43 protein-coding genes (2 of these 43 cut by a window edge) are annotated in these 57671 nt (G+C 74.2%); 25 read left to right on the forward strand and 18 right to left on the reverse strand.

Annotated features, from left to right (window positions below):
* The 3 genes in view from QP089_RS22430 to QP089_RS22440 are tightly spaced (each overlapping or abutting the next) and all read left to right on the forward strand, a layout consistent with a single transcriptional unit that may run on beyond the window.
* Window positions 1–150, forward strand: the end of a protein-coding gene (locus QP089_RS22430) for an extracellular solute-binding protein (RefSeq protein ID WP_285913712.1). 1152 nt of this gene lie to the left of the window's left edge; the window shows 150 of its 1302 coding nt (coding positions 1153–1302); its start codon lies off the left edge, out of view; it ends in the stop codon at window positions 148–150.
* Window positions 147–1154: a carbohydrate ABC transporter permease gene (locus tag QP089_RS22435; RefSeq protein ID WP_285913713.1), complete on the forward strand. Its 1008-nt coding sequence runs from the start codon at window positions 147–149 to the stop codon at window positions 1152–1154. The genes QP089_RS22430 and QP089_RS22435 overlap by 4 nt, the downstream gene beginning before the upstream one ends.
* A complete protein-coding gene (locus QP089_RS22440; RefSeq protein WP_285913714.1) occupies window positions 1151–1978 on the forward strand; it encodes a carbohydrate ABC transporter permease in 828 nt (275 codons plus the stop codon). Before QP089_RS22435 ends, QP089_RS22440 begins: the two co-directional genes overlap by 4 nt.
* 4 nt (window positions 1979–1982) lie before the next feature.
* Here the strand turns inward: QP089_RS22440 and QP089_RS22445 are convergent, their stop codons facing one another.
* The gene (locus tag QP089_RS22445) at window positions 1983–2777 is read right to left on the reverse strand and encodes an alpha/beta fold hydrolase (RefSeq protein WP_285913715.1); all 795 of its coding nucleotides are present in this window, start codon (window positions 2775–2777) and stop codon (window positions 1983–1985) included.
* A gap of 50 nt (window positions 2778–2827) precedes the next feature.
* On the opposite strand from QP089_RS22445, the gene dinB reads away from it, so the two are divergent.
* Window positions 2828–4024, forward strand: a complete 1197-nt coding sequence (gene dinB / locus QP089_RS22450; protein ID WP_285913716.1) for a DNA polymerase IV — start codon at window positions 2828–2830, stop codon at window positions 4022–4024.
* 35 nt (window positions 4025–4059) lie between these two features.
* Here dinB and QP089_RS22455 read toward each other — a convergent pair whose 3' ends face one another.
* Window positions 4060–4863, reverse strand: coding sequence for an SDR family NAD(P)-dependent oxidoreductase (locus QP089_RS22455; RefSeq protein ID WP_285913717.1), 804 nt, complete (start codon window positions 4861–4863; stop codon window positions 4060–4062).
* 83 nt (window positions 4864–4946) lie between these two features.
* On the opposite strand from QP089_RS22455, the gene QP089_RS22460 reads away from it, so the two are divergent.
* The 5 genes from QP089_RS22460 (at window position 4947) to QP089_RS22480 (ending at window position 8176) form a co-directional block, all read left to right on the forward strand.
* Window positions 4947–5564: a TetR/AcrR family transcriptional regulator gene (locus QP089_RS22460; protein ID WP_285913718.1), complete on the forward strand. Its 618-nt coding sequence runs from the start codon at window positions 4947–4949 to the stop codon at window positions 5562–5564.
* A 65-nt stretch (window positions 5565–5629) separates the two neighbouring features.
* On the forward strand, window positions 5630–6061 hold the full coding sequence (locus QP089_RS22465; protein ID WP_285913719.1) for an SRPBCC domain-containing protein: 432 nt from the start codon (window positions 5630–5632) through the stop codon (window positions 6059–6061).
* Window positions 6051–6380, forward strand: coding sequence for an ArsR/SmtB family transcription factor (locus QP089_RS22470; RefSeq protein WP_285913720.1), 330 nt, complete (start codon window positions 6051–6053; stop codon window positions 6378–6380). The genes QP089_RS22465 and QP089_RS22470 overlap by 11 nt, the downstream gene beginning before the upstream one ends.
* 46 nt (window positions 6381–6426) lie before the next feature.
* A complete protein-coding gene (locus QP089_RS22475; protein ID WP_285913721.1) occupies window positions 6427–7179 on the forward strand; it encodes a DUF899 family protein in 753 nt (250 codons plus the stop codon).
* Window positions 7180–7375: 196 nt separating this feature from the next.
* Window positions 7376–8176, forward strand: coding sequence for an SAM-dependent methyltransferase (locus QP089_RS22480; RefSeq protein ID WP_285913722.1), 801 nt, complete (start codon window positions 7376–7378; stop codon window positions 8174–8176).
* Between the two features lie 7 nt (window positions 8177–8183).
* Here the strand turns inward: QP089_RS22480 and QP089_RS22485 are convergent, their stop codons facing one another.
* The 9 genes from QP089_RS22485 to QP089_RS22525 form a co-directional block, all read right to left on the reverse strand.
* Window positions 8184–9026, reverse strand: a complete 843-nt coding sequence (locus tag QP089_RS22485; protein ID WP_285913723.1) for an SMP-30/gluconolactonase/LRE family protein — start codon at window positions 9024–9026, stop codon at window positions 8184–8186.
* A gap of 74 nt (window positions 9027–9100) precedes the next feature.
* Entirely contained in the window at window positions 9101–10264 is a 1164-nt protein-coding gene (locus QP089_RS22490; RefSeq protein ID WP_285913724.1) for an aldose epimerase family protein, read from the reverse strand.
* A 103-nt stretch (window positions 10265–10367) separates the two neighbouring features.
* Window positions 10368–11636: a multiple monosaccharide ABC transporter permease gene (gene mmsB / locus QP089_RS22495; RefSeq protein ID WP_285913725.1), complete on the reverse strand. Its 1269-nt coding sequence runs from the start codon at window positions 11634–11636 to the stop codon at window positions 10368–10370.
* Window positions 11633–13237, reverse strand: a complete 1605-nt coding sequence (gene mmsA / locus QP089_RS22500) for a multiple monosaccharide ABC transporter ATP-binding protein (protein WP_446474076.1) — start codon at window positions 13235–13237, stop codon at window positions 11633–11635. Before mmsA ends, mmsB begins: the two co-directional genes overlap by 4 nt.
* 4 nt (window positions 13238–13241) lie before the next feature.
* Window positions 13242–14369 carry a multiple monosaccharide ABC transporter substrate-binding protein gene (gene chvE, locus QP089_RS22505; RefSeq protein WP_285913726.1) on the reverse strand — a complete coding sequence of 376 codons (1128 nt, stop codon included), beginning with the start codon at window positions 14367–14369 and terminating at the stop codon, window positions 13242–13244.
* A 40-nt stretch (window positions 14370–14409) separates the two neighbouring features.
* Window positions 14410–15411 (reverse strand): hypothetical protein, encoded by a 1002-nt coding sequence (locus QP089_RS22510; RefSeq protein WP_285913727.1) that lies wholly within the window; start codon window positions 15409–15411, stop codon window positions 14410–14412.
* On the reverse strand, window positions 15395–16441 hold the full coding sequence (locus QP089_RS22515) for a zinc-dependent alcohol dehydrogenase (RefSeq protein ID WP_285913728.1): 1047 nt from the start codon (window positions 16439–16441) through the stop codon (window positions 15395–15397). The genes QP089_RS22510 and QP089_RS22515 overlap by 17 nt, the downstream gene beginning before the upstream one ends.
* On the reverse strand, window positions 16438–17589 hold the full coding sequence (locus tag QP089_RS22520; RefSeq protein WP_285913729.1) for a mandelate racemase/muconate lactonizing enzyme family protein: 1152 nt from the start codon (window positions 17587–17589) through the stop codon (window positions 16438–16440). Before QP089_RS22520 ends, QP089_RS22515 begins: the two co-directional genes overlap by 4 nt.
* 90 nt (window positions 17590–17679) lie before the next feature.
* A complete protein-coding gene (locus QP089_RS22525) occupies window positions 17680–18783 on the reverse strand; it encodes a LacI family DNA-binding transcriptional regulator (protein ID WP_285913730.1) in 1104 nt (367 codons plus the stop codon).
* Window positions 18784–19130: 347 nt separating this feature from the next.
* On the opposite strand from QP089_RS22525, the gene QP089_RS22530 reads away from it, so the two are divergent.
* The 7 genes from QP089_RS22530 to QP089_RS22560 all read left to right on the forward strand — a co-directional run bounded on the left by QP089_RS22530 (window position 19131) and on the right by QP089_RS22560 (window position 26873).
* A complete protein-coding gene (locus QP089_RS22530) occupies window positions 19131–20954 on the forward strand; it encodes a sensor histidine kinase (RefSeq protein WP_285913731.1) in 1824 nt (607 codons plus the stop codon).
* Complete coding sequence (locus QP089_RS22535; RefSeq protein WP_285913732.1) at window positions 20945–21619, forward strand: response regulator transcription factor; 675 nt, start codon at window positions 20945–20947, stop codon at window positions 21617–21619. Before QP089_RS22530 ends, QP089_RS22535 begins: the two co-directional genes overlap by 10 nt.
* A 331-nt stretch (window positions 21620–21950) precedes the next feature.
* Window positions 21951–23750: an ATP-binding protein gene (locus QP089_RS22540; RefSeq protein WP_285913733.1), complete on the forward strand. Its 1800-nt coding sequence runs from the start codon at window positions 21951–21953 to the stop codon at window positions 23748–23750.
* 155 nt (window positions 23751–23905) lie between these two features.
* Window positions 23906–24526 carry a TetR/AcrR family transcriptional regulator gene (locus QP089_RS22545; RefSeq protein ID WP_285913734.1) on the forward strand — a complete coding sequence of 207 codons (621 nt, stop codon included), beginning with the start codon at window positions 23906–23908 and terminating at the stop codon, window positions 24524–24526.
* A gap of 184 nt (window positions 24527–24710) precedes the next feature.
* Complete coding sequence (locus QP089_RS22550; protein WP_285913735.1) at window positions 24711–25544, forward strand: IclR family transcriptional regulator; 834 nt, start codon at window positions 24711–24713, stop codon at window positions 25542–25544.
* Between the two features lie 133 nt (window positions 25545–25677).
* Window positions 25678–26700 carry an aromatic ring-hydroxylating dioxygenase subunit alpha gene (locus tag QP089_RS22555; RefSeq protein ID WP_285913736.1) on the forward strand — a complete coding sequence of 341 codons (1023 nt, stop codon included), beginning with the start codon at window positions 25678–25680 and terminating at the stop codon, window positions 26698–26700.
* Window positions 26697–26873: a hypothetical protein gene (locus QP089_RS22560; RefSeq protein WP_285913737.1), complete on the forward strand. Its 177-nt coding sequence runs from the start codon at window positions 26697–26699 to the stop codon at window positions 26871–26873. Before QP089_RS22555 ends, QP089_RS22560 begins: the two co-directional genes overlap by 4 nt.
* Window positions 26874–26933: 60 nt before the next feature.
* Here QP089_RS22560 and QP089_RS22565 read toward each other — a convergent pair whose 3' ends face one another.
* From QP089_RS22565 to QP089_RS22575, 3 genes are read right to left on the reverse strand one after another with little or no spacing between them, the layout of a single operon-like run.
* Window positions 26934–28571 carry an ABC transporter permease gene (locus QP089_RS22565; RefSeq protein WP_285913738.1) on the reverse strand — a complete coding sequence of 546 codons (1638 nt, stop codon included), beginning with the start codon at window positions 28569–28571 and terminating at the stop codon, window positions 26934–26936.
* Window positions 28568–29485 (reverse strand): ABC transporter ATP-binding protein, encoded by a 918-nt coding sequence (locus tag QP089_RS22570; protein ID WP_285913739.1) that lies wholly within the window; start codon window positions 29483–29485, stop codon window positions 28568–28570. Before QP089_RS22570 ends, QP089_RS22565 begins: the two co-directional genes overlap by 4 nt.
* Window positions 29482–30183 (reverse strand): TetR/AcrR family transcriptional regulator, encoded by a 702-nt coding sequence (locus QP089_RS22575; RefSeq protein WP_285913740.1) that lies wholly within the window; start codon window positions 30181–30183, stop codon window positions 29482–29484. The genes QP089_RS22570 and QP089_RS22575 overlap by 4 nt, the downstream gene beginning before the upstream one ends.
* A gap of 144 nt (window positions 30184–30327) precedes the next feature.
* Here QP089_RS22575 and QP089_RS22580 point away from each other — a divergent pair, with 144 nt between their 5' ends.
* The 3 genes from QP089_RS22580 (at window position 30328) to QP089_RS22590 (ending at window position 35842) form a co-directional block, all read left to right on the forward strand.
* Window positions 30328–31389 (forward strand): FecCD family ABC transporter permease, encoded by a 1062-nt coding sequence (locus QP089_RS22580; RefSeq protein WP_285913741.1) that lies wholly within the window; start codon window positions 30328–30330, stop codon window positions 31387–31389.
* Window positions 31386–32414 (forward strand): FecCD family ABC transporter permease, encoded by a 1029-nt coding sequence (locus QP089_RS22585; RefSeq protein WP_285913742.1) that lies wholly within the window; start codon window positions 31386–31388, stop codon window positions 32412–32414. The genes QP089_RS22580 and QP089_RS22585 overlap by 4 nt, the downstream gene beginning before the upstream one ends.
* Window positions 32415–32482: 68 nt before the next feature.
* The gene (locus QP089_RS22590; RefSeq protein WP_285913743.1) at window positions 32483–35842 is read left to right on the forward strand and encodes a non-ribosomal peptide synthetase; all 3360 of its coding nucleotides are present in this window, start codon (window positions 32483–32485) and stop codon (window positions 35840–35842) included.
* A gap of 66 nt (window positions 35843–35908) precedes the next feature.
* Here the strand turns inward: QP089_RS22590 and entS are convergent, their stop codons facing one another.
* A complete protein-coding gene (gene entS, locus QP089_RS22595; protein WP_285913744.1) occupies window positions 35909–37165 on the reverse strand; it encodes an enterobactin transporter EntS in 1257 nt (418 codons plus the stop codon).
* A 79-nt stretch (window positions 37166–37244) separates the two neighbouring features.
* Here entS and panD point away from each other — a divergent pair, with 79 nt between their 5' ends.
* Window positions 37245–37652: an aspartate 1-decarboxylase gene (gene panD / locus QP089_RS22600; RefSeq protein ID WP_285914048.1), complete on the forward strand. Its 408-nt coding sequence runs from the start codon at window positions 37245–37247 to the stop codon at window positions 37650–37652.
* A 5-nt stretch (window positions 37653–37657) separates the two neighbouring features.
* Complete coding sequence (locus QP089_RS22605; RefSeq protein ID WP_285913745.1) at window positions 37658–39232, forward strand: (2,3-dihydroxybenzoyl)adenylate synthase; 1575 nt, start codon at window positions 37658–37660, stop codon at window positions 39230–39232.
* Window positions 39233–39457: 225 nt separating this feature from the next.
* Here QP089_RS22605 and QP089_RS22610 read toward each other — a convergent pair whose 3' ends face one another.
* Entirely contained in the window at window positions 39458–40780 is a 1323-nt protein-coding gene (locus QP089_RS22610) for a salicylate synthase (RefSeq protein WP_285913746.1), read from the reverse strand.
* 142 nt (window positions 40781–40922) lie between these two features.
* Between QP089_RS22610 and QP089_RS22615 the strand changes: the two genes are divergently transcribed.
* The 4 genes from QP089_RS22615 (at window position 40923) to QP089_RS22630 (ending at window position 55586) form a co-directional block, all read left to right on the forward strand.
* Window positions 40923–52988: a non-ribosomal peptide synthetase gene (locus QP089_RS22615; RefSeq protein WP_285913747.1), complete on the forward strand. Its 12066-nt coding sequence runs from the start codon at window positions 40923–40925 to the stop codon at window positions 52986–52988.
* A 98-nt stretch (window positions 52989–53086) separates the two neighbouring features.
* Window positions 53087–54103, forward strand: a complete 1017-nt coding sequence (locus QP089_RS22620) for an iron-siderophore ABC transporter substrate-binding protein (RefSeq protein ID WP_285913748.1) — start codon at window positions 53087–53089, stop codon at window positions 54101–54103.
* Window positions 54103–55389 carry a lysine N(6)-hydroxylase/L-ornithine N(5)-oxygenase family protein gene (locus QP089_RS22625; protein WP_285913749.1) on the forward strand — a complete coding sequence of 429 codons (1287 nt, stop codon included), beginning with the start codon at window positions 54103–54105 and terminating at the stop codon, window positions 55387–55389. Before QP089_RS22620 ends, QP089_RS22625 begins: the two co-directional genes overlap by 1 nt.
* Complete coding sequence (locus tag QP089_RS22630; RefSeq protein ID WP_285913750.1) at window positions 55389–55586, forward strand: MbtH family protein; 198 nt, start codon at window positions 55389–55391, stop codon at window positions 55584–55586. The genes QP089_RS22625 and QP089_RS22630 overlap by 1 nt, the downstream gene beginning before the upstream one ends.
* A gap of 64 nt (window positions 55587–55650) precedes the next feature.
* Here the strand turns inward: QP089_RS22630 and QP089_RS22635 are convergent, their stop codons facing one another.
* Together QP089_RS22635 and QP089_RS22640 are read right to left on the reverse strand one after the other, a co-directional pair.
* Window positions 55651–56523 (reverse strand): CE1 family esterase, encoded by an 873-nt coding sequence (locus tag QP089_RS22635; protein ID WP_285913751.1) that lies wholly within the window; start codon window positions 56521–56523, stop codon window positions 55651–55653.
* Window positions 56524–56702: 179 nt separating this feature from the next.
* A protein-coding gene (locus QP089_RS22640; protein ID WP_285913752.1) for an MFS transporter crosses the window boundary here: on the reverse strand, window positions 56703–57671 show its 3' portion. Its footprint extends 714 nt past the window's final position; the window shows 969 of its 1683 coding nt (coding positions 715–1683); its start codon lies off the right edge, out of view — the gene reads right to left on this strand; its stop codon occupies window positions 56703–56705.

The following is a 57671-nucleotide window of genomic DNA, read 5'->3' on the forward strand; positions in this document are numbered from 1 at the left end:
AACTCCACCGGCTTCCAGCTCTACCTCGACCAGGCGTTCCCGCCCGCCGTCGGCCAGCAGGTCAACGACAGCGTCGCCGCGCTCATCGGCGGCAAGCAGACGCCCGAGCAGGTCGCGCAGCAGGTGACCAAGGCGGCCAAGAGCCAATGACGGGACCCGGCACACTGTCCGTCACCACCGGCGACCGGCCGCGCCGCGCCGCGCGGGACCCGCGTTCCGAGCGGCGCCCGAAGGCGCCGCTCGGCCGGCGGCTGCGCGGCTGGACGGCCAGCACCTGGTTCCTGCTGCCGGCCCTGCTGCTGTTCTTCCTGTTCGTCCTGATCCCGATCGCGGTCGCGCTCTACACGAGCTTCTTCAAGTGGGGCGGCTTCGGCCGTCCCGAGGACTTCGTCGGCCTCGACAACTACCGCAAGCTGTCCGGCGACCCGATCTTCCGCGGCGACCTGTTGCGCGGCCTGGTCATCGTCGTGCTGTCGCTCGCCGTCCAGCTGCCGATCGCGCTCGGCACCGCCGTCCTGCTGAACCAGCGGATCCGGGGCCGCGCGGTGTACCGGGCGGTGTTCTTCGCGCCCTACATCCTGTCCGAGGTGATCGCCGGCGTGCTGTTCGGCATCATCTTCCTGCCCGGCAGCGGGCTCGCCGACGAGGTCGTCGGGGGCCTCCCGCTGCTCGGCGGGCTCGCCGGCAAGTGGTTCTCCGATCCCGGCACCGCGCTGCCCACCCTGTTCGCGGTCATGACATGGAAGTACTTCGGCTTCCACATGATGATCTACCTCGCCGGGCTGCAGGGCGTCCCGACGGAGGTCCTGGAGGCCGCCTCCATCGACGGGGCCGGGCCGTGGCGCCGGTTCCGCGCCGTCACGCTGCCGCTGCTCGCCCCGACCCTGCGGATCAGCGTGTTCCTGTCCGTCATCGGCTCGATCCAGCTGTTCGACCTGGTGTGGGTCACCACGACCGGCGGGCCGACCAATTCCACGGAGACGATGGCCGTCACCATGTTCCAGTTCGGCTTCAAGCGCTACCAGATGGGGTACGCGAGCGCGATCAGCGTGGCCATGTTCCTCATCAGCATGGTCTTCTCCCTGCTGTACCAGCGCTACGCGCTGCGCCGCGACCTGCAGGGCGCGGTCACCTCCGCGGGCGGCCGGCGATGAGGGCGGCCGTCGCGCGCGGCGTGTCCAAGCACGTGCTGGTGTGGGTGCTCGGCTCCTTCATCGTCGTCCCGCTGCTGTACGCGGTCGTCTCCGGGTTCAAGACCACCGGCGACCTCACCACGGACCCGATCGGCCTTCCCCACCCGTGGAAGGTGTCGAACTACACCGGCATCCTGGGCTCCGGCACGTTCTGGCGGCAGATCGGCAACAGCGTGCTGATCGCGGTCGCCACGACGCTGATCACCGTGGCGGCCGCCGCGCTCGCCGCGTTCGCGTTCGCCCGCTACGCCTTCCGCGGCCGGGAGTTCTTCTTCACCCTCTTCGCGATGGGGCTGATGTTCCCGCCCGCGGTGGCGGTGCTGCCGCTGTTCGTCCTGCTGCGCTCGTTCGGGCTGCTCGACGACCCGTTCGGCGTGATCCTGCCGCAGGCCGCGTTCGCGCTGCCGATGACGCTGATCATCCTGCGGTCCTTCTTCCGGACGATCCCCGCCGAGCTGGAGGAGGCCGCCATCATGGACGGCTGCAGCCGGTTCGGGTTCTTCTGGCGCATCCTGCTGCCGATGGCGCGGCCCGCCCTCGGCACCGTCTCGGTCCTCGCCATCGTGACGAGCTGGAACAACTTCTTCCTCCCGCTGCTGGTGCTCGGCGACCCGAAATGGCAGACGATCCCCGTCGGCATCCAGCAGTTCCAGGGGCAGTACTCGACGAACTACGCGCTCGTCATCGCCTACATCGTGCTGGCGATGGTCCCCGCCATCGCGTTCTACTCCGTGGCCGAACGGCAGCTGATCGGCGGGCTGACCGCCGGCGCGACGAAGGGGTGACCGCTCACTCGGCGAACGTCGTCAGCGCCTTGGCGAACAGGTCCGGATCGTCCGCCATCGCCATGTGCCCCTGACCCGGCAGCTCCACGACCTCGGCGCCGGGCAGGACGCGGGCCAGCGCGTCCGCCGTCGGCCGCTGGTACGGCGGGCTCGCCTCCCCGACCAGCAGCCGTACCGGCACCCGGATCGTCGCGAACCGCGCGCAGTCCTCGATCCGCGGCACGCTCTCGCTCTCCCGGACGAGCGGCGGCGCGTTGCCCAGGCACGCCGCCCAGAACCGGCGGGCCCCGCGCAGCGCGTCCACCTGCCGCGGCGACAGGCGGATCACGTCGCGGAACACCGTCTCGAGGAGCCGGTCGTAGTCCTCCTCGCGGGCGAGCCCGCGGAGTTTCTCCAGCAGTTCGGGGGAGGCGGCCTCGCGCCAGGGCGTCGTGATCGGGGGCTCGTAGAGCACGAGCCGTCCGATCGCGTCCGTCGCCATGGCCGCGTGGAGTGAGCACACCGCACCGTAGGAGTGGCCGACGAGGAAGACGTCCCGTCCCGCCGCCTCGACGACCGCGGCGATGTCCTCGCCCTCGCGCTCGACGGCGTACGGGCCGCCCTCCCTCGCGCTGTGGCCGCGTCCTCGCCGGTCCATCACGTGCACGGTGAAGCGCTCGGCGAGCACCGGCACCACCGGCGCCCAGCAGCGGCGGTCGACGGCCGCGCCGTGCACGAGCACCATCGGCGGTCCCGCGCCGATCGTCTCGTAGCCGACGACCGTCCCGTCCCTGGACTCGGCGTACCCGACCTCGGTCACGCGGGGAGCGTACCTGCCCAGGTCCGGGACGGGTATGCGAACATATGTTCGTGTCCGGCGCCGCCACGATCCTGCACGCCGACCTGGACGCCTTCTACGCGTCGGTCGAGCAGCGCGACGACCCCGCGCTGCGCGGCCGGCCGGTCATCGTCGGCGGCGGTGTGGTGCTGGCGGCCAGCTACGAGGCCAAGGCGCACGGCGTCCGCACCGCGATGAGCGGCGGCCAGGCGCGGCGGCTGTGCCCGCGCGCCGTGGTCGTCCCGCCCCGGATGGACGCCTACGCCGAGGCCAGCAAGGCGGTGTTCGCGCTGTTCCGCGCCACGACGCCGCTCGTCGAGGGCCTGTCGATCGACGAGGCGTTCCTCGACGTCGACGGCCTGCGCCGCATCTCCGGGACGCCCGCCGACATCGCGGCGCGGCTGCGGCGCCGGGTGGCCGAGGAGGTCGGGCTGCCGATCACCATCGGCGTGGCCCGCACGAAGTTCCTGGCGAAGGTGGCCAGCGGCGTCGCCAAGCCCGACGGGCTCCTCGTCGTCCCGCCGGACGGCGAACTGGAGTTCCTGCGCCCGCTGCCGGTGCGGCGGCTGTGGGGCGTCGGGCCCGCGACCGCCGCCAAGCTCGCCGGGTACGGGGTGACCACGGTCGGCCAGGTCGCCGACATGCCGGAGGAGGCGCTGGTGTCGCTGCTCGGCCCCGGCGCCGGACGCCACCTGCACGCGCTGGCCCGCAACCGGGACCCGCGTCTCGTCCGCACCGGCGTCCGTCGCCGCTCGATGGGCGCCCAGCGCGCCCTCGGCCGCCGGCAGCGGACGCCCGAGGAACTCGACGCGATGCTGGTCGGCCTGCTGGACCGGCTCGCGGGACGGCTGCGCGGCGCGCACCGGGTGTGCCGGACGGTCACGCTGCGGCTCCGGTTCGGCGACTACGCCCGCGCGACCCGCTCGCACACGCTGCCGCAGGCCACGGCCGACACGGCGGTGCTGCTGAACGCGGCCCGCCGCCTGCTCGGCGCCGCCGCCCCGCTGATCGCCGAGCGCGGGCTGACGCTGATCGGGGTGTCGCTCGGCTCCCTGCACGACGACCGGGCCGTCCAGCTCGCGCTCCCGTTCGACGCCGGCGAGGCCGCGGACGCCGCCGTCGACGGCGTCCGCGGCCGGTTCGGCTCGTCCGCGATCATGCCCGCGGTGCTCCTGGGCCGCGACCCCGGCCTCGCCGTCCCGACCCTCCCCGACGACCCACCCCACTGACCGAAGTCGCGGTGCGGCGCGTCGGCGCGGGGGCTTCAGAAGCTTCGGGGGATCTGAATCCGGCGCGCCGCGGCGCGGGCCGCCAGGCGGCCGAGCGCCGGGATCTCCAGCGGCAGCAGCGAGGGGAGGGGGTGGACGCGGCGGCGCTCGCCGCGCTCGATCGCCCGCACGACCGCCCGCGCGGCGGACTCGGGGGAGACCGGCGGGAGCGTGCGCACCGGCTTGCCGCGCCAGGGCAGCAGGCCGACGTCGCGGGCATCGGTGTCGGTTGCGCCCGGGACGTACTCCAGGACGGTGACGCCGGTGCCGCGCAGCTCGTTGCGCATCGTGCGGGTGGCGTGCGCGAGCGCGACCTTCGCCGAGCCGTAGTGCCCGAGCATCGGGACCGGCAGCGCCTGCAGGGTGGACGTGACGTTGACGATCACACCGCCGTCGCGCATCCCCGGCAGCAGCGCGCGGGCCAGCGCGAGCGGAGACCAGAAGTTCGTCTCGAACAGCGCCCGCGCGTCGGCGCCGTCACCCAATTCGCCCTGGGCCGCGACCAGTCCCGCGCCCGCGTTGCTGACCAACACGCGCACCCCGCCCAGAGCCTGCACCGCCGTGGTGGCGAGCGCGGCGGCGGCGCCCGGACGCGACAGGTCGGCCTCGATCACGTGCGGACGCGTCCCGCCGCGGGCGGCGATCCGGTCCGCCACCTCCTCCAGCGCGTCCCGGCGGCGGGCCGCGATCGCCAGCCGTGCGCCGCGTCCGGCGAGCGCGAACGCCAGGGCGCGCCCGATCCCGCTGGACGCGCCGGTGAGCAGGACCGGCGCGTCCGCCAGCTCGATCCGGGCCATCATCGCCTCCCGATATTGACTGATTATCAATCAGTTCGAGAGGCTAGACTCGCCCGCGACCGCACGTCAATCCGAGGGAGCCGCCGATGGCCCGGCCCGACCGCCGGCAGATGCTGATCGACGCCGCCGCCGAGTTGTTCACCGGCCGCGCCTACGACGAGGTGACCACCACCGAGATCGCCAGGCGGGCGGGCGTCGCCTACGGACTGATCGCGCACCACTTCGGCAACAAGCGCGGGCTCTACCTCGCGACGATCCGCGCCGCCGCCGACCGGCTGCGGGTCGTCCACGAGGCGGAGCCGCAGGGTGCGACGCCGGGGGAGCAGTTGCGCGACGCCCTCGACCGGCACATCGCCTACATGGAGGCCAACGCCGCCGGGTTCCTGGCGGTGATGCGCGGCGGCAACGGCTCCGACCCGGAGGTCCGCGCGATCGTGGAAGACCTGCGCTGGCAGGGCGCGCAACGGCTGCTGGACGCACTCGGCGTCCCCGACCCGGCCCGCCCCGTGCTGCGCACCACGATGCGCGGCTGGGTCGGTTACCTGGACGAGGTCGTCATCGACCACCTGCGGCATCGCGACGTCCCGCGCGACCGGCTGGCGGCCCTCGCGGCGGCGACCCTGGCCGCCGCCCTGCGCGCCGCGCGCGCGGCCGACCCGGACATCGGCCTGGACGCCGAGGTGCTCGACCTGCTCGACGCCTGACCCGTTGACGCAACCAGATGGTTGCCATAGTATGGCAACCGTTGAGTTGCTATACGGAGGTCGCCATGGGGTTTCCCGATCGGATCGAACGGACCGTGGAGCTCGCCGCCCCGCCGGGGAAGGTGTGGGCGGCGCTCACCACGGCCGAGGGGCTGGCCGCCTGGTTCGGCGAGGAGGCCGCCATCGACCTGCGGCCGGGCGGGCGGGCCTGGATGGGCTGGAGCGACGGATCCGCCGTCGCCATGCGCGTCGAACGGATCGAGGAGCCGCGGGTGTTCGGCTTCACCTGGCAGCTCAAGGGGCTGCCCGAGGGCGATCCGCGCCGCACCTACGTCGAGTTCACCCTCGAACCGTCCGGTGCGGGCACGCGGCTGCACGTGGTGGAGACCGGTTTCGCCCAGCTCCCCGAGGACGTCTACCAGGAGGAGTACGACGCGCACGTCGGCGGATGGGCGGCGGAACTGGACGAACTCACCGGACACCTCGATGCGGCCTGACCTCGAGGCGACCGCCGAGCGGGTCTTCGCCGCGCTGGCCGACCCGTCCCGGCGCTCCGTCCTGGCGACGCTGGCCGCGGACGGGCCGGCCACCGCCACCGATCTGGCCGCCCGGCTGCCGATCACGCGGCAGGCGATCGCCAAGCACCTCGCCCTGCTCACCGGGGCGGGCCTGGTGACGGCCGAACCGGGGGAGCGGCGCCGGGTGCGCTACCGGGTGCGCACCGCGCCGATGCGGGTGGCGCAGCAGTTCCTGAACGTGCTGGCCGGTGACTGGGACGACCGGCTCGACGCGCTCAAGGGCCACCTCGAGCCATGACCCGGACACCACGTACGGCCGGCGACGCCGGCCACAGGGAGGGACCATGAACGACCGGACGAACACGACGGCGGGCGCCGAGGCGCTGCCCAGGATCGTCGACCGGGCCACCTGGCAGGCCGAGCGGGACGCGCTCCTGGTGCGGGAGAAGGCGCACACCCACGAGGGCGACGCGATCGCGGCGGCGCGCCGGCGGCTGCCGATGGTGGAGGTGGACGCCGCCACGCCGCTGACCGGCCCGGACGGGCCCGTCACGCTGCTGGAGACGTTCGAGGGGCGGCGGCAGCTGATCGCCTACCACCACATGTGGCACGACGGCCACCCCGCCGCCGAGCAGTGCGAGGGATGCACGTTCTTCAACTCGCAGGTGCGGGAGCTGTCCTACCTGCACGCCCGCGACGTCACCTACGCCACCTTCTGCAAGGGCCCGTACAAGGACAGCGTCCGCTACCGCGACTTCATGGGCTGGGACGTCCCCTGGTACTCGGCACGGGACTCCATCGACGCCCTGCACGCGGACCGGAGCAGCTTCGGATTGGCGTGCTACCTGCGTGACGGCGACCGGGTGTTCGAGACGTACTGGACCACCGGCCGCGGCGTCGAGCCGATGGCCCCGACCTGCGGGCTGCTCGACATGACCGTGTACGGAAGGCAGGAGGGCTGGGAGGACTCGCCCGCCGGATGGCCCCGGCCGTGGGAGAGCGACGGCGACAACTGGCGGACCGGCGGGCGTCCGACCGCGCAGCTGTCCCGGCTCGAAGCCGGGCGCTCCGACGATCTCGGCGGCACCCGGCCCTGAGCGAGGTCCGGCCCGTCGTCCCGTCCACCATGCCGAGGCCGGGCCGGTCACCGTCCGGCTCCCGACCGGGGGCGCGGGCCGAGGATCCCGCCCGTGACCGGTGGCCGGGGCCGAGCCCGGACGCGGTGCGTCCCGGCGTGAGCACGCCGCGTTTCGTGAGACGATCGTCTTCCCCCGGGACGAAGCGGAGATTGCGATGGCCGAGGAGAGGTGGTCCCCCGCCGACGTCGACCTGACGACGCCCAACACGGCGCGGATCTACGACTACCTGCTCGGCGGCAAGGACAACTACGCCGCCGACCGCGAGGTCGCCGAGCAGCTGCTGGGCGTCATCCCGGAGGCGGGGAGGGCGGCCAGGGAGAACCACGCGTTCGTCGGCCGCGCCGTCCGGTACCTCGCGGAGCGCGGCGTGCGGCAGTTCATCGACGTCGGCAGCAAGCTGCCTGCGGCCGGGAACGTGCACGAGGTCGCGGCCGAGGTCGCCCCGGACGCGACCGTCGTGTTCGCCGACGGCGACCCCGTCGTCCTGGTGCACGCGCGGGCGCTGCTGGCCGGCACGAAGCGGACGACGGTCGTGCAGTGCGACCTCCGGCGTCCCGAGACGCTCACCGGCGACCCGGTCGTGCGCGAGCACATCGACTTCTCCGAACCGGTCGCGGTCGTGCTCGACCGGGTCCTGCACTTCATCCGCGACACCGCCGATGCGACGCGGACCGTCCGGCGGCTGCACGAGGCGCTGCCGCCCGGCGGACACCTGGTGTTCACCCACATCACCCACGAGCCCCAGCCGCAGTCCAGCAAGGACGTCACCGAGGTGTTCAAGCCGACCTGGCACTTCTGGGGCCGGACCCGGGCCGAGGTGGAGGCGCTCGTCGCGCCGTTCGAGCTGCTCGAACCCGGCCTCACCTACACCCCGCTGTGGCGCCCCGAGCCCGGTGCGGCGATCGAGGACCCCGAGCGGACGTTCACGCTCGCGGGCGTCGGCCGCCGCGTCTGACCGCCCGTCAGCCGGCGAACGCGGGGGAGGGCAGCCCCTGGCCCGCGCCGGGGACGACGAACAGCGATCCGCCGTGGGGATCGTCCTTCGGCGCGCCCACGGTCGCCGTCGTGATGTAGAGGTCGCGGAGGTCCGGGCCGCCGAACGCGCAGGCGGTGGTCTGCGCGGCGGGCACCTCGATGGTGCGGTCGAGGTCGCCGTCGGGGGTGTAGCAGAGGACGCGGCCGGAGCCCCACAGGGCGACCCAGAGCCGTCCGTCGGCGTCGGTGGTGAGCCCGTCGGGCAGGCCCGGGACGGAGACGAGCGCGCGCCGGCCGGTGGCGCCCTGCTCGGGGCGGAAGTCGAAGACGTCGATGCGGCGCGTGGGCGTGTCGACGTAGTACATCAGGCGCCCGTCGGGGCTCCAGGCGATCCCGTTGCTGATCGTCACGTCGTCCAGCACCGTGGTCGTCTCGCCGTCCGGGCGAACGCGGCGCAGCCGGCCGCCTCCCGGCGCCTCGTCGTAGCGCATGGTCCCGGCCCACAGTGCCCCGTCCGGGCCGACGGCCGCGTCGTTGCCGCGGCATCCGGGGACGGGGTGCTCTGCGAGCCAGTGGAAGGCGCCGTCGGGGTCGTAGAGCCCGACGCCGTCGCGGAGGTTGACGACCAGGCCGCCGCCCGTCCGGGGCCTGGCCGCGCCCACGTGCTGGGCCGTGTGGCGGACGGTGTCGGCGCCGGTGGCCGGGTCGTAGGCGTGCACCTCGTTGCCGAGGATGTCGACCCAGAGCAGCACGCCGGCGGCGGCGTGCCAGTTGGGTCCCTCGCCGAGCCGGACGCGGGAGGGCAGGGCGATCTCGATGCGGTGTTCCATGGGGATCCTCGGGCGGCCCGGACGGCCGGGAGCGGGCGCCGGCGGGTCGCCGGCCGCCCGCTCCCGGCCGGGGGTCAGGACGCGGAGAAGGAGTAGACGCTGGTGGAGTCGTAAGTCTGGCCGGGCCGCAGCGTGGTGCTCGGGAACTGCGGCTTGTTGGGCGAGTCGGGGAAGTGCTGGGTCTCCATGGCGAACCCGTCGCCCTGCCGGTACATCTTCCCGCCGGTGCCGACGAGCCGGCCGTCGAGGAAGTTGCCGGAGTAGAACTGCAGGCCGGGTTGGTCGGTGCGGATCTCCATCACCCGGCCGGTGGTCGGCTCGGTGACGCGGGCGGCGAGCTTCATGCCGGAGCCGTCGAGCACGAAGTTGTGGTCGTAGCCGCGCCCGTACACCATCTGCTGGTGGCCGTCGCGGATGCGTTCGCCGATGGTGTGCGGCCGGGTGAAGTCCAGCGGCGTGCCGTGCACCGTGGCCAGCTGCCCCGTCGGGATGAGGGTCGAGTCGACCGGGGTGTAGCGGGACGCGTTGATCTGCACCTTGTGGTCGTAGACCTCGCCGGATCCCTCACCGGCCAGGTTGAAGTAGGTGTGGTTGGTCAGGTTCACCACGGTCGGTTTGTCGGTGGTGGCCTGGTAGCGGATGCGCAGGTCGTTCTTGCGGGTCACGGTGTAGGTGACGGTGGTGCGCAGGGTGCCGGGGTAGCCCTCCTCGCCGTCGGGGCTGACGTACGTCAGGCGCAGCGACACCCCGTCCCCGCCCTTGACCGGTTCGGCCTTCCACACCCGCTTGTCGAAGCCGGTCGTGCCGCCGTGCAGGCTGTTGTTCCCGTCGTTGGCGGGGACCTTGTAGGTCTTGCCGTCCAGCGTGAACTGCGCGCCGCCGATCCGGTTGCCGTAGCGCCCGATCAGCGCCCCGAAGTAGGGGTTCTCGTCCTTGTAGGTGTCGCTGAGGTAGCCGTCCAGCTTCCCGAACCCGAGCGCGACGTTGCCGGACCGGCCGTGGTGGTCGGGGACGTCGAGGGACTGGACGATGCCGCCGTAGGTGAGGATGCGGACCTTCATCCCGTGGCCGCTGCCGAGCGTGTACCGGTCGATCTTCGTGCCGTCCGGCAGCGCGCCGAACGGCTCCTTGGCGATGGTGGGCCCGGACGACGCGGCGGTCGCCGGGACGGCGAGGAGGCCGCCCGCGAGCAGGGCGGCGGTGGCCAGCGGGACGGTGAGGGGTGGGACGCGCTTCATCGGTGTTCCTCTCGCGTGGGGGGGAGGGAGGAGACGGACTTGCGTGTTCTCTGGGTGACGGGGACCGGCGGACGGCCGCCGGCCCCCTTCGGGGTGCGCCGGGTCAGCGCAGCAGCGGCGAGCCGGCCCGCCGCTTGGTCCAGACGTCGAACGCGACGGCGGCGAGCAGCACCAGGCCCTTGACCAGCATCACCCGCTCGCTCGGCGCGCCCATCAGCGACATGCCGTTGTTGATCACGCCCATGATCAGGCCGCCGGTGAGGGCGCCGACCACCTTGCCGACGCCGCCCTGCACCGCCGCGCCGCCGATGAAGGCCGCCGCGATCGCGTCCAGCTCGAAGGTGTTGCCCGCGGTGGGCCCCGCCTGGTTGAGCCGGCCGGCGAAGATGATGCCGGCCAGCGCCGACAGCACGCCCATGTTGACGAACAGCCAGAACACCACCGACTTGGCCCGCACGCCCGACAGCACGGCCGCCTGCAGGTTGCCGCCGACGGCGTACACGTGCCGGCCGAACACCGAGCGGGCCGTCAGCAGCGAGTACGCCAGCACCAGCGCCGCCAGCAGCACCAGCACCCACGGCAGGTTGTGGAACCGGGCCAGCTGCACGGTCACCGCCATGATCAGCGCACCGGCGGCGGCGATCTTCAGCAGGAACACCGGCACCGGGTCGACGGTCTGCCCGTAGCCGATCCGCGTCGCGCGGGTGCGCCACCGCGAGACCGCAAGGCCCGCGACGGTCACGATCCCGACGAGCAGGCTGAAAAGGTCGGCGCCGCCCAGCGGCCCGAGCCCGACGTTGCCGAAGTAGCCGGAGGTGAATCCGTTCGACAGCGTGCGGACCTGGTCGGGGAACGGCCCGAGGCCCTGGTTGCCGAGCACCGTCATGGTCAGCGCGCGGAACAGCAGCATCCCCGCCAGGGTGACGATGAACGACGGGATGCCGAAGAAGGCGGTCCAGTAGCCCTGCCACGCGCCGATCGCGGCGCCCGCGACCAGCGTCAGCAGCAGGGCCAGCGGCCAGGCGACATGGTGGTTGACCATCAGCCAGGCGGCGATGGCGCCCGTGACGCCGACCAGCGAGCCCACCGACAGGTCGATGTGCCCGGAGATGATGATGAGGATCATCCCGATCGCCAGGATCAGGATGTAGGAGTTCTGCACGATGATGTTGGAGATGTTCTGCGGCTGCAGCAGATCGCCCCCGGTCAGCACCGCGAACAGCACGACGATCAGTGCGAACGCGATGTAGATGCCGCTCTGCCGCACGTTGACGGTCAGCCGCGGCCGGGCGGCGGGCGCCGCCGCCCCGGGCGCCGCGGCGGGGCCCGCGGCGTCGGCGGCGTCGGTCTTCGCGGGCGCGGTACGGCTCATCCGGCCTGCTCCCTTCCCATGGTCATGTAGGACATGAGGCGCTCCTGCGTGGCCTGCGCGCGCGGCACCTCGCCGGTGATCCGGCCGGCCGCCATCGTGTAGATCCGGTCGCACATGCCGAGCAGCTCGGGCAGCTCCGAGGAGATCAGCAGGATCGCCCGGCCCTCCGCGGCGAGCCGGTTGATGATCGTGTAGATCTCGTACTTGGCGCCGACGTCGATGCCGCGGGTCGGCTCGTCCAGGATCAGCACGTCCGGATCAGTGAAGATCCACTTGGACAGCACGACCTTCTGCTGGTTGCCGCCGCTCAGCTGCCCGGTCGCGGCCAGCACGCTGGGCGCCTTGATGTTCAGCCCGCCGCGGAACTCCTCGGCGACCTTGTACTCCTCGAACTCGTTCACCCATCCGGCCCGGGCCAGCTTCCCGACCCGGGCGGCCGACACGTTCTTCTTGATGTCCTGGATGAGGTTGAGGCCGTAGCGCTTGCGGTCCTCGGTGGCGTAGGCGATGCGGTGCCGGATCGCGTCCCGGACGGTGCGCAGCTGGACGGGTTCGCCGTCCTTGTACACCCGGCCGGAGATGTCCACGCCGTAGGACCGCCCGAACACGCTCATCGCCAGCTCGGTGCGGCCCGCGCCCATCAGCCCGGCCAGCCCCACGACCTCGCCGCGCCGCAGGGACAGCGCGGCCCCCGACACCACCGCCCGGTCGCGCTGCGCCGGGCTGTGCACGGTCCAGTCCTCGATCCGCAGCACCTCCTCGCCGACCCGCGGCTCGCGCGGCGGGTAGCGGTGCTCCAGGTCGCGGCCGACCATGCCGGCGATGATCCGGTCCTCGGTGACCCCGCCGGCGGACGGGTCGAGCGTCTCGATCATCCGGCCGTCGCGCAGCACGCTGATGGTGTCGGCGATGGCCAGCACCTCGTTCAGCTTGTGCGAGATGATCACGCAGGTGATGCCGTCGTCGCGCAGCTCCCGCATCAGGTTCAGCAGGTGCGCGGAGTCCTCGTCGTTGAGGGCGGCGGTCGGCTCGTCCAGGATCAGCAGCCGCACCCGCTTGGACAGCGCCTTGGCGATCTCGACCAGCTGCTGCTTGCCGACGCCGAGGTCGGCGATCGGGGTCACCGGGTTCTCCGGCAGCCCGACCCGCTCCAGCAGCCGGCCCGCCTCGTGGTTGGTGCGGTTCCAGTCGACCAGGCCGCGCAGCCCGAGGAACCCGCGCGGCGTGCGCTCGTTGCCGAGGAAGATGTTCTCGGCGATCGACAGCTGCGGGCACAGCGCCAGCTCCTGGTGGATGATGACGATGCCGCGCTCCTCGCTGTCGCGGATGCCGGAGAACCGGCACGGCTCGCCGTCGAAGAGGATCTCCCCGTCGTACGAGCCGTGCGGGTACACCCCGGACAGCACCTTCATCAGCGTCGACTTGCCCGCGCCGTTCTCCCCGCAGATCGCGTGGATCTCGCCGCGGCGCACCGTCAGGTCGACGTCCGCCAGCGCGTTCACGCCGGGGAACGTCTTGGTGATCCCCCGCATCCGCAGGATGTCGTCGCCTCCCGCGGCGCCGGCCGCGGCCGCCGCTTCGGTGGTGTCGTCGGTGGTCACGGCGTCATCCCAGCTGCGCCTGCGTGTAGTAGCCGGACTGCACCAGCTCGGACTGCACGTTGGACTTGTTGACGATGACCGGCTGGAGCATCTGGGTCGGGACGACCTTCTTGGTGTTGTTGTAGTCCGTGGTGTTGTTCACCTGCGGCTTGCCGCCCTTGAGGATGGCGTCGGACATCTTGGCCGCCTCGTCGGCGAGCTTGCGGACGTCCTTGAAGATCGTCGAGTACTGCTCGCCGGCCAGGATCGACTTCACCGACGCCCGCTCGGCGTCCTGCCCGGTCACCACCGGGTACGGCTGGCTCCCCGTGCCGTAGCCGTTGCTCTTGAGCGCCGACAGGATGCCGATCGAGAGCCCGTCGTAGGGCGACAGCACGCCGTCGACCTTGGCGCCGCCCCGGTAGGTCTTGGTGAGGATGTCCTCCATCCGCTTCTGCGCCGTGGCCGGGTCCCAGCGCAGGATCGCCATCGTCTTGAAGTCGGTCTGGCCGCTCTTGACGACGAGGGTGCCCTTGTCGATGTACGGCTTGAGCACCGACATCGCGCCGTTGTAGAAGAACGGCGCGTTGTTGTCGTCGGGCGAGCCGGCGAACAGCTCGATGTTGAACGGGCCCTTGGCCTTGCCCTCGGAGCCGTCCGCGTTCTTGACCTTCAGGCCGGTGAGCAGCGAGGTCGCCTGCTCCACGCCGACCTTGTAGTTGTCGAAGGTGACGTAGTAGTCGACGTCCGGGCTGCGCATGATCAGCCGGTCGTAGGAGATCACCGGGATGTGGTTCTGGTGCGCCTCCTCCAGCTGGCTGGTCAGCGCGGTGCCGTCGATGGAGGCGACGACCAGCAGCTTGGCGCCCTTGGTGATCTGGTTCTCGATCTGGCTGACCTGCGTCGGGATGTCGTTCTCGGCGTACTGCAGGTCGACCTTGTACCCGAGCTTCTCCAGGTCGGCCTTCAGCGTGTTGCCGTCGCGGATCCAGCGCTCGGACGACTTGGTCGGCATCGTGACGCCGATCAGCGCGCCCTTGGCGTCGCCGGCCTTGGGCTTCTTGTCGACGCTCTTCTCGCTGGAGCCGCACGCCGTCATTGCGGTCGCCAGCACCAGTGAGGACAGCACCGCGGTGATGCGCCGGAATCTCATCTCGTTCTCCTTCGGGGTGGGGGAGGGCAGCGGAAACGAATCAGCGTGGGACGGCGGACGAGGGCAGGGCCTGCGGCAGGGCCGGGAACCGCCGCAGCGGTCCCGGGTCCCGGGACCCGATCGGGGACATTCCGCCGCCCGCCCCGAGCCGGGCGAGGGTGTCCAGGACGAGCCGGCCGCGCCGCACCCGCTCCCGCGCGCTCGCCACGGCGGCGGGCAGCAGGTGCCGGCCGACCGGATAGATGCCGGGCGCGTTGCGCAGCCCGAACTTCAGATAGATGGGGGCGCCGCAGCGGATCAGCTCCGCCGCGTCGTAGAACCGGACGAACCCGCCGAGGTCGTCGGGCGCCTCGACGTAGAAGTCCATCGGCGCGGCGCTGACCGCGCGGATCTCGGCGAGCTGCGCGATCGTCAGGTCGCTCGGCACGTTGACCGAGTCGCCGCCGAGCCCCTCCCACACCGCGAACGAGGCCGGGTTCACCGGGCCGACCAGCGCGGACACCTTGAAGGTCGTGTCGGCCGGCAGCCGGCCGGCCTCGCGCAGCCGGTGCAGCGTCCACAGCACGCCCTCGTCGGCGACCAGCAGCGACCGGACGCCCAGCGCCGCGGCCCGCTCGGCGTCCTCGACGCACTGGGCGAGCTGGTCGCGGCCCCGGGCGCGCGGGCCGGAGGCGTTGTAGGAGCGGCCTCCGGCGCCGGGCTCCCAGGTACCGCGCGGGCCGAGGAACAGGCACAGCTCGATGCCGCGCGCCCCGCAGGCGTCCACCATCTCGCCGATCTCGGCGTCGGTGAGCATCCACACGCCGCTGCCCTGGCTGATGCGGTGCAGCGGCACGCCGAGGTGCTCGCTCTCCTCCAGTACCGCCTCGAGGACGGCCGGTCCCTCGCAGGACGGCAGCTCGGTGCGCCAGGCGCCGCCGTCGGGGAACCGCAGGCCGGACGCGGGCGGGGGCGCGGCGCGGCCGGGCAGGCCGAGGGCGCGCAGCGCGTCCTCGCCGGGCGCGCGGCCGCCGCCGGCCGGGTCGTCAGAGAACGGGTCCATCGGTCCTCCCGCCGTTGGGGGGCGTGTCGAGGTCGGGGCGCAGCAGCACCTTCCCGGCGTCGGGGGAGCCGCTGAGCTCGAGCGCCGCCGCGAACTCGGTCAGCGGCAGCTCGTGGGTGATCAGTGGGGCGGGCCGCAGCACGCCGGTGCCGAACGCGCGCACCGCGTACGTCCAGTCGGCGGGGCCGGAGCCGAACACGGTGTGCAGCGACAGGGCGCGGGTGACCAGCAGCGACGTCGGGACGGCGTCGGCCGGGTCGGCGGGGATGCCGGTGACGACCACGCGGCCGCCGCGGCGGGCCAGCCGCACCGCCGAGCTCGCGGTGCCGGCCGCCCCGGCCGTCTCCACGACCACGTCGAACGCGCCCTCGGGGGCCTCGCCCGGCCGGCTGAACGCGGTCGCGCCCGCGTCCAGCGCCGCCTCGCCGCGCTCCACCCGCGGGTCGATCGCGACGAGCCGGGCGGGCGACGAGGCGGCGAGGAACTGCAGCGCCAGCATCCCGAGGGTGCCGGCGCCGACCACCGCGACCGTCTCGCCGGGGCGCGCCGCCGCGTGCCGGACGGCCCCGGCGATGACCGCGGCCGGCTCCAGCAGCGCCGCCGCGCGCAGGTCCGCGCCGGGCGGCAGCACGTGCAGCAGCCGGGCGGGCACCAGCAGGTGGTCGGCGAACGCGCCGGGCCGGGTGAAGCCGGTCTCGTCGTAGCGGGTGGCGCACAGGTTCGGGGCGCCCTCGCGGCAGCGCCCGCACGCCATGCAGCCGCGGAACCCCTCGCCGACGACGGGCGCGCCGACCAGCGCCGGATCGGTGTCGGGGCCGACCGCGTCGACCGTGCCCGACCACTCGTGCCCGGGGACGACGGGGTAGCACGCGAAGCCCTCGGGACGCGCGCCGTCGAACAGCTCCCGGTCGCTGCCGCACAGCCCGGCGGCGGCGACCCGGACGCGGGCCTCGCCGCGGCCCGGCTCCGGCGGGTCGCCGGCCTCGATCCGCCAGCGGCCCGGTGCGTCGACCAGCACGGCGCGGCTCAACTGCGCGTCCCGCGGAAGTGCCAGCCGTCGGCGTACAGGTCGAAGTCGGCGTGCTGCTGGGGGAACGCGGCGATCGCGTCGAGGTCGAGCTCGACGCCGAGGCCGGGCGCCTCGGGCCGCTGGAAGTAGCCGTCGACGACCTGCGGCGCGCCCGTCGCGACGTCCTTGACGGCGGCGTCGGCGAAGTCGTTGAAGTGCTCGAGGATCTTGAAGTTGGGGGTGCAGACGCCGAGCTGGAGGCTCGCGGCCGTCAGCACGGGGCCGCCGACGTTGTGCGGCGCGACCTGCACGTAGTAGGTCTCGGCGGTCGCGGCGAGCTTGCGGACCTCGGAGATGCCGCCGGTGTGCCCGACGTCGGGCTGCAGGACGTCGGCGGCCTGCAGCTCCAGCAGCTCGCGGAACTCGATGCGGTCGTGGACGCGCTCGCCGGTGGCGATCGGCAGCCCGGTGTGCGCGGACACCTTGGCGAGCGCCTTGAGGTTCTCCGGCGGGACGGGCTCCTCCAGCCACGCCGGGTCGAACGGGGCGAGCAGGCCGGCGAGCCGGATCGCGGTCGCGGGGGAGAAGCGGCCGTGCATCTCGATCAGCAGCTCGGTCTCCGGTCCGACCGCGTCGCGCACCGCCTCCACCAGGTCGATGGCCAGCACGGTCTCGGCGTGGTCCAGCTCCATCCGGCCGGCGCCGAACGGGTCGAGCTTCAATGCCTGATAGCCCTTGCCGATGACGCGCTTGGCCGCCGCGTGGAACTCCTCGGGCGTCCGGTCGACGGTGTACCAGCCGTTGGCGTACGCCTTGACGCGGTCGCGCACCGAGCCGCCGAGCAACCGCCACACCGGCTGGCCGAGCGCCTTGCCGACGATGTCCCAGCACGCCATCTCGACGCAGGCGATGCCGGACATGACGATCTCGCCGGCCCGGCCGAAGTCGCCGTACTTCATCCGGTGCACGAGGTCCTCGATGTCGAACGGGTCGCTGCCCACGATGTGGCGGCGCCCCGCCTCGGCGAGGTAGCCGAGCAGCGCGTCGGTGTGGCCGAGCATCCGGGCCTCGCCGACGCCGGTGAGCCCCTCGTCGGTGCGGACGGTCACGAACGTGAGGTTCCGCCATGGCGTGCCCAGCACGTGGGTGCCGATCTCGGTGATGCGCAACGTGCCGCCCCTCTCATCTCAACCTGGCACTAGCTTGTGTTAGCGCTAACATTCGGCGGCCGCGGACGCCGTCCTCCCGCGTGCCCGGCGTCAGCGGCCGCCGGGCCGCACGGCCGTGCTCTCCCTCACCACCAGCTCCGGTTCCACGGTGCGCCGCGCGGGCGGGCCGCCGGCCGCGCCGCCCGGATCGTCGACGCGCTCCAGCAGCAGCTGGAAGGCGTGCCGCCCGACCTCGCCGAACGGCTGCCGGACGCTGGTCAGCGGCGGCGCGAAGTAGGGCGCCTCCGGCACGTCGTCGAAGCCCACCACGCTCACCTCCCCGGGGACGCGGCGGCCCGCCTCGCGCAGCGCGCGCAGCAGGCCGAGGGCCATCGGGTCGTTGGCGGCGAACACCGCGGTCACCGCCGGGTCGGCGGCCAGCCGCCGGCCGAGCTCGTACCCGGACCGGGCGCTCCAGTCGCCGGCCAGCGGCGCGGGCGCCTCCCGGCCCTCCTCCGCCAGCGCCGAGCGCCAGCCGTCCACGCGGGCGCTGGCGTCGATCCAGTCCGCGGGGCCGGCCATGTGCCACACGGTCTCGTGGCCGAGGCTCAGCAGGTGCCGGACGGCCCGCACCGCGCCCGCGCGGTGGTCGACCGACGCGACCGGGACCGGCAGGTCGTCGCCCGCGCCGACCGCCACCACCGGCATGTCCGGCGGCAGCCGGCGCAGCCCCTCGGCGGCGGACTGGTGCGGCGCGATGATGACGATCCCGTCCACCGACTGGGCGCGCAGCCGCTGCACCCCGTCCTCGATGGAGCGCCGGGTGAGCGAGCCGAGGCTGGCGATGTTGATCATGTAGTCGGCGCTGCGCGCGGCGCGCTCGATCCCGTACAGGGTCGAGGCCGGCCCGTACAGCGTCGTGTCGAAGCTGACCACGCCGAGGACCCCGGACCGGCCGGTCGCCAGCACGCGCGCCGCCGAGTTCGGCCGGTAGTCCAGCTCGCGCATCGCCGCCAGCACCCGCTCGCGGGTGCGCGGCGCGACCTTGCCGGGGTCGTTCAGCACCCGCGACACCGTCATCGCCGAGACCCCGGCGAGCGCCGCGACGTCCTCCATGACCGCCGCGCGGGAGCGCCCGCCGCCCGGCCCTGCACCGGCCGGCCCGGCGCCGGCCGAGCCGGTGCCGGAGGGGGGAGGGGGCGCTGCGGTGGTCACTGTGATCTGCTCCACATTCGGTCGGTTGCCCTGAATGTTTGCGATAACGCCGACCGATGTCAATACCCAGGAAGCAATCGTGGTAGCGCAAACATCTTCCGCCGCCACAACGCGGGACCCAGCCGCCTGGACCCGGGCCTGCGGCTCGCCGGTGAAGTCCTGCGCCGACTCGCCGTCCTCGCGTCCAGTGGTGCGCGCGGACGTCCTCCGGCCGCATGTGCGTCGCGATCGGGTAACACCGCGCTCCCGGACGGGCCGCAGCGGGGACACTGCCGGTGCGCGTCCGGGAAAGCACGGGCCGGGCGCCCGTGAGATCCCGGTACCGGGCGAGCGCTCCAGGTCCGAGCATGGAAAGGGTGGTCGTGGTGATATCCGCCCCGCGGAGGCGCAGGTCGCCACCGTGGTTCGGCGCGGAGACGAGGCGTGCCCTCGCCGCCGGCCCGGCGGTGGCCGCGCTCGCGCTCGCCGCGGGATGGCCGTACTGGCGCGACCACGCCGCCGCGGCGGCGGTCAGCCTCGTCGGCACCGCCGGGCTCGCGGTCGTCGGCGTGCTGCTGGCGACGGGCGCCCGCACCCGCCGGACGGGACTGCTGTTCGTGGCCGCGTCGCTGTGCTGGGCGCTGAACTGGCTGGCGAGCTGGGACGCCGGCCCCGGGCCGCTGCTGTCCCCCTACGCCCAGGCCGACTTCTACCTCGCCCTGGCCGTGGGCGTGCTGCTGTACCCGGCGGGGCGGCTGGAGTACCTCGCCGACCGGATCTGGACGGTGTTCGCCTGCGCGGTGCTGTGGGGCTGCCCGACCGCGCTCTGGGTCACCTCGCGCCCGGAGTGGGCCGCGTTCCGCGGCCGGCACGTGTGGTGGCCGGCGCCGTTCCCCGACCACGCGGCGTTCCGGGTCGTCCTGGAGGTCTCCGCCGTCCTGTACCTCGTGCTCGCCTTCTCCTTCGCCGTCGTCCTGCTGCTGCGGCTGCCGAGGATGAGCCCGATGCGGCGGGCGGTCACGCTGCCGGTGACCGTCGCGCTGGCGTTCGTCGGGATCTCCGCCGCGCTGACCCAGCGGCCGATCATGGAGGAGTCCATCTCGCTGGACGCGCTGCTGGAGGTGTACGCGATCCAGGGCGCGGTGGTCGCGCTCGTCCCGCTCGCGCTGCTGGCGACCGGGCTGCGCACCCGGCTCGCGGAGCTGGCCGTCGCCGGGCGGATGCTCCGGCTGACCGCGCCGCCGTCGGTGGAGCGCGTCCGCGACGCCCTGCGCGACGTCCTGCACGACCCGACGCTGCAGCTGTGGTTCTGGGCGCCGGCGGAGGAGGTGTACGTCGACACCGCCGGACGGCCCGTCGCCGTGGACGACGGCGGTCCCGCCGGCCCGGACCTCGACGTCCCGCCGGAGGAGGGCACCGGGCGGTGGCGGCGGCGCGTCGAGACCGCCGCCGGCGAGCCGCTGGCGATCGTCGAGCTCGCCGGCGCGCTGCGCGACCACGGGTCGCTGGTCGAGGCGGCGTTGGAGGCCGGGGGCCGGGCGCTGGAGACGGCGCGGCTGCAGTCCAACGTCCAGGCCGGCCTGGAGCAGGTGCGCTCGGCGTACGGGCGGCTGCTGCGCGCCGAGATCGTGGAGCGCGAGCGCCTCGCGAGGGACCTGCACGACGGCGCGCAGCAGCGGCTGCTGGCGCTCGCCGCGATGCTCGGCACCCTGGAGGCCCTCGCCGAGGACCCGGCGGTGAAGGAGCACGCGCGCGACTGCCGCCGGGAGCTGATGGCGGCGCTGGCCGAGCTGCGAGCGCTCGCCCGCGAGGTGCAGCCGGCGCTGCTCATCCAGGACGGCCTCGGCCCGGCGCTGGAGGTCGTCGCCGAGCGGCTCGGCACCCGCGTGCTGCTGGAGGTGACCGGCGAGCGCTACTCCCGCGAGATCGAGTCCACGCTTTACTCCGTGCTTTGCGAGGCTTTGTCGTACGCTGTCGACCGCGCGCGTGCGACCCGCGTGACCGTCCGGGTGCGCCCGGACGGCCACCGGCTGGTGGCCGAGGTCAGCGACGACGGCGAGCGGCCGGGCGTGGAGCCCGCCGCGGTGCCGGACGGGCTGGCCGGGCGGATCAGGGCGCTGCGCGGGCACGTGGAAGTCGACGGAGATCCCTCCCGGGGCACGACGGTAAGGATGGTCCTGCCATGCGAGTAGCCGTGGCGGAGGACAGCGGGATCTTCCGGCAGGCGCTGGTCACCCTGCTCACCACGGTCGGGATCGACGTCACGGTGTCCGCGGGCTCCGGCGAGGAGCTGCTCGCCCGCGTCGCGGAGGACCCGCCGGACGTGGCGATCCTCGACCTGCACATGCCGCCGACCTACACCAACGAGGGCGTGGTCGCGGCGCGCACCCTGCTGCGCGGCCATCCCCGGATGGGCGTGCTGGTGCTGTCGGCGTTCAACGAGACGCCGCAGGCGATGGAGCTGTTCCGCGACCAGCCGCGCGGCGTCGGCTACCTGCTGAAGGACCACGTCACCGACGTCGACAACCTGCGCGGCGCGCTGGAGCGGGTGATGCGCGGGGAGGTCGTCATCGACCCGGAGGTGGTGAGCCGGCTGGTCGAGGCCCGGCACCGGGAGCGCGAGCTGTCCCGGCTGTCCGGCCGCGAGCGGGAGGTGCTCGGGCTGATGGCGGAGGGGCACTCCAACGCCGGCATCGGCAAGCGGCTGCACCTGTCGGCCCGCACGGTCGAGGACCACGTGCGGGCCATCTTCACCAAGCTCAAGATCACCTCGTCGGGCGGGCCGCCGGGACCGCAGGACAGCAACAAGCGGGTGCTGGCGGTGCTCACCTGGCTGCGCGCCGCCGAGACGCGCTGAACGCCCGAAGGCGGGCACGGCGGTACCACCCGCCCCGCGCATCAATCGGGTAACGGGCTCTCGCGCGCGGCGGCGTGTTGAGAAAGACTGACGGTACGAGCCCGGTCGCGGTACGTGACGCCGGTGGTGGCCCCCGCACGCCACCGGGGCGCCCCGCGCGCCCGCGCCCGTGGCCGTCCGGCGCCCCCATCCTCCCGCCGCCGCGTCCCGGGCGCATCCGGGGAAACCCGACGCCCGTCCGGTGGTTTCCCGGGGGGCGCGGCGGCCGGCGTGCCGCGGACGCGGGCTCCGGCGCGGCCCCGGCGCGGGCCCCGACAGGGAAGGGACGGTCGTGAGGTCCGTGCGCGTGCGGGCGCCGCTCTGGTTCGCCCCACCCGCGTGGTTCGCCGCACCGCTGCGCCGCGCCGCGGCGGGGGGCGCGGCGGTCGCGGCGGGCGCGCTCGCCGCGGGCTGGCCGTACTGGCGCGGGCATCCGGCCGCCGCCGCGGTCACGCTGCTGTGCTGCGGCGGGTTCGCCGTCGCGGGCGGGCTGCTGGCCGCCGGACGGGTCGGCCGGCGGACCGGCGCGGCGTTCACCGCGGGCGCGGCGGCGTGGGCCCTGACGTGGACGGCGAGCTGGAACGCGGGCGCCGGGCCGGTGGCGTCGGTGTTCGCGCAGTCGGTGTTCTTCGTGGCGATCGGGGTGGGCGTGCTGCTGTACCCCGACGGCCGGCTCGACGGGGCCGCCGCCCGGCTGTGGATCGCCGTCACGGCCGTCGTCATGATCGGCGGGCAGGCGCTGCTGTGCACGGTGTCGCGGCCCGCGTGGAACGGGTTCGCCGCCTCGGTGGCCTGGCCCGCGGTCGCTCCCGAGCGCGAGGTGTTCGAGTGCGCGTACCGCGCCATCACGACGGCGGAGGCGGTGCTCGCCGGCGCGCTGGTGATCATGCTGCTGCTGCGGCTGCCGGGGACCGGCCGGCTGGACCGCCGCTACACCGTCCCCATCGCGGCCGCCGTCACGGTCGGCGTCGCCGGGGCGCTGGCGGTGCAGGGCTCGCTCATCGGCGGCCACGTCGCCCTCGACGACGTGATGGAGGTCTACCTGGTCCAGGGCGTGTTCGCGACGGTGCTGCCGCTGGCGTTCCTCGCCGCGGCGCTGCGCGCGCGGCTGGCCGAGCTGACCGCCGCCGCGCGGATGCAGCGCCTCACCGGCCACCCGGTGTCGGTGGGGAAGGTGCGGGACGCGCTGCGCCGCGTCCTGCGCGACGGCACCCTGGACCTGTGGCTGTGGGCCGACGGCGGCTACGTCGACATCGGCGGGCGCCCCATCGCCGCCGGAACCGAACCCGGCACCGCCGCCCGCCCCGCTCCGGGCCGGTGGCGGCACGAGGTACGCACGTCCGGCGGGGAGCCGCTCGCCACCGTCGACGCCGACGACCGGCTGCGCGGTCACGAGGCGCTGGTGGAGGCGGCGCTGGTCGCCGGCGGGCGTGCGCTGGAGACCGTCCGGCTGCAGGCCGCGGCGCGGGCGCACCTGGAACGGGCGCGGGACGCGCGGGAGCGGCTGGTGCGCGCCCAGGCGGCCGAGCGCGAGCGGCTCGCCGCGCAGCTGCAGCGCAGCGCCCAGCAGCGGTTGCGCGCGCTGGAGACGCTGCTGGCGTCGCTGGAGAAGGCGGCAGGCCCGCGGGCCCGCGAGCAGGCGCGGGCGTGCCGCCGGGAGCTGGCGGAGGCGGCCGCCGAGCTGGACGGCCTGGCCCGCGGGGTGCACCCGGCGATCCTGACCGACGCGGGGCTGGCCGCCGCGATGCGGATGGTCGCCGCCCGCACCGCCGCGTCCGTCCGGCTCGACCTGCCGGTCCGCCGGTATCCGCCGGAGATCGAGTCGACGCTGTACTTCGCGCTCTGCGAGGCGCTGGCGAACGCCGTGAAGCACGCCGGCGCCGAGGAGATCCGGTTGAGCGTGCGGGACGAGCCGGGCCGCGTCGTCGCCGAGGCCCGCGACGACGGCGCGGGCGGCGCGGGACCGGTCCGCGGCGGCGGGCTCGCCGGCCTCACCGACCGGGTCCGCGCGCTGCGCGGCCACGTCGACGTCGACAGCCCGCCCGGCGCGGGCACCACCGTCCGGATCACCCTGCCGTCGCCCGATGATTGACGGGACGACGCACCTCGGAACCGTCGCGGCGCTGCCGCGCCCCGGTCCGCCTGCTCTGACCCTCGTTGCGGCCGGACGCGGCGGACCGCCGTTCTGGAACACTGGGACCCGCCCGTGCGACGGCGGGCGGGCGATGAGGGCGCGGACAGGGAGACATGGGCGAGCGGGTACGGGTGCGCAAGGACCGTGACGAGCGGCGCGAGCAGATCCTGGTGTGCGCGCGGGAGCTGTTCAGCGAACGGCCGTACGAGGAGGTGTCCAACACCGAGATCGCGGCGGTGGCGGGCGTCAGCCGCGGCCTGCTGAACCACTACTTCGGCACCAAGCGCGAGCTGTACCTGGCGGTCGTGGAGCGGATGCTGCAGATCCCGCCGGTGCCGGTGCCCGCCTACGAGCCGGGCGCGAGCGTCCGCGAGCGGGTGACCGAGAGCATCACCGGCTGGCTGGAGCTGCTGGAGCGCAACGCCGGGACCTGGCTGGTCGCGCTGGACATGGCCGCCGGGTCGGCGGGCGACGACGACCTCGCCCGGCTGGTGGACGCGGCGCGCGAGGGCGCCGTCGACCACATCACCGAGGTGGTCGGGCTGTCCCGGCTGGCCGCCGGGCACCCGGAGGTGCGCTCGGCGCTGCGCGGGTTCAGCGGGATGGCGGAGGCGGCCACCCGCGAGTGGCTGCGGCACGGCCGGCTGACCCGCCCCCAGGTGCACGTGCTGCTGGAGGACACGATCATGCACCTGATCGAGGAGACCGTGCCGAAGATGACGGCGGCGCACTGAGCCCCCCGCGGCCCGATGTTCGGCACTTACTTGACCCCTGCGAGGATTGCGCCTAATTTCGGGGTCCACGCTCCGAGAGGACGGTCCGCATGCACGTCCGGGGACCCGGCTCCCGGCCCGCGCCGCCGCGCGGCACCGCCGGCTGCCCCTTCGCGGTGACGCCGCGCGCGGAGCGCGGGCGCCCGTGACCGCCGAGACGGCCGCCGGCCCTCTGCCCACCGGCCCGCCGCCCGCCGGCCCGGCGCCGCGTCCGACCGTGACCAGCCGGGTCCTGGACATCCTCGGCGCGTTCACGCCGGACCGCCCGGCGCTGACCATCACCCAGATCGCCCGCCGCGCCGGGCTGCCGCTGTCCACCGCGCACCGGCTCGTCGGCGAGCTGGCCTGCTGGGGCGCGCTCGAACGCGACGGCACGGGCCTCTACCGGATCGGCCTGCGGCTGTGGGAGGTGGGCGCGCTCGCGCGGGGCCCGGTGCTGCGCGAGGCGGCGATGCCGTTCCTGGAGGACCTGTACGAGGCCACCCACGAGAACGTGCACCTCGCCGTGCTGGACGGCCTGGACGTCGTCTACATCGAGCGGATCTCCGCCCGCGACGCCGTGCACGTGTTCTCCCGGGTCGCGGGCCGCTGGCCCGCGCACGCGACCGGCGTCGGCCTGGCGATGCTCGCGCACGCCGACCCGGAGCTGCAGGAGCGGGCGATCGCCGGGCCGCTTCGCCGCTTCACGCCCAAGACCATCTGCACCGGCTCCGAACTGCGCCGCGTCCTGGCGGAGGTCCGCCGCACCGGCGTCGCGGTCAGCGACGGGCAGGTCGAGACGTTCGCGATGTCGGTCGGGGCGCCCGTGTTCGGCCCGGACGACACGGTGGTGGCGGCCGTCGCGACCGTGGTCCCCGCGTCCGGCTGGGAGGCGCGCTCGCTCGTTCCCGTAGTGCGGGCCAGTGCCCGCGGCATCTCCCGCGCCCTCGGCGCCCCGCGCGCCCTGCGCCGCCCGGAGTCCGCGCGGCGCGAAAGCTGACCGCGCTCGCCTTAGGCCGGGGCACCGCGGGCGGCTTCTTCCGTTGGACGGAATCGGTGTGGCCCGGGCTCGCGGCCTGCGGCGAAGGTCGTGGCGATCGCACCGCCCGCCGTTCACCGCCGAGGAGCAGCCCATGGCCATCGCGCGCAACCAGTGGTACGTCGCCGCCTACAGCGAGGAGGTGGGCGAGGGCCTGCTCGCCCGGACGATCTGCGGGGAGCCGCTCGTCCTCTACCGGACGGGCGCCGGGCAGGCCGTCGCGCTCGCCGACCGGTGCGTGCACCGCCGCTTCCCGCTCTCGGAGAGCAACCGCGACGGCGACCGGATCGTCTGCGGCTACCACGGCTTCACCTACGCGCCCGACGGGGCGTGCGTCGCGGTGCCGGGCCAGACCCGGATCCCGCGCACCGCCCGCGTCCCCGCCTACCAGGTCGTCGAGCAGGACTCGCTGGTCTGGGTGTGGATCGGCGACGGGACGGGCGACGCCGCCGCGATCCCGCGCGCGCCGTGGCTGGACTCGCCGGACTACGTGACCGTCCGCGGCATGGAGCCGCTCGCCGCGCGGTACGAGCTGCTCGTCGACAACCTGCTCGACCTGTCCCACGAGACGTACCTGCACGCCGGGTACATCGGCACGCCGGAGGTCGCGCAGACCCCGATCACCACGGAGGTGGACGACGAGGCCGGCGTCGTCTTCGTCAGCCGCCGCATGAAGGACGTCGAGTGCCCGCCGTTCTACTCCGAGTCGACCGGCATCGAGGGCCGCATCGACCGCTGGCAGGACATCGAGTACCACCCGCCGTGCTTCTACCTGCTGCACAGCCGCATCGCGCCGACCGGCGTGGAGCCCGGCCCGGACGGGGACGACCCGCGCGCCTTCCACGTCGAGGTCGGCTACGCGATCGTCCCGGAGACCGACACGACGACGCACGACTTCTGGTGGGTCGCCCGCGACTTCGCACTCGACGACGAGCGGGTCTCGGCGTTCCTGCGCGACAACAACCGCACCGTCGTGCTGCAGGACGTCACCGCGCTGAACACCCTGGAGAAGGTGATCGCCGCCGAGCCGGAGGGCTACCAGGAGCTGTCCATCAACATCGACACCGGCGGCCTGGCCGCGCGCCGCATGCTCCAGCGGCTCACGGCGGCGCGATGAACGCCGGCACGGCGGGCGGCGAGGCGGCGGGCGGGGGCCGCCTGCGGGTCGAGTGGTCGCCGGGCTCGGACCGGCTCACCGGCACCTGCCACTGCGGCGCCCGCCGCACCGCCGAGGACCCCGCCGAGATCTGGGCGTGGCTGCTCTCCCACCCGGGCCACGACGCCGGCTGACCCGGCCGGGGCGGACCGCTCCCGCCCCGGTCGGGCCGTGCTGGTCGGGCCGTCTCCCGGTCAGGCGATGTCGCGGCGGCGGAAGGCGAGCAGGCCGGCCGCGGCGGCGGCCACCGCGACGGCGGTCAGCGCGGCGACCGGCAGGACGTCGAAGCCGCCGCCGGGCAGCTTCGGCGTGTGCGTGAACGGCGAGACGTCCATGACCGCCTGCGGCAGCTTCAGCAGCGGCCCGACCTGGCCGAGCAGCAGGCAGACGGTCAGCACGCCCCACCCGGCGGACGTCGCGCGGGGCACCAGGCCGAACAGCAGCACGGTCACCGCGGCGATCACCCAGACGGCCGGCAGCTGGACGAGCGCCGCGCCGAGCTGGCGGGGCAGCTGCCCGCCGAGGTCGCCGGAGCGGGCCCCGTGGACGACGCCGATCGCGAGGCCGGTGGCGCCCAGCAGGACCACCGTGCCCGCGACGGTGACGGCGAGGTTCGCGGCGGCCCAGCGGACCCGGCCGACGGCGGTCGCGAGCACCGGCTCCAGCCGGCCGTCGCTCTCCTCGCGTCGCATCCTGAGCACGCCCTGGACGGCGAAGGCCGAGGCGAACAGGGCCATGAGGCCCATGGCGGTGGTGAGGAAGGCGTCCGCGATCTGCTGCTGCCCGCCGATCTTGCGGATGTCGTCCAGGACGGCGTCGCTGCCGTTGACCAGGTCGTCGACGCCGTCCACGACACCGCCGATCGCCAGCCCGTACACCAGGAACGCCGCGGACCAGCCGGCCAGCGTCGCCCGCTGCAGCCGCCACGACAGGGCGAGCGGGCCGCGCAGCGACGGCGCGGCCCGCGCGGGACCCGGCGCCGGTGCCAGGATCCCCGCGCCGAGGTCGCGGCGCTCGGCCAGCGCATAGGCGGCGGCGACCAGGAGCAGGAAGGCGGCGAGCGGGAGCAGGAGCACGGCCCAGCGGTCGCCCGCGTGCGGCCGCACCAGCTGTGCCCAGCCGATCGGCGACAGCCACGCCGCCCAGTGCGCCGAACCGACGTCCGCCACGCCCCGGACCAGGTACGCGGCGCCGAGCACCGCGAACGCCAGCCCGTTGGCGAGCCGGGACGTCTCCGCGAGCTGCGCGGTGACCGCGGCGACCCCGGCGAACACCAGCCCGGCCCCGAACCAGGACAGCCCGAACGCGACCGATCCGGCGACCGGCAGCCCGAACACCATCATGACGACCGCGACCACGGCCGCCAGGGTGGCGGCGGCCGTGACGGCGGTGGCCAGGGCCGCGGTCAGCGGCGCGCGGCGCCCGACGGCTGCGGCGCCGACCAGCTCCAGCCGTCCGGTCTCCTCCTCGGCGCGCGTGTGCCGGACGACGAGCAGCACGCACATCACGGCGGTGAGGGCGGCACCGGTCGCGCCGACCCGCCACGCGCTGACGCCCGCGGCCGTGTGCTCGTTCAGCACCGGCCCGTACATGGCCCGCATGGACGGGTTGTCGTTGATGCCGCGCGCGAAGCTCTCCAGGGACCCCGGCGCGTCGTATCCGTTCTTGAAGCTGTAGACGGTGCTGGAGACGAGCGCGGTCAGCCCGTAGATCCACGCCGGCATCATGACGCGGTCGCGGCGCAGCCACATCTTCAGCAGCGTCCCCAAGCCGGCGAGCGCGCCGTCCGCGCGGGCGCCGCGCGCGGACGGGCGCACGGTCGTGGCGGTCACGACACGCCGCCTTCCTGCAGGGCCCGCCCGGCGTGGTCGTTCTCGTAGTGCCGCAGGAACAGCTCTTCGAGGGTCGGCGGGCGGCTGGTGAGGGCGCGGACGCCGATCTCGGTGAGCTGCCGGAGCGCTGCGTCCAGCTCGGACGTCTCGACTTCGAAGGTGACGGTGTTGCCGTCGATGTGGACGTCGTGCGCGCCGGGCAGCGGAACGCCGTCGGGCGGGCCGGCGAGTTCGGCGCGGATGGAGGTGCGGGTGAGGTGGCGCAGCTCCGAGAGCGTGCCGGTCTCCACCGTGCGGCCCTTGCGGATGATGGTGACCCGGTCGCAGAGCGCCTCCACCTCGCTGAGGATGTGGCTCGACAGCAGCACCGTGCGCCCGGCCGCCCGCTCCTCCTTCACGCACTCCTGGAACGCCTCCTCCATGAGGGGGTCGAGGCCGGAGGTGGGCTCGTCCAGGATGAGCAGCTCCGCGTCGGAGGCGAACGCGGCGACCAGCGCGACCTTCTGCCGGTTCCCCTTGGAGTAGGCGCGCCCCCGCTTCTTCGGGTCGAGTTCGAAGCGGTCGAGCAGCTCGGTGCGGCGGCGGTCGTCCTGCCCGCCGCGCAGCCGCCCGAGCAGGTCGATGACCTCGCCGCCGGACAGGTTGGGCCACAGGGTGACGTCCCCGGGCACGTAGGCGATGCGGCGGTGCAGCGCGGTGGCGTCGCGCCACGGGTCCCCGCCGAGCAGCCGGGCCGTGCCGGCGTCGGCGCGCATCAGCCCGAGCAGCACGCGGATGGCGGTGGACTTCCCGGCCCCGTTGGGACCGAGGAAGCCGTGCACCTCGCCGGGCGCCACGCGCAGGTCGAGCCCGTCGAGCGCGCGCGTCCGGCCGAACGTCTTGACCAGGCCCTCGGCCCGTACTGCCTCAGTCATCCTGCCTTCTCTCCTGGGCCTTCCTCGGTGTTCCCGGTGCGGGCGGCCGTCCCGAAGGCGCCGCTCTCGTACTCCTGTATGGCGGCGCGGGCGCGCGCCGCGAGCTCCCGGCTCAGCAGGCGGTCGTCGAAGATGTCGAAGAAGGCGCGGCGCAGCCGCAGCGCGCCCTCGGGGGTGAAGGTGTCGACGCCCAGCACCCGCGACAGGTGCTCGTGCAGCACCTCCGTCCCGATCGTCATCGCGACGAGCGCGGCGGAGTAGGCGTGCACGTCGGTGGTGACCGGCGCGTTCACGCCGGCGGGCAGCGGTTCGGTGAAATACCGCTCGGTGGTGTCGACCAGGTCGTCGAAGACGCGCGCCGCGGCGGGGGAGCCGTCGACGAGCGCGCGGGCGAGGTAGCGCCGCACCGGCAGGTCGATCCGCATCGCCTTCGCCAGGAACCCCGGGTCGCCGATCCCGTCGATCTTCTCGGCGCTGAGCCGGCGGATCGTGTCGAGCGCGTAGGCGTCGCACGCCTCCCGCAGCTCCTGCTTGGAGCCGAAGTGGTGCTGGACGAGCCCGACCGACACCCCCGCGGCCTCGGCGATGCCGCGGAACGTGGCGCCCTTCGTCCCGCGCTCGGCGAACATCTCCAGCGCGGCGTCCCTGATCCGCGCGCGCGCCGTCAGGTCCTCGGCCGCCGGGCCCGTGTCCGTCACGCGTCCGCCCCCTCCCATACAAGCGTTCAATCAGCAATACGCATGTATACCATACGCCTGTATTGGCGCGGCCGCGACGGTTTCCCGGTGCGGGAAATGGGAGAGGTGGAAGCGGCGAGTTAGCTTAGGCTAGCCTTACTAACCGTGCTGTCCCTCGCGCGGAGAACCCCCCGCACACCCCTGGCGAAGGAGGCCGCCGCGCCCCCCGCCCGGCACCCGGCGGTCCGCTGGGCCGGGCTCGGCGCCCTCGCCGCCCTCCTGCTGCTGGCGGCCGCGGCGAGCCTGGCCGTCGGCGCCGAGCACGTCCCGATCGGGAAGGTCGCGTCGGCCGTGGTCGCGCCGGACGGGTCGCGGGACGCGCTGATCGTGCACGAGCTGCGGCTCCCGCGCACCCTGCTCGGCATCGGCGCCGGCGTCGCGCTCGGCCTGGCCGGCGCGGTGATGCAGGCGCTCACCCGCAACCCGCTCGCCGAACCCGGGCTGCTCGGCGTGAACGGCGGCGCCGCGCTCGCGGTCGTCGTCGTCATCGGGACGTTCCGCGCCGACGACGTCCTGGTCTACGTGTGGGCGGCGTTCGCCGGGGCTGCGGGCGCCGCTGTGCTCGTCCACACGATCGGCGCGCGCGGGCGCGGCGGCACCTCGCCCGCGCGGCTGGTGCTGGCGGGCGCCGCCGTCAACGCCGTGTTCAGCGCGCTGACGGCCGGGCTGATGCTGCTCAGCCCGCGCGCCTTCAACGGCTTCCGGTTCTGGCAGGTCGGCAGTCTCGCCGGGCGCGACACCGGGGTGTTCCTGCGGGTACTGCCGTTCATCGCCGCCGGGACGGTGCTGGCCCTGCTGCTCGCCCGGCCGCTGAACGCCCTCGGCCTCGGCGACGAGGCGGGCCGCGCGCTCGGCGCCCACCCCGGACGGACGCGGGCGCTCGGCGCGCTGGCGGTCGTGCTGCTGTGCGGTGCGGCGACCGCGGCCGCCGGGCCCATCACGTTCCTCGGCCTCGCCGTCCCGTACGCGGTCCGCGCCTTCGTCGGGCCCGACCAGCGCTGGGTGCTGCCGTACTCGCTGCTGCTCGCGCCCGTCCTGCTGCTCGCCGCCGACATCGCCGGACGCGTCGTCACGCCGGGCGAGCTGCAGACCGGGATCGTCACCGCCTTCCTCGGCGCGCCGCTGTTCATGCTGATCGTCCGGCGCGGAAGGACGCGTGACCTGTGAGCCGCGTGGTGCGGGCCGGCGGGGTGTCGGTGCGGTGGGAGCCGCGGGCGGCGCTGGTGTGCGGGCTGGTGGCGCTGGTCGCGGCGGGCGCCGCGGTGCTCGTCGTCGGTTCCGGCGAGTTCCCGATCTCGCCCGCCGACGTGGTGCGCTCGCTGGTCGGGCAGGGCGACCAGGCGACCGACTTCATCGTCCGGACGCTGCGGCTGCCCCGCGCCGTCACCGGGCTGCTCGCCGGGCTGGCGCTCGGGATGAGCGGGGCGATCTTCCAGAGCATGTCCCGCAACCCGCTCGGCAGCCCCGACCTCATCGGCTTCACCACCGGATCGGCGACCGGCGCGCTGCTGCAGATCCTGGTGTTCGGCGGCGGCGCGGTCGCGATCACCGTCAGCTCGGTCGCGGGCGCGTTCCTCACCGCCGCCGGCGTGTACGCCGTCGCCTACCGGCGCGGCGGCGGCGTGCACGGCGTCCGGCTGGTGCTGATCGGGGTGGCCGCCGCCGCGATGCTGGAGGCGGCGAACTCCTACCTCATCACCCGCGCCGAGCTGCGCGAGGCGTACGAGGCCGCGTTCTGGCTGACCGGGAGCCTGAACGGGCGCGGCTGGGCGCAGGCCGTGCCGCTCGCCGTCGCGCTCGCGGTGCTCGTCCCGATGGCGCTGCTGCTCGCCCGCCCGCTCGGCATGGGGGAGATGGGCGACGACGCGGCGCGGGCGCTCGGCGTTCCCGTCCAGCGGACGCGCGCGCTGCTCATGGTCGCGGGCGTCGGGCTCGTCGCGGCGGCGACCGCGGCGGCGGGCCCGGTGCCGTTCGTCGCGCTCGCGGCGCCGCAGCTCGCGCGGCGGCTGACCCGCCGTCCCGGCGCGCAGCTGCTGCCCGCCGGGCTGACCGGTGCCGCGCTGCTGGCCTGCGGCGACCTGATCTCGCTGCACCTGCCGGTCGCGATGCCGGTCGGCGTGGTCACCGGCGTGCTCGGCGGCGCATACCTGGCGTGGCTGCTGCTGGTCCCGGGACGCCGCGCGGCCACCTGACAGCGCCCGCGTTGACGGCGGGGCGGCGATCAATTTAGGTTAGCCTTACCTAAGTTGAGGGGAGTTCCGTGCTGACCCGAGAAGAGCTGCACGCCGCGCTGACCGACGTGCTGGGCGAGGACGCAGAGCCGGGCGACAACCTGATCGAGCTCGGGATGGACTCGATCCGCCTCATGCAGCTGACCGGGCGGCTGCGCCGCCGCGGCGTCGAGGTCCGCTTCGCCGAGCTGGCCGAGCGGCCCACCCTCGCCGGCTGGTGGGACCTGCTCGCCGAGCGCGGCCAGATGGAGGCCCGTCCTCCCGAGCCCTCTCCTGAGCCGGAGGAGGGCGAGCCGGACGGGCCGTTCCCGCTCGCGCTGATGCAGCACGCGTACTGGATCGGCCGCGACTCCGGCCAGTCGCTCGGCTCGGTCGCCGCCCACCTCTACGTCGAACTGGACGGCCGCGCCATCGACCCGTCCCGCTTCGAGTCGGCCGTGCGCGCGCTCGCCGAACGCCACCCGATGCTGCGCGTCGCGGTCGGCGACGACGGGACGCAGCGGATCCTGCCGGAGCGTCCCGGGCCCGCCGTGACCGTCCACGACCTGCGCGACGCCGCCGACCCCGGCGCAGAGCTCGACCGGATCCGCGCCGAGATGTCGCGGCAGCGGCTCCCCATCGAGGACGGCCGCGTCTTCGACGCCCGCCTCAGCCTGCTCTCCGAGGGCACCGCCCGGCTCCACCTGGACGTCGACATGATCGCCGCCGACGCGATGAGCTACCGCGTCATGCTCGCCGACCTCGCCGCGCTCTACGAGGGCGAAACGCTCGCCTCCATCCGCTACGGCTACGCCCGCTACCTCGCCGACGACCCCCGCGCCGACGCCCGCGAACAGGACCGGCGGTGGTGGGCCGACCGGCTCGCCGACCTGCCGGGCCCGCCCGAACTGCCGGTCGTCCCCGACCCGGGCGACGAGGTCGAGCGCCTGCACCACTGGCTGCCGCCGCAGGAGAAGGCCCGGCTCATCGCCCGCGCGCACGCCGAGGGCGTCACCCCGGCGATGGCGCTCGCCGCCGTGTTCGCCGAGGTCATCGGCGCGTGGTCGGCGACGCCGCGGTTCCTGCTGAATCTGCCGCTGTTCCACCGCGAGCCCGTCCATCCGGACGTGGACTCCGTGGTCGGCGACTTCACCGGCTCGATCATGCTGGAGGCCGACCTCACCGAGGAGCTGCCGTTCGTCGCCCGCGCCCGCGCCGTGCAGGCGAACCTGCACACCGCCGGCGCGCACAGCGACTACTCGGGCCTTGAGGTGCTGCGCGACCTGTCCCGGCTGCGCGGCGAGCAGGTCCTCGCGCCGATCGTGTACACGAGCGCGCTCAATCTCGGCGAGCTGTTCGGCGACGCGGTCCGCGAGCGGTTCGGCGAACCCGCCTGGATCATCTCGCAGGGCCCGCAGGTGCTGCTGGACGCGCAGGTCACCGAGGTGTCCGGCGGGCTGCTGCTGAACTGGGACATGCGCCGCCCCGCGTTCCCCGACGGCGTGGCGGAGGCGATGTTCGCCGCCTACACCGCCGCGATCACCCGGCTCGGCGCGGACAGCGCCGACTGGGACGCGCCGCTCGGCATCGGCGCGACGCCGGAGCAACTGCGCGTCCGGCACCGCCTCAACGCCACCGAGGCCCCGCCGCCGTCCATTCTGACCAAGGGGTTCTTCGAGCACGCCCGCCGCGCCCCGGATGCACCCGCGCTGCATTGGGGCGACGACGGGACCTTCACCTACGGCGAACTCGCAGACCAGGCACTGCGCATCGCCGCCGCCCTCATCGCACACGGCGTCCGTTCCGGTGACCGGGTCTCGATCGAGCTTCCCAAGGGGCCCGATCAAGTAGCCGCGGCGCTCGGCGTTCTCGCCGCGGGCGCCGCGTACGTACCGATCGGACCGGAGCAGCCGGCCGCGCGCCGTGAGAAGATCCGTGCGGGCGCCGCCGTCGCGGCGTCGGTCACGCCCGATTTCGCGCCCGCCGCGGAGCCGCTCGCCGAGCCCGTCGCGGTCCGTCCCGACCAGGTGGCGTACGTCCTGTTCACCTCCGGGTCGACGGGCGAGCCGAAGGGTGTCGAGGTCTCGCACGGCGCCGCGATGAACACCATCGGCGACCTCGTCGGGCGCTTCTCGATCGGCTCGGGCGACGTCACCCTCGCCGTCTCCGCCCTCGACTTCGACCTGTCGGTGTTCGACCTGTTCGCGGCATGGACGGCGGGCGGCGCCGTCGTCATCCCGGACGAGGACGAGCGCCGCGACGCCGCCCGCTGGAACGCCCTCGCCGCCCGCTGGTCGGTGACCGTGCTCAACAGCGTCCCGTCCGTCCTGGAGATGCTGCTGCGCTCCGGGCCCGTCCCGTCCCTGCGGCTGGTGCTGCTCGGCGGCGACTGGGTCGGCACCCACCTGCCCGGGCTCCTCGCCGAGCGGGCGCCGGGCGCCCGGTTCGTTGCGCTCGGCGGCACCACCGAGACCGCGATCCACTCCACGGTGCAGGAGGTCGCGGGCGAGGTCCCAACCGACTGGCGCGCCGTCCCGTACGGGGTGCCGCTCGGCGGCGTCGCCTGCCGGGTCGTCGACGACCTGGGCCGCGACCGGCCCGACTGGGTCGCGGGCGAGCTGTGGATCGGCGGCGCGGGCGTCGCCGATGGCTACACCGGCGACCTGGAGCGCACCGCCGACCGGTTCGTCGTCCGCGACGGAACCCGCTGGTACCGCACCGGCGACCTCGCCCGCTACCGGCCGGACGGGACGCTGGAGTTCCTCGGCCGCCGCGACCACCAGGTGAAGGTCCGCGGCTTCCGCATCGAGCTCGGCGAGGTCGAGGCGGCGCTGCGCGACCACCCGGCCGTCGAACGCGCCGTGGCGCTGCTCGCCGGGAACCGCCTGTGCGCCGCCGTCACGCCCGGCGGCGCCTCCGCCGACGCGGTGCTGGCGCACGCCCGCGACCTGCTGCCGCCGCACATGGTGCCGGAGGTGCTCGTCCCGGTCGCCGAACTGCCGCTCACCGCCAACGGCAAGGTCGACCGCAAGGCGCTCGCCGCGCTCGCCGCCGCCGAGGCCGGGCAGGAGAGCGCCGGCCACACCGAACCCGAGACGGCCTTGGAAAGGGTGCTGGCCCGGATCGCCGCCGAGGTGCTGGGGAGGGAACGCGTCGGCGCGGGCGCCGACTTCTTCGCCCTCGGCGGCGACTCCGTCCTCGCCACGACCGTGGTCGCCCGGCTGCGCGAGGCCCTGGACACCTCCGCCCTCCCGGTCCGCGTCCTGTTCGCCGAGCGGACCATCGCGCGCATCGCCCGCCGCTTCACCGAACTGGAGGACGTCCCGGGCCGCCTGGAGGCGGTCGCCGCGATCTGGCTGGAGATCGACGCGATGTCCGACGACGAGGTCGAAGCCCATCTCGCCGGCTGACCGAACCTCGTTCACTTGCGGCGAGTCGTCGTTATGAGGCGTCCCATAACGACGACTCGCCGCAACTCAACGTTCGGGTTCGGGGGTTGGGGCGGGGGCGAGGGTGGCGGTTCGCAGGGAGGTCAGCGTGAGCGCGAGCGCCAGGGCGAGGACGGCGCTGACCGTCCCGTAGACGACGATGGCCGGGCCCGGGGCCATGTAGCGGCCGAGGGCGCCGGCGCCGAGCGATCCGACGGCGGTGCCGCCGGTCTCCTGCGCCGCCCACAGCGAGTTGACGCGGCCGAGATGCGAGTCGGGGGTGTGCGACTGGATGAGGCCGTAGCGCAGGATCTCCTCGACGGACGCCGCGAACCCGTAGGCGAACAGGATCGCGACGGCGAGGGCCGGATGCCGGGCCAGGCCCGTGCACGCCAGCGCGACGAACCCGGCGACGGACGCGACGAGCAGCGCGAGGCCGGGAACGCGGACCGACCCCGCCCAGCCGCTGGTCACGGAGGCGAGGACCGCGCCGCAGGCAGGCGCCGCGTACAGCAGCCCGACCGTGGTGGGGCCGCCGTCGAGGCCGCGTTCGGCGAACGCCGGCATCAGCACCGGGATGCCGCCCGCGACCATGAACAGCAGGCCGAGCAGCATCAGCGAGCCGACGACGCGATGGGACGTGACGAACCGCAGCCCGCCGCCGATCGACTTCAGCGGATGCGCGTCCGTCTCGTCTCCGCGCGCGGGCTCCAGCTTCGGCAGCGAGGTCAGCAGGCCCAGCGTGCCGAGCGTGCCTGCGGCGGCCGCCGCGTAGTTCCAGCCGACGCCGAACGCCGAGACCACGAGCCCGCCGAGCGCGGGCGACAGCATCGATCCGAGCCGGACGGTCAGCGCGTTAAGCGCGCCCGCCGCGACGAGCTTGTCCGGGCCGACGAGCGCGGGCGTCGCGGCCAGCAGCGCGGTGATCGCGACGCCGGTGGCGAGGCCGTCCCACGCGGCGAGGACGTACAGCGCCGCGGACGACGGGGACGGCAGGAACGCGTTGAGGGCCAGCAGCGCGAACGCGATCCCGGAGGCGGTGCGGGCGCGGAACATGAGCCGCCGCCGGTCCTGCCGGTCGGCGAGCACGCCGCCCCACAGGAACCCGGCCAGCAGCGCGAATCCCTCGGCCGCCGACACGGCGCCGACCTGCACGGTCGAGCCGGTCAGGGCGTAGACCTGCACGGGGACGGCGACGGCCAGCATGCCGATCCCGAAGACCGAGACGGTGCGGGCGATGAACACGTTGCGGAACGGCCGGCTGTCGCGCAGCGGGCCGATGTCCAGGGCGAGGCGCCGGAGCATCGTCGGGGGTTCTCCTCGGATGGGGGAGTAGCTAAGGTAAGCCTATCCTTAGTTGATCGTGAGAGAAGGGGACCTCCCGGTGCAGCGCACGCTGATGAACGGAAAGATCCACCGAGCGACCGTGACCCAGGCCGACCTGCACTACGTGGGCTCGCTGACGATCGACGCGGACCTGATGGACGCCGCCGGCATCGCCGAGGGCGAGCAGGTCCACCTCGTCGACATCACCAACGGCTCCCGCCTGGTCACCTACGCCATCACCGGCGAGGCCGGCAGCGGCGTCATCGGCGTGAACGGCGCCGCGGCCCGCCTCGTCCAGCCCGGAGACCTGGTCATCGTCATCACCTATGCGGCGCTGGACGAGGCCGAGCTGTCCGCCCACCGGCCCCGCGTCGTCCACGTGGACGGCGCCAACCGCATCGTCGCGCTCGGCTCCGACCCGGCCGAGCCCGTGCCCGGCGCCGCCGCCCAGCTCGCCGGACGCTGAGCGCCATGGACGGTTTCACCCCCTGGCCCGCCGACCTGGAAGCGCGCTACAAGGCCGAGGGCTACTGGACGGACCGCGTCCTCGGCGACGTCCTGCGCGGCGACCCCGGCCGCGTCGCGCTCGTCGCAGGAGACGACCGCCTCACCTACGCCGACCTCGACCGGCGGGCCGAGCGCATCGCCGCCGGGTTCCTGCGGCTGGGCGTCCGCAACGGCGACCGCGTCGTCGTCCAACTGCCCAACACCACCGGCTTCGTCGTGGCGTTCCTCGCGCTCGTGCGGATCGGCGCGGCGCCCGTCCTCGCGCTGCCCGCGCACCGCGAGAGCGAGATCCGCTACCTGTGCGAGCTGGCCGAGGCCCGCGCCTACGTCTGCGGCGAGACCGACGGCGACTTCGACTACCGGGCGATGGCCCGGACGCTGCCCGTCGAACACGTCGTCGTGGACGGCGACGCCCAGGAGTTCACGGCACTCGCCGACCTGGACGCCGAGCCCGTCGAGCACCCGCGCCCGGACCCCTCCGACGTCGGCGTGCTCCTGCTGTCCGGCGGGACGACCGGGCTGCCGAAACTCATCCCGCGCACGCACCGCGACTACGTCTACAACTTGGAGGCCAGCGCGGAGGTGTGCGGCTTCACCCGCGACACCGTCTACCTCGTGGTCCTGCCCGCCGCGCACAACTTCGCGCTCGCCTGCCCCGGTCTGCTCGGCGTATTCGCGGCCGGCGGGACGGTGGTGCTGGCGCCGTCCGGGGCGCCGGACGAGGCGTTCCCCCTTATCGAGCGCGAGCGCGCGACGGCCTGCGCGGTCGTCCCGCCGATCGCGCTGCTGTGGCTGGACGCGGCCACCTGGTCCGACGACGACCTGTCCTCGCTGGAGCTGCTGCAGGTCGGCGGCGCGAAGCTGGCCGCCGACCGCGCCGCCGAGATCCCCGGCCTGCTCGGCTGCCGCCTCCAGCAGGTGTTCGGGATGGCGGAGGGCCTGCTCAACTTCACCCGGCTGGACGACCCGCCCGACCTGGTCCACCGGACGCAGGGCCGCCCGCTGTCCCCGGCCGACGAGATCCGCGTCGTGGACGCCGACAGCAGGACGGTCGCGCCCGGCGAGGTCGGCGAGCTGCTCACCCGCGGGCCCTACACGCTGCGCGGCTACTACCGTGCGCCCGCCCACAACGTCCGCGCGTTCACACCGGACGGCTACTACCGCACCGGCGACCTCGTCCGGGAGCTGCCGTCCGGGCACCTCATCGTCGAGGGTCGTGAGAAGGACCAGATCAACCGGGGCGGCGACAAGGTGTCGGCGGAGGAGCTGGAGGACCATCTCCTCGCCCACCCGGCGATCCACGACGCCGCCGTCGTCGGTGTCCCCGACCCGGTGATGGGGGAGCGGACGTGCGCGTTCCTCGTCCTCCGCGACGCCGCAAAGGACGCGCCGCCGACGCTCCGCGACATCAAGGACTTCCTCCGCGCCCGCGGCCTGGCCGCCTACAAGTGGCCCGACCGCCTGGAGACCGCCGAAGCCTTCCCCCGCACCCCGGTCGGCAAGGTCAGCAAGAAGGCCCTGGCCGCCCGCCTGAGATGAACCGGCCGAGCCCCCTCTGAGCGCAGCTCAGAGGGGGCTCCTCATGGCTCACTCGCGGACCGGAACGCTCGCATGTCTTTAGCCTCGACCGTCAGCGACCCGAACGTTGCGATCGCGTGCGAAGCCAAGTTCGAGCGAAGCGAGAACTTGATCGCGCAGCGAGGCCCCCAGGGCCGAGTCGAAGCGATGCAGCGAGCGCCGCAGGGGCCGCCGAAGGAAGGCGCTCTAGCGCCTGACGCCAAGGCCCCTGCATACATAGGGAGCAATGCTGGAGAGCTTCTCGCAGGTCTCTTCGTACTCGCGGTCGGGGGTGGAGCCGCTGACGATGCCGGCGCCGGCGCGCAGCCATGCCTGCCCGTTCTCATTGTAGAGGGCGCGTAGGACGAGCGCCGAGTCGAGTGCGCCGGTGTGGGAGACGGCGACGACGGCGCCCGCGTAGAGGCCGCGGCGCTCTTCCAGGCCGCCGATCGCCTCGATCGCCTCGGCCTTCGGGATGCCGGACGCGGTCACGCCGGGGAACAGCGCGTCGAGCGCGTCCCAGCAGGTGCGGCCGGGCGCGAGGACGCCGCCGACGCTGGAGCCGAGGTGCTGCACGCTGCCCCGCTCCTTCACGGTCATGAACCCGGTGACGTGGACGGTGTCCGGGTCGCACACGCGGTACAGCTCCTCCTGCGAGGTGCGGACCGACACGGCGTGCTCGAAGATCTCCTTGGGGTCGGTCTCCAGTTCGCGGCGGGTGCGGGCGTCGGCGTCGCCGCCGAGGCCGAAGGCGCGCGTGCCGGCGAGCGGTTGCGTCATGACGCGGCCTTCGCCGTCCACGCTCGCGAGCACTTCGGGGCTGAACCCGGTGGCCTGGAAGCCGCCGAGGTCGAGCAGGAACGAGCGCGCCGGGGTGTTGGCGGCGCGCCCGCACGCGTAGGTGGCGACGACGTCGACGGGATGGGGGATGTCCAGCCGCCGGGACACGATGACCTTCTGGTAGCGGCCCGCCGCGATGTCGTCGACGGCTTGGGCGACGCGTGCGCGGTACACGTCGCCGCCTTGGCGGACGTCCACCGGCGAGGGCGTCGCGGGGGCGGGCGGGACGTCGGCGGCGAGCAGGTCCGCGACGCGTTCGACCTCAACGGGATCAACGCCGGTGATGCGGGCCGCACCGTCCTCCACCTGGACTTCAATGCGCGGAATCAGGAAGTGCGCGAGCCGGCCGGACGGGCGGGCCGCGGCGAACTCGAACGCGATCCAGCCGTAGGCGTTCCAGGCTGGAAGCGGCGCGGCGGCGAACGCCTCGCGCAGCGCGGTGGCGGGGCGGCCGGCGTACGGCGTCGTCTCCGGCGCGCGGCCGGGCCAGCGGGCGTGCAAGGCGCCGGCGTCGAGGACGACCTCGCCGAGGACGCCGCCGGCGAACGTCCAGCGGCCCGGGCGCTCGTACACGACATGGTCGGTGAAGAGGCCGGAGCCGGCCAGCCGGGTCATCAGGTCGAGCGGCGCGCGGGCGGCCTCGACCACCCGTTCCGTGGGCTTCTCGTCAGTGCGCAGACCGGGGGACAAGGCAGTGGGCTCCCTTGGGTGACGAAATCCGGCCGAGTCGGGATCCGGGCCGAGAACTTAGGTAAGGCTAACCTTGTGCGATTTTCGTAGGCAAGGCTAACCTAACTTTTGCTGATCAAGCCGACGACGAAAGAGCTGGGGCGTGCAGGAGCAGACGACGACGGCGGCGCAGAGTCATCAACTGCGACGCGAGCTGATGCGGCGGATGATGGCGAAGGCCGGTCTCCCCGAGGACGGGCGCGGCGGCGACGCCGGGCGCCCCGCCCCGCGCGAGGCCGGCGGGCCGGCACCGCTGTCCTACGCCCAGCAGAGCATGTGGCTGCACCACCGGACGTTCCCGGCGAGCCCCGCCTACAACGTGTGCCTGCTGATCCGCATGTCGGGCCCGCTCGGCGCGGCCGCGCTCAGCGAGGCGCTGCGCGGCCTCATCCGGCGCCACGCCGTCCTGCGCACCGTCTACGCCGACGACGGCGAAGGCGCCGTCCAGATCGTCACCGACGACGACTCGCTCGACCTTGCGCCGGTCGACCGCACGGACCCCGACGCCCGCGCCGCCGAGCTCGCGGCGACGCCGTTCGACCTGCGCCGCGAACGGCCCATCCGGCTGGAACTGCTGCGCGTCCGCGACGACGAGCACGCGCTGGTCCTCGTCGTCCACCACATCGCCTGGGACGGGATGACCTGGGGCTCGATGTCGCGCGACCTGTCGGCCCTCTACCGGGCCGCCGTGACGGGCGAGCCCGACGGCCTGCCCGCGCTCGACGTCCAGTACGCCGACTTCGCCGACTGGGAGCAGAAGCGGCCCCTCGCCGAGGACGACCTGGCCTACTGGCGCGCCCGGCTCGACCCGCCGCCCCCGCCGCTCGACCTGCCCGCCGACCGGCCGCGCGCCGCCGCCGTGTCCGAGCGCGGCGGCCGCCGCGCCCTCCGCTTCGGCGACGACGTGACCGAGGGCCTCGGCCGGCTCGCCAAGGAGGAGAACGTCACCCCGTACACGGTGATGCTCGCCGCCTACTCCGTCCTGCTGCACCGCTACACCGGCTCCGGCGACGTGTCGGTCGGGTCGTCGGTGATGAACCGCGAGCACGTGGAGGTCGAGCGGCTCGCCGGCAACTTCGGCAACACGCTCGTCATGCGGACGGACCTGTCCGGACGGCCGACGTTCCGCGAGGCGCTGCGCCGCACCGGGCGGACGGTGACCGAGGCGTTCGCGCACCAGGCGACGCCGTACGACGCGATCGTCCGCGAGCTGCGGCCCGCGCGCGGGCACGGCCGGTCGGCGTTCTTCGACACCATGCTGCTGTTCCTCGCCCAGGAGATCGGCGAGCTGGAGCTGCCGGGCCTCACCACGTCCTGGACGCACGTCCACAACGGCATGACGCACTTCGACCTGTCGCTGGAGGCGTTCGTCCGGCCGCAGGGCATGACCGTCGAGGCCACGTTCCGCCGCGAGCTGTTCGACGACGAGCGCATCGACGCGCTCCTCGCCCACCTGGAGACGCTGCTGCGCGACGCGATCGCCGACCCGGACCGCCCGGTCGGCGCGCTCGCGCTCATGACCGACGCCGAGGCGGCGCGGCTCGAGGCCGCCAATGCCACCGACCGGGACGTCGACGGCACGGGCATCGCCGCGCTGTTCGCGGAGCAGGCCGCCCGCACGCCCGGCGCGCCCGCCGTCGAGACCGAATCCGGCGAGACCCTCACCTACGCCGACCTCGACCGGCGGTCGTCCGCGCTGGCCCGCGTCCTGCGTGCCCGCGGCGCCGGGCCGGACGCCGTTGTGGCGCTCGCGCTGCCCCGCACCGCCGACCTCGTGACCGCCGTCCTCGCGGTGCTGAAGTCGGGCGCCGCGTACCTGCCGCTCGACCCCGGCCACCCCCGCGACCGCGTCTCCTACATGCTGAAGGACGCGGGCGCGCTATGCGCCGTCGCGGCACCGGAGACGGCCGCCCTGCTTCCCGACGAGGCCGACGTCATCGTCCTGGACGGCGATTTCACTGACGGCGACCCGGACGCCGACGTCCACGAGCCGCACCCGGACGACCTCGCCTACGTCATCTACACCTCCGGCTCGACAGGCCGGCCCAAGGGCGTCGCCGTCCCGCACCGCGCCCTGACGAACCTCCTCGCGCGGATGCGCGAAGAGCACCCGCTCGGCCCCGGCGACCGGTGGGCGGCCGTGACGACCATCGCCTTCGACATCGCCACGCTGGAAGTTCTCCTGCCGCTGGTCACCGGCGCGACGATCGTCCTCGCCTCTCGGGAGACCGTCCGGGATCCGGCGGCGCTGGCCCGGCTCCTCGGGCGCGGCGTCACGCACCTGCAGGGCACGCCGTCGCTGCTCGGCTCCCTCGACCCGGCCGCGCTCGACGGGCTGCGGATCATCACCGGCGGCGAGGCGCTGCCCGCCGCCCTCGCCGCCGAGATGACGGCACGCGCGCGCAGCGCCGCGAACATGTACGGGCCTACCGAGACGGCCATCTACGCGACCGCCGCCGTCCTGCCGGAGCCCGGCATCGGCCGCCCGCTGTGGAACACCCGCGCGCACATCCTGGACGCGTCGCTGCGGCCCGTCCCGGCCGGCGTCCCCGGCGAGCTGTACCTGTCGGGCGCGCAGCTCGCCCGCGGCTACGCCGGACGCCCCGACCTGACGGCGGAGCGGTTCGTCGCCGACCCGTACGGCCCGCCCGGCACCCGCATGTACCGGACCGGCGACCTCGCGCGCTGGACCCGGGACGGCTCCATCGAGTACCTCGGCCGCACCGACGACCAGGTGAAGATCCGCGGTTTCCGGATCGAGCCCGCCGAGGTGCAGGCCGTGCTGGCGGCGCTGCCCGGCGTCGCGCGGGCCGCCGTCGTCGTCCGCGAGGACCGGCCGGGCGAGCCGCGCCTCGTCGGCTACTACGTCCCGGGCGCCGACGCGCCCGACGAGGCGGCGCTGCGGACCGCGCTCGCCGCCGAGCTGCCCTCCTACATGGTGCCGGGCGCACTTGTTCGGCTCGACGCGCTGCCGATGACCGCCAACGGCAAGCTCGACCGCCGCGCGCTCCCCGCCCCCGGCGCCCGCACGGACGGCCGGGCACCGCGCGACGCGCGCGAGGCCGCCCTGTGCGACCTGTTCGCCGAGCTGCTCGGTTTCGAGCGCGTCGGCATCGACGACGACTTCTTCGCGCTTGGCGGCCACTCGCTGCTCGCCGCCAAGCTCGCCGCCCGCGTCCGCACCGTCCTGGACGCCGAGTTCTCCATCGCCGACGTGTTCGAGGCCCCGACCGTCGCCGCGCTCGCCCCGCGCCTGGTGGCGCGCGGTGGCATCCGCGTCCGGGACGTGGCGCGGCCCGCGGTCGTCCCGGCGTCGGCGGCGCAGCGCGGGATGTGGCTGGAGGAGCGGCTGCGCGGCCCGTCGGCGTCCTACGCCCTGCCGTTCGGCCTGCGGCTCACCGGCGCGCTCGACGCCGGCGCGCTGCGCGCCGCGTTCGCCGACGTCGTGGCCAGGCACGAGGCGCTGCGCACCCTGCTGGTCGAAGGCGAGGACGGACTGCCCGTACAGCGGATCCTGGACGCCGCTACCCCCGTGCCCTTCTCCGTCGTCGACGCCCGCGCCGAGACGCCCGAGCGCCGCGCGGCCATCGAGCGGGACGCCGCGTCGCACGTCTTCGACATCGCCGCCGACCTGCCCATCCGGGGCACGCTCGTCCGGACCGGCGACGAGGAATGGTCGCTGATCCTGCTGCTGCACCACGCGGCCGCCGACGAATGGTCGTTCACGCCGCTGCTCGCCGACCTCGCCCGCGCCTACGAGGCGCGGCGCGCAGGGGAGGCGCCCGGCTGGAAGCCGCTGCCGGTCCAGTACGCCGACTACGCCGCATGGGAAAGGGAGAGCGCTCCCGAGGTGTCCGAAGGCCTCGACCACTGGGAGCAGGCCCTTGCGGGGCTCCCGCAGGAGACCGTCCTGCCGTTCGACCGGCCGCGCCCGGCGGAGCCGAGCCACCGCGGTGGCCTTGTCCCCTTCCGCCTTCCGGCCGCCGGGGCCCGGCGGCTCGCCCGCGCTACCGGCACCAGCGTGTTCATGGTGCTGCACGCTGCCGTCGCCGCACTGCTCCAGCGCAGCGGCGCCGGCGACGACGTCGCGCTCGGCTCGCCGATCGCCGCCCGCGCCGACGAGGACCTGGCCGGGCTGGTCGGCGTGTTCGTCAACCCGCTGGTGCTGCGCACCGACCTGTCGGGCGACCCCGCGTTCACCGAGTTGCTAGAGCGGGTCCGCGCCGCCGACCTCACCGCGTTCTCGCACGCCGGCGTCCCGTACGAACGCGTGGTGGAGCGCCTCGCGCCGGAACGGTCGCTCGCGCGCAACCCGCTGTTCCAGGTGATGATCGTCCACCAGCGGCTGGACGACGTGCGGCTCGCGCTGCCCGGCGTGCGCGCCGAGCCGTTCCTGCCCGAGACCGGCGGCGTCAAGTTCGACCTCGACCTGTACTTCGCCGAAGGGGACGAGGACGTCGAAGGGTTCGCCGCCTACGCTGAGGACCTCTTCGACGCCGCCACGATCGAAGGGATGCTGGACGACCTGGCCCGCATCCTCGACCAGGTCACCGACGACCCGGACCGCCGCCTGTCCGCGCTCGGCGCCCCCGTCGAGCACCCCGACACCGCCCGCGACCTCCCGGCCCCGACGGCCGCCGCGCTCGTCGAGGCGCAGGCCGCGCGGACACCCGACGCCACGGCGCTGGTCTTCGACGACACCGCGATGACCTACGCCGACCTGGACCGCCGCGCCGAGGCCCTCGCCGACCGGCTCGCGGCGGCCGGCGCGGGACCCGAACGCGTCGTCGGCATCGCCCTGCCGCGCTCCGACGCGTTCGCGGTCGCGCTGCTGGCCGTGCTGAAGACCGGCGCCGCCTACCTGCCGATCGACCTGGCGTACCCGCACGCCCGGATCGAGGCGATGCTCGACGCCGTCCGGCCGCTGCTCGTCCTCGGCCGCGAGGAGCCGCCGCTGGACGCGCCCGCCCGCGCACGGCCGGACGTCCGGCCGGACCACCTCGCCTACGTGATCTTCACCTCGGGCTCGACGGGGACGCCCAAGGCCGTCGCCGGGACGCAGGGCGCCCTGGCCAACCGGCTGGCCTGGGGTGCGGAGCTCACCGCGCCCGGTGTCCGCGTCGCGAAGAGCTCGCCCGCGTTCATCGACGGCACGACCGAGCTGCTCGGCGGCCTCGCCGCCGGTGACACCGTCGTGATCGCCGACGACGCGACCGCGGCCGACGGCGTCGCGCTCGGCGACCTCATCGAACGGCACCGCGTGCGGACGGTGACGCTCGTCCCGAGCCTGCTCGCCGCGCTCGCGGAACGCGGCCTGCCGCCGTCCGTCACCACCTGGATCAGCAGCGGCGAGGCGCTGCCCGCCGCGCTCGCCGCCGAGGTGCCCGCCCGGATCGTCGACCTCTACGGCTGCTCGGAGGCCGCCGGGGACAGCCTGATCGCGGAAGGCGGGGGACTGGCCCCGATCGCCAATACCCGCGCGTACGTCCTGGACGCCGCGCTCCGCGAGGTGCCCGTCGGCGAGCTGTACCTGGCGGGCGACGGCCTCGCGCGCGGCTACCTCGGCGACCCGGCCCGCACCGCCGAGCGGTTCGTGGCGAACCCGTTCGGCCCGCCCGGCTCCCGCCTCTACCGCACCGGCGACCGGGTGCGGCGCCGCCGCGACGGCGGGCTGGCCTTCCTCGGCCGCGCCGACGACCAGATCTCCCTGCGCGGCTTCCGGATCGAGCCTGGCGAAGTCGAGGCGGCTCTCGCCGCGCAGGACGGAGTCCGCCGCGCCGCCGTCGCCGCCCACGGGAACCGCCTGGTCGGCTACGTCACCGGAGAAGTCGACGCCGATGCCGTGCTGGAGCGGCTGCGCGCGACGCTGCCGGCCCATCTCGTCCCCGCCGAGCTGGTCGTCCTCGATGAGCTGCCCCTCAACCCGAACGGCAAGCTCGACCGGCGGTCCCTGCCCGAACCGGGACGTCCTGCCACCGGACGCGCCCCCGCGACCGAGGCCGAACACGTCCTCACCCGCCTCGCCGCCGCCGTCCTCGGCCGCGACGGCATCGGCGCCGACGACGACTTCTTCCGCTCCGGCGGCGACAGCATCGGCGCCGCGCTGCTCGTCGCCCGCGCCCGCCGCGCCGGGCTGTCGTTCACCGTCCGCGACGTGTTCCGGCTTCGGACCGCCGAGGCCCTCGCCCGGGCCGCCGAGACCCCGGCGCCCGTCGAGGCCGCCCCGGACGCGAGCGCCGGTGAGCTGCCGCTGTCGCCTCTCCAGGAAGGCCTTCTCTTCCACCTGATGATGGCCGGCGAGGGCCGCGACATCTACGTGCAGCAGGCCGTGGTGTCGCTGTCCGGCCCCGTCGACCCGGCGCGGATGGCGGACGCGGCGCACGCCGTCCTGGAGAAGTTCCCCAACCTGCGCGCCGGGTTCCGCACCGACGGCGACCGCGCCGTCCAGTTCGTCCCCGGCGAATGGGAGACACCCTGGACGCACGCGAAGGTGTCCGGCCCGGACGGCCTCGACGGGTTCGTCGACACGCAGCGCGCCGAGCCGTTCGACCCGGCCGCGCCGCCGCTCATCCGGTTCGCGCTCGCGAGCCTCGGCGAGCACGACCACCGCCTCGTCCTGACGTCCGAGCTGATCCTGCTGGACGGCTGGTCCGGCGGTCTGCTCGTCACCTCCCTGCTGAACGCCTACACCGACGCCGCCGCCGAGGCGGCCCGCCCCGTCCCGTCGTTCCGCGGCTACCTGGACTGGATCGCCCGCCAGGACCGGGACGCCGCCGTGGACGCCTGGCGCCGCGCCCTCGACGGCTTCGACGAACCGGCCCTCGTCCGCCCCGGCCTCGCCGACCGTCCCGCCGACCTTTCCAACGCCGGCGAGGTGCACCGCGTGTTGCCCGCCGACCTCGCGGACCGCCTGCACGCGGTCGCCCGCGACCACGGCGTCACCCCCGGCACGCTGTTCGAGACGGCGTGGGGCCTGACGCTCATGGGCATGACCGGCCGCGACGACGTGGTGTTCGGCGCCTCCGTCTCCGGTCGCCACCCGGACGTGGACGGCGTCGAGTCCATGGTCGGGCTGCTGTTCAACACCGTCCCGATCCGCGTGCAGGCCGGGCCTGCCGACCCGGTGGCCGCTGTGCTCGAACGCGTCCAGGCCGCGCAGTCGGAGCTGTTCGACCACTCCTACGTCGCGCTCGCCGACGTCCAGCGCGCCACCGGCCTCGGCGCCCTGTTCGACACGCTGTTCGTCTTCCAGAACTTCCCCGGCATGCCCACCGACCGCGGCTTCGGCCCGGACGGGGCGCTGCGCGTCACCGGGCGCGAGGTCCGCGACGCCACCCATTACCCGGTCACCATGGTCGTCGACCCGGGCGCGGCGCTCCGCGTCATGTACCGGGACGACGCGTTCACCCCGGCGGAGGCCGAACGGATCACCGACCGGTACGTCCGGGTGCTGCGGCAGATCGCCGACGCCCCCGGCACGCCGTGCCACCGCCTCGACCTGCTCGTCCCGGAGGAGCACGACCGGCTCCGCCGCGACCGGGACGACGCCTGGCACCCCGTCCCCGAGCTGACCGTCGCCGAACTCCTCGCCGAGCGCGCCGCCGAACAGCCCGGCGACACGGCGCTGGTGTCGCTCCCGGACGTCCGCCTCACCTACGGCGAGCTGAACGCCGAGATCAACCGGCTCGCGCGCCTCCTGATCGCCAACGGGGCGGGACCGGAGCGCGTCGTCGCGCTCGCGCTGCCGCGCTCCGCCGAGATGGTCGTCGCGCTGTTCGCCGTCCTGCGCACCGGCGCCGCCTACCTGCCGCTCGAACTCGACCTCCCGGCCGACCGGCTCGACTACATGATCGAGGACGCGTCCCCGACGGTCCTCGTCTCGCACCGCGGCATCGCCGGCGGTCTCGCGTTCTCCGGAACCGTCCTCGCACTGGACGAGCCCGACACCGCCCAGGCGCTCGCCGATCTGCCGGGCACCGACCTCGCACCCGGCGAGCTGCCCGGCTTCGCGCCCGGCACCCCCGGGCGCCTCGACCACCCCGCCTACGTCATCTACACCTCGGGCTCAACGGGCCGTCCCAAGGGCGTCGTCACCCCGTACCGGGGCCTGACGAACATGCAGTTCAACCACCGCGCCAACATCTTCGACCCCGTCGTGAAGGGCGCGGGGCGGCGGCTGAGGATCGCGCACACCGTGTCGTTCTCCTTCGACATGTCGTGGGAGGAACTGCTGTGGCTCATCGAGGGCCACGAGGTCCACGTCTGCGACGAGGACCTGCGCCGCGACGCCGAGGCGCTCACCGCCTACCTGCGCGAACACCGCGTCGACGTGATCAACGTGACCCCCACCTACGCCCAGCAGCTGCTCGACGAAGGGCTCCTCGACGGCGGGCACCGGCCGCCGCTCGTCCTGCTCGGCGGCGAGGCCGTCCCCGCCTCCGTCTGGGACCGGCTCGCGGAGGCCGACGGCGTCCTCGGCTACAACCTGTACGGCCCTACCGAGTACACGATCAACACGCTCGGCGGCGGCACCGAGGACAGCGCCACCCCGACCGTCGGCAAGCCGATCTGGAACACCCGCGCCCACGTCCTGGACAAGTGGCTGCGGCCCGTCCCGCCCGGTGCCCCCGGCGAGCTGTACATCGCGGGCGCCGGGCTGGCCCGCGGCTACCTCGGCCGTCCCGACCTGACCGCCGAGCGCTTCGTCGCCGACCCGTTCACCGGCGGCCGCATGTACCGGACCGGCGACCTCGTCCGGGTCCGCGAGGACGGCAACATCGACTTCCTCGGCCGAACCGACGACCAGGTGAAGATCCGCGGCTACCGCGTCGAGCTCGGCGAGATCGAGACGGCGCTCGCCGCCGAGCCCGGCGTCGGGCAGGCCGCCGTCGTCGCCGCGGCCACCGACGTCCCCGGCGTCAAGCGGATCATCGGCTACGTCGTCCCGGACGGGTCCCGCGACGGCGCCGCCGACGAGCAGCTCGCCGAATGGCGGCAGATCTACGACGCCGAGTACACCGAGGTCGGCACCGTCGTCCACCACGAGGAGTTCGCCGGCTGGACCAGCAGCTACGACGGCGCCCCGATCCCGCTCGACGACATGCGCGAATGGCGGGACACGACCGTCGAGCGCATCCGCGCCCTGCGGCCCCGCCGCGTCCTGGAGATCGGCGTCGGCGCCGGCCTGCTGCTCACCCGCCTCGCGCCGGACAGCGAGGAGTACTGGGGCACGGACTTCTCCGAACCCGTCATCGCCAAGCTCCGCGCCGACCTCGGGCCGGACTCGCCCGTCCGGCTCAGCGCTCAGGCCGCCCACGACACCGAGGGCCTGCCCGAAGGCCGCTTCGACACCATCGTGATCAACTCGGTCGCGCAGTACTTCCCGGGCGCCGCCTACCTCCAGGACGTCGTCGCCAAGGCGATGCGCCTGCTCGCGCCCGGCGGGAAGCTGTTCCTCGGCGACGTCCGCGACCTGCGGACGATCCACCACCTGCACGCCGCGATCCAGCTCGGACGCGGCAACACCAACCTCCGCGCCGTCGAGCGCGCCGTCCGGATGGAGAAGGAACTCCTCCTCGGCCCCGCCTTCTTCACCGCACTCGACGGCCCCGCCCGCGTGGACGTCCTCATCAAGCGCGGCGCCCACCACAACGAGCTAACCCGCCACCGCTACGACGTCGTCCTCTGGAAGCCGGGCCCGAACCTCCCGCCTGCCCCCGAGGCGCCCGCCGTGGACTGGGCCGCGCTGGACGATCCCAACGCCACCCCCGAAGCCGCCGGTCAGGACACCGAAGACGCCCGTCTCCGCGCGCTCGCCGGCGCGGTGACGGGCGGGCCGTTGCGGGTGCGGGGGATTCCCGATCCGCGGCTGTCCGGGGAGGCGGCGGCGCTGCGCGTGCTCCGCGACGGCGGAACACCGGACGAGGCGCGCGAGGCCCTCGCCGCCGCGCCGCAAGGCGTCGAGCCGGAGGCGCTCTACAAGCTGTGGCCTGAGGTGGTGCTCACGCCGTCGGCGCAGGCCGGCTGCTACGACGCCGTCTTCGGCGGGGGCGCGGCCAACCTTCCGGCCGAGCCAGGACGGGTGCCCGCGGCGTACGCGAACGACCCGGTCGCGGCGCGCGATCATGGCGTCCTCGGCGCGCGGCTCCGCGAGAGCCTGAAGCGGCGGCTGCCCGGCTACATGGTGCCGAGCGCGATCGTCACGCTGGACGCGCTGCCGCTGACCGTGAACGGCAAACTCGACCGCCGGGCCCTGCCCGAGCCCGGCCGCGACGGGCCGCGCCGGGCGGGCGGGCGGCCGCCGCGCACGCCGGTCGAGCGGGTGCTGTGCACGCTGTTCGCCGAGGTGCTGGACGTGCCGGTCGTCGGCGTCGACGACGACTTCTTCGACCTCGGCGGGCACTCGCTGCTCGCGACGCGGCTGGTCGGAAGGGCACGCGCGGCGCTCGGCGCGCCGCTCGCGATCCGCGACCTGTTCGAGGCGCCGACCGTGGCGGAGCTGGCCGAACGCCTGCGCGGCGGCGCGGACGAGGCGCCGCGTCCCGCCCTCACACCGCGGAAGCGTCCCGAGCGCGTCCCGCTGTCCCCGGCGCAGCGCCGGTTGTGGCTGCTCGACCAGCTCCTCCGCGAGGACGACGGCCCGCGCGACGCCTACCACCTCCCGCTCGCCGTCCGCCTGCGCGGCGACCTCGACCTCGCGGCCCTGGAGGCGGCGATCGGCGACGTCACCGCGCGGCACGAAGCGCTGCGGACGGTCTTCCCCGAACACGACGGCACCCCCTACCAGCGGATCCTCGACCCGGACGAGGCCCGTCCCGCCCTGGAGGTCGCGTCGGCCGCGCCGGAGGAGGTCATCGCCCGCCCGTTCGACCTTTCCCGCGACATCCCGCTGCGCGTCGCGGTCTTCCCGGAGAGGGAGCGGGAGCACCTCCTCCTGGCCGTCTTCCACCACATCGCCTTCGACGAGTGGTCGTTCGGGCCGTTCGCACGCGACGTCGCCGAGGCGTACGCCGCGCGGCTCGACGGGAGGCCGCCCGCGTGGGAGGCGCCGCCCGTCCAGTACGCCGACCACACGCTGTGGCAGGCCGAACTGCTCGGCGACCCCCTCGATCCGGGCAGCGTCCACGCGCGGCAGCTCGCCCACTGGGTGCGGGCACTCGCCGGCGCGCCGGAGGAGATCGCGCTGCCGGCCGACAGGCCGAGGCCCGGCGCGGCGGGCCAGCGCGGCGGGACCCTCACGGCCGACCTGCCGCCCGCCCTGACCCGGCGGCTGCGCCGCGTCGCGCGGGACGCGGGCGCCACCGTGTTCATGGTGTGCCAGGCCGCCGTCGCGGCGCTGCTGCACCGCACGGGCGCCGGCGACGACATCCCGCTCGGCAGCCCCGTCGCGGGACGCACCGAGGAGGCCGCCGCGGACCTGGTCGGCTTCTTCGTCAACACGCTCGTCCTGCGGGCCGACCTGTCCGGGGAGCCGACGTTCGCCGAACTGCTCGGACGGGTCCGCGAGGCGGGGCTGGCCGGCCTGGCCAATCAGGACCTGCCGTTCGAGGCCGTCGTGGAGGCGCTGCGCCCGAGGCGCGTGCCGGGACGCAACCCGCTGTTCCAGGTGATGGTCGGCCACGAGAACCAGGACCCCGGCGAGGTGCGCTTCCCCGGCCTGGAGCAGCGGGAGGCGTCGTTCGGGCCGTCCGCCGCGAAGTTCGACCTCGACTTCATCTTCCGGGAGCGCGACGACGATCTGCGGCTCATCGTCGACTACTCCGCCGACCTGTTCGACCGGGAGACGGTCCGGACGATGGCCGACGGCCTGGTCGCGCTGCTGGAGACCGTCGCGGACGACCCCGCCACGCCCGTCGCCGCGCTGCCCGCCGTCCTCACCGCCCGCGCCGTCACGGAGGCCGACTCCCCGCCCCGGCCCGCGGCGGCGCGGCGCGGGGACGACCGGGAGGCGGCGCTGTGCCGGATCTTCGCCGAGGAGCTCGGCGTCCCCGAGGTCGGGCCGGACGACGACTTCTTCGACCTCGGCGGTCACTCGCTGCTGGCGATGCGGCTGGTGCGGCGGATCCGCCGGGAGCCCGGCTGCGCGGGGCTGCGGATCGCCCGGCTGATGGCGGCGCCCACCGTCGCGGGCCTGCTGGCCCGGCTGGACGAACCGCAAGGAAAGGGGTGAGGCGGGTCATACCCCGCCGGGCATTGAATAGTTAGGTAAGGCTAACCTAAGCTCACTCCTCGACAGCCCCTGGAACATCTGGAAGGACACCGGCCCTCATGCGCACACTGACGCGGCGTCTGGCCGCCACCGGCGCGCTCGTCCTCGGTCTCGCGCTGACCGCGGCGTGCGGCGGCGACGACGAGCCCGCCAAGGCCTCCTCCGGCGGCGCGGCCGGCGCGTTCCCGGTCACGATCACCGGCAAGCTCGGGTCCGCCACCGTCAAGAGCGCGCCGAAGCGGATCGTCGCGCTCGGCGAGGTCGACCAGGACGCGCTCCTCGCCCTCGGCGTGAAGCCGGTCGGCATGGTGGAGCTGACCGGGGTCCAGCCGGACGGCCTCGCCCCGTGGAGCGCGCCGAAGGTCGGATCCGACAAGCCGAAGCTGCTGGAGACCGGCGACTCCGGCTTCGACCTGGAGCAGATCGCCGCGCTGCGGCCCGACCTGATCCTGGCCGGCGGAGACTTCACCATCGACAAGGAGTACGGCAAGCTCTCCAAGCTCGCGCCGACCGTCGCCTACCAGACCGGGCCCGCCGAGGACTCCTGGCAGCAGATCACCCGGCAGGTAGCCAAGGCCGTCGGCCGGTCCGCCGACGGCGAGAAGGTCATCTCCGGCGTCGAGGCGAAGATCGCGTCGGTGAAGACCGCGCACCCGGAACTGCAGGGCAAGGGCTTCGCGTTCACGAGCGTCTTCCCGAACGGCAACATCGGCGTCATGAAGTCGAAGGACGACACCAGCGTCAAGATGCTCGAGCAGTTCGGCATGGTGCTCCCCGACAAGCTGGCGAAGCTGCCCGGCGACGGTTTCGCCGCCGAGCTGAGCATGGAGAAGCTGCCGGTGCTCGACACCGACGTCCTGCTCAGCCACTACAACGACGACCCGGCGACGCAGAAAAAATTCGAGGGCAACAAGCTGTTCTCCGGCCTGCCCGTCGTCAAGCGCGGCGCCTACGTGCGCCTCGACCTGAAGTCGTTCTGGCCGCTGCGCACCCCGACGGCCCTGTCGGTTCCGTACGTGGTGGACCAGGTCGTCCCGCAAATCGCCAAGGCCGCGGCCGCGGGCAAGGCGGCCTGATGCCGGGGGAGACGCACCCGCCCGTCCGCGACGTCGTCGGCATCGGGTTCGGCCCGTCCAACCTCGCGCTCGCCGTCGCGCTGGACGAGGCGCACCCGTCGGCGGACGCGGTGTTCTTCGAGAAGCAGCCCGCGTTCGGTTGGCACCGCGGCATGCTCATCGACGGCGCCACCATGCAGGTCCACTTCCTCAAGGACCTGGTGACCCTGCGCAACCCGGCAAGCCCCTACTCGTTCCTGTCCTACCTGCACGCCAAAGGCCGCCTCGTCGACTTCGTCAACCACAAGACGATGTTCCCGACGCGCGTGGAGTTCCACGACTACCTCGAATGGACGGCCGCCGCGTTCGCCGGCCGCGTCCGGTACGGCGCCGAAGTCGTGGCGCTCCGCCCCTACGACGCCGAAACGCTGGAGGTCGTCGTCCGCCGCGACGACGAGCTGGAGACCCACCTCGCCCGCAACGTGGTGATCGGCGCCGGCCTCGACCCCTTCCTGCCCGACGGGGTCCGGCAGGGGGAGCGGATCTGGCACACCGAGGAGCTGCTGACCCGGCTCGGCGCGCGGCCCGGCTGGAACCCGCGACGGCTCGTCGTCGTCGGCGCCGGGCAGAGCGCCGCCGAGGCCGCCGAGTACCTGCACCGCACCTACCCGGCGGCGGAGGTCTGCGCCGTCTTCGCCCGCTACGGCTACTCGCCCGCAGACGACAGCGCGTTCGCCAACCGCATCTTCGACCCCGCCGCCGTCGACCACTACTACGCGGCGCCGGACGAGGTGAAGGAGATGCTGTTCGGCTACTCCCGCAACACCAACTACTCCGTCGTCGACCTCGACCTCATCGACGAGCTGTACCGGCGCTCCTACGCCGAGAAGGTCGCCGGCGCCGAACGGCTGCGGATCCTCAACGCCTCCCGCGTCCTCGGCGTCCGGGAGGAGGCCGGCGGCGTGCGGATGCGGGTCGCCTTCCTGCCCACCGGCGAGACGACCGACCTGGACGCCGACGCCGTCGTCTACGCCACCGGCTACCGCGAGCGCGACCCCTTCGCCCTGCTCGGCGAGGCCGGCGCGCAGTGCCGGACGCGCCCGGACGGCCGTCCCGTCATGGAGCGCGACTACCGCATCGCCACCGAGCCCGGCTGCGAGTGGGGCGTCTACCTGCAGGGGGCCACCGAGCACAGCCACGGCATCGCCTCGTCGCTGCTGTCGATGACGGCGGTGCGCACCGGAGAGATCGTCCAGTCCATCGCGCGGCGCGCGGCGCGCCTCGCGAGCGTCCCGCAGGAGGCGTGATGACCAACCCGTTCGACGACCCGGACGGCACGTTCCTCGTCCTGGTCAACGCCGAGGGGCAGCACTCGCTGTGGCCGGAGTTCGCCGACGTCCCGTCCGGCTGGACCGCCGCGTTCGGCCCGGCCTCCCGGCCCGACTGCCTGGCCTACACCACCGAGCACTGGACGGACCTGCGTCCGCGGAGCCTCACCGCGTGACCCGTAGACCCGAGGGCGGGCCCGGGGGTGGGCCCGCCCTCGACTCGCCGGCGGCCTTGGGCCGTCAGGTCACCGGTTTCGGCAGCGACGGGCGGGCCGCGAAGAACTCGCTGATCAGTTTGCTGGCGTAGTCGGGCCATTCGTGGCCGCCCTGCTGCTTGGTGCACAGCGCGACCTCGACGGGCCCCGGCCCGGTGCCGACGCAGCCTTCCGGGCCGTCCGGGACGGGCCACGACAGGGCGGGCAGTTTGTCCACCCACCGCCAGAACTCCATCAGTAACTGCACGCCGATGAACGGGAAATGCACGTCGGCGTCCATGTTCCCGCCGCCCGTATAGGGGACGGACGGATCCCACGTCCCGTGGAAGGCCAGGACCGACACCGGCTTTTTCGGTGTGCAGCCGACGGCGAGCGCGCCCGAGACCACGGCGATGCCCGCGACCTTGTCGGACCGCTCGCACGCGTACCGGTAGGCCATCCCGCCGCCGTTGGAGAAGCCGGTCATGAAGACCCGCCGGCCGTCGGCGACGCCCTGCTTCACCAGCGTGTCGATGAGCGTGTCGAGGAACCCGACGTCGTCGACGCCCGCCCAGCGGGCGAACCAGCAGCAGGCACCGGCGTTCCAGGTGCCGAGCAGCCCGTCGGGGTAGGCGACCGCGTAGCCGTCCTGGTCGGCGACCTTGTCGAGCCCGCTCTGGTTCTCCACGTACGCGGCGTCGTTCAGCCCGCCGTGCAGCGCGACGATGAGCGGCAGCCGCGCGCCGGGCTTCGTGCCCGGCGGGAGATGCAGCAGGTAGGGGCGATCCCAGTCGCCCATGGCGATGGTGTGCTCGGTGGTTCCGGGAGCGTCCTGTGCCGCTCCGGCGGGCAGGGGGTGGGCGATGAACGCGGCGAGCACCGCGGCCACGATCATCGCCGCCCGCACGGCGATCTTCATGGGGTGATCCAACCCCGCCGCCGGGCCGCCCGGCTACGCATCCGGCCGCACAAAAGATCGTCGTCTTTTCGCGCCCCGCGCATAGAAGGCGGGGCGGACCGGCCGGTCGTGCGGCCGCCCGCCGCCGGGGGCTTCCGGCGGCGGGCGGGCGGGTCGGATCGGTGCGTCGGATCGGCGCGTCAGCCGAGCGCGGCCATCTCCTTCTCGATGGCCTTCTGGTGCGCCTCGGCGTCCTCACGGGCCTTCCGCGGGCTCCAGCGCCCGCTCATGATGAAGATGAACGGGATGAACACGACCTGGCCGCCCAGCGCGACGTACCACCAGGTCTGCCACTGCCCGGGGCCGTCCTTGGCCGCCTTCTGCACGTCGGCGCCGTGCTCCTTGAGGATCTTCAGCTGCGGCTGCGCCTTGGCCACCGTCTGCAGGCCGGGCACGCCGACCTCCTTGGCGGCCCGCGCCTGCAGCTCCGGCGGCGCCTGCCCGGGCGGGTACTTGGCGAGCTCGGCGAAGATCTGCGGGTGCGCGGTCGTGATGGCGAGGGCCTGCTGCGCCTGCGCGGACGCGGCCTTCACCTCGGCGCCGTGCTCCACGATCGGCGTCACCGAGTTCACCACGATCGGCACGAACAGCGCCGAGCACGCCACGACGATGCGCAGGATCCAGCCCCACACGGCCAGGCCGGTCGCGGTCGCCGCCGGGTTGTGCTTCTCCACCGTCTCGGTGAAGCCCGCCATCCACGGCGCGTACGCCAGCCCGCCGAAGATCCCGATCCCGACGAACAGCCAGGCGAAGTCGTAGTAGCCGGTCTTCGGCTCGGTCGCCCAGGAGGCGAAGACCGCCGTGCAGACCACCGAGCCGATGCCGCCGACCAGCATCAGCGGCTTGCGGACCTTCAGCCGGTCGGAGATCAGGCCGGCCACCACCAGCGCGATCGCGTTCGCTGCCCAGTACCAGTTGCCGAGCGCGTTGGTGCGCTGCTCGCTGTAGCCGAACGTCGCGGAGAAGTAGACGACGAAGTTGCCGACCGCGGCGTAGTACAGCAGCAGGTAGACGCTGATCGCGAAGGCGGAGCCGAGGACGTCCAGCCGCATCATCTGCCGCCAGCTGCCCCTCAGCTGCGCCTCCGGGTCGATGCCCCGGGCCCGCGC

The sequence above is a fragment of the Actinomadura opuntiae genome (assembly GCF_030283205.1).
Classification (GTDB): Bacteria; Actinomycetota; Actinomycetes; order Streptosporangiales; family Streptosporangiaceae; genus Spirillospora.

Bases quoted from the DNA above. Each gene is read 5' to 3' on its own strand.
- QP089_RS22435 (WP_285913713.1), top strand. From the start codon at position 147: ATGACGGGACCCGGCACACTGTCCGTCACCACCGGCGACCGGCCGCGC.
- QP089_RS22440 (WP_285913714.1), top strand. From the start codon at position 1,151: ATGAGGGCGGCCGTCGCGCGCGGCGTGTCCAAGCACGTGCTGGTGTGG.
- QP089_RS22455 (WP_285913717.1), bottom strand. From the start codon at position 4,863: ATGATGGCCCGGATCGAGCTGGCGGACGCGCCGGTCCTGCTCACCGGC.
- QP089_RS22460 (WP_285913718.1), top strand. From the start codon at position 4,947: ATGGCCCGGCCCGACCGCCGGCAGATGCTGATCGACGCCGCCGCCGAG.
- QP089_RS22465 (WP_285913719.1), top strand. From the start codon at position 5,630: ATGGGGTTTCCCGATCGGATCGAACGGACCGTGGAGCTCGCCGCCCCG.
- QP089_RS22470 (WP_285913720.1), top strand. From the start codon at position 6,051: ATGCGGCCTGACCTCGAGGCGACCGCCGAGCGGGTCTTCGCCGCGCTG.
- QP089_RS22475 (WP_285913721.1), top strand. From the start codon at position 6,427: ATGAACGACCGGACGAACACGACGGCGGGCGCCGAGGCGCTGCCCAGG.
- QP089_RS22480 (WP_285913722.1), top strand. From the start codon at position 7,376: ATGGCCGAGGAGAGGTGGTCCCCCGCCGACGTCGACCTGACGACGCCC.
- QP089_RS22485 (WP_285913723.1), bottom strand. From the start codon at position 9,026: ATGGAACACCGCATCGAGATCGCCCTGCCCTCCCGCGTCCGGCTCGGC.
- QP089_RS22490 (WP_285913724.1), bottom strand. From the start codon at position 10,264: ATGAAGCGCGTCCCACCCCTCACCGTCCCGCTGGCCACCGCCGCCCTG.
- mmsB (WP_285913725.1), bottom strand. From the start codon at position 11,636: ATGAGCCGTACCGCGCCCGCGAAGACCGACGCCGCCGACGCCGCGGGC.
- chvE (WP_285913726.1), bottom strand. From the start codon at position 14,369: ATGAGATTCCGGCGCATCACCGCGGTGCTGTCCTCACTGGTGCTGGCG.
- QP089_RS22510 (WP_285913727.1), bottom strand. From the start codon at position 15,411: ATGGACCCGTTCTCTGACGACCCGGCCGGCGGCGGCCGCGCGCCCGGC.
- QP089_RS22530 (WP_285913731.1), top strand. From the start codon at position 19,131: ATGGAAAGGGTGGTCGTGGTGATATCCGCCCCGCGGAGGCGCAGGTCG.
- QP089_RS22535 (WP_285913732.1), top strand. From the start codon at position 20,945: ATGCGAGTAGCCGTGGCGGAGGACAGCGGGATCTTCCGGCAGGCGCTG.
- QP089_RS22545 (WP_285913734.1), top strand. From the start codon at position 23,906: ATGGGCGAGCGGGTACGGGTGCGCAAGGACCGTGACGAGCGGCGCGAG.
- QP089_RS22555 (WP_285913736.1), top strand. From the start codon at position 25,678: ATGGCCATCGCGCGCAACCAGTGGTACGTCGCCGCCTACAGCGAGGAG.
- QP089_RS22560 (WP_285913737.1), top strand. From the start codon at position 26,697: ATGAACGCCGGCACGGCGGGCGGCGAGGCGGCGGGCGGGGGCCGCCTG.
- QP089_RS22570 (WP_285913739.1), bottom strand. From the start codon at position 29,485: ATGACTGAGGCAGTACGGGCCGAGGGCCTGGTCAAGACGTTCGGCCGG.
- entS (WP_285913744.1), bottom strand. From the start codon at position 37,165: ATGCTCCGGCGCCTCGCCCTGGACATCGGCCCGCTGCGCGACAGCCGG.
- QP089_RS22605 (WP_285913745.1), top strand. From the start codon at position 37,658: ATGGACGGTTTCACCCCCTGGCCCGCCGACCTGGAAGCGCGCTACAAG.
- QP089_RS22620 (WP_285913748.1), top strand. From the start codon at position 53,087: ATGCGCACACTGACGCGGCGTCTGGCCGCCACCGGCGCGCTCGTCCTC.
- QP089_RS22625 (WP_285913749.1), top strand. From the start codon at position 54,103: ATGCCGGGGGAGACGCACCCGCCCGTCCGCGACGTCGTCGGCATCGGG.
- QP089_RS22630 (WP_285913750.1), top strand. From the start codon at position 55,389: ATGACCAACCCGTTCGACGACCCGGACGGCACGTTCCTCGTCCTGGTC.
- QP089_RS22635 (WP_285913751.1), bottom strand. From the start codon at position 56,523: ATGAAGATCGCCGTGCGGGCGGCGATGATCGTGGCCGCGGTGCTCGCC.